Raw genomic sequence first — 53167 nt, forward strand, 5'->3', positions numbered from 1 at the left:
CGGGCGACACTGCGCGGGCTTCTGGTCGTGCTGCTGCTGATCTGCGGGATCATGGTGAAGCTGGCAGTTCTGCTGGTCGAGCGGCTGGTCCGGGGCGGGCAGCGGGTCTGGTCGCCGGTCGTCACGCAGGGGGTCTGCCGTCTGGTCTTCGTCATTCTCGGCCTGCGCCTCGAGGCGCGGGGCGCGCGCATGACCGGCCCGGGAGCCTATGTCGCCAACCACTCGTCCTGGCTCGACATCTTCGCACTGAACGCCAGGCGCAACGTGCTCTTCGTGTCAAAAGCCGAGGTGGCAAACTGGCCGGGAATCGGGATGCTGGCGAAGCTCACCGGCACGGTCTTCATCAATCGCGACCGGCGCGCGGCCAAGGCACAGCCCAAGCTGATCGAGGCGCGGCTTCTGGCAGGCGACAGGTTGCTCTTCTTCCCGGAGGGGACCTCGACCGATGGCCGGCGAATTCTCCCTTTCAAAACAACGCTTTTCGAGGCGTTTTTGTCAGAAGAGGTGAAGTCCGATCTGCAGGTCCAGCCGGTCACGGTGGTCTATCATGCCCCGCCGGGCGCTGATCCCGCCTTCTACGGTTGGTGGGGGGACATGGCGCTGGGGCCGCATCTGCTGCAGGTGCTGGGAGCGCGTTGCCAGGGGCACGTGGAGGTGGTCTACCACGAGCCGCTCAGGGTCGCCGATTTCGCCCATCGCAAGGCTCTGGCGCGGGCGGCGGAAGCGCGGCTCCGATCCGCGCATCCTTCCGAAGACATTGCGTGAGAAATATCCCGTAACGCGCTGTAAAGTCAGTGCATCGCGGCGATAAGGGTCTTCAGTGCGGCGGCTGGGTCCTCGGCGCTCCAGATCTCCTCGCCGATGCTGAGGAAATCGGTCACCGGTGCCAGCTTGGCCACCAGCTCGGGGGTCAGCCCGCCCTCGGCCACCACCGGCACCTCGATCATCTGCGACCACCACTCGAAGATCTCGAAGTCTGCCAGAGTCCCGTCGCCGAGCGCCTCGCCGCTGAGCGGCCCGAAAGAGACGTAATCCGCTCCGGCCTCTCCAGCGACCATGCCGTCATGCCGGAAGCTGGCACAGAAGGCGCCGACGATGGCGTCCGGGCCAAGGTCCTTGCGCGCGGCTCGGACCGAGCGCGACCCGTCGGTGAGGTGAACGCCGTCGAGCCCGAGGCGCTGAGCCAGCACCACGTGGGTGTCGATCACCAGCGCGATGTCGTAGCGATGTGCCACCTCGCGCACCGCGTCGGCGGCACGCAGAAGCCGGTCCTCGTCGCGCGTGGCGAGCGACAGACGCATGCAGGCGATCTCGGCGGCATCGAGCACCGAGGAAAGCTTGTCCGGAAAGACCGAAAGGTCGAACTCCGGCGGGGTGACGAGATAGAGCTGAGGCTGGTCTGCTTCGGCCATGGCGCGGCTCCTGACTTGCGAATTGCGCTCCTATATCGCGGCTTTAGGATACAAGGAAGGGGGCAGCGTCATTTCGGCGGCAGGCTGCGGACAAACTCGATCGCCAGCGCGGTCAGGCGGGTGCGGGTGGCATCGTCCGCCATGGCCTCGGGCGCGGCCTCGACATAGCCGCCCATGCGGCGCCCGCCCATGATGGCGGGGCCGACGTCGTCGAGCGCGGTGGCCATCGCCTGCGCCTCTTTGCCGACGCGGTAAAGCCCGCCCTCGGCCCGCACGCCGCAGATCATGTTGCCGTCGAGCAGGAAGCACAGCGCGCCAAACATGCGCTTCTCGGTCAGACCGGGCAGAGGGCCGATGTCGTCGCGGACGGTTTCGGCGAGGCCTTCGTCAAAGCTCATGCGCTGCGCTCCTTGCGGGGAATGCGTGAAGCATATCCTTTGGAGACCCCCTCGCGGGGATATTTCTGCCCGGAAGAAAGCGCAGCGCTCAGTGCCGGGGGAAGGTGAAGCGGAAGACCTCGTTGGGGTAGGCCTCTTCTCCCAGGCGGAAATAGGTCCGGCCGATCCGCTCGAAACCCTGCGCCTTGTAGAAGGCGATGCCGGGGGTGTTCTCTGAATTGGTGGCCAGCCAGACGGAGGGAGCGTCCAGCGCGAGGGCCGCGCCGAGGCCGGCCTGCAGAAGGTCGCGCCCGATGCCGTGGCCCTTGTGACGGGGCTGGACGTAGAGCGTGGCGATCTCGGTGTCCGAGCAGCCCGGGAGCGGCCCGGGGGCGCCCTGGGAAAGACGCAGGAAGCCATCGATGCCCTCTTCGTTCTGGGAGACGATGAAACGCTGCGAAGGATCGGCCAGCGCGCGCTCGAACTGCGCCTTCGTGAAGGTCTCGAGCGCGTAGTCCGCGAATTCGGCGGTCACGCCGCGGCGGATGTAGGTGCCGAGCCAGACCTCGATCGACAGGGCGGCGAGGGCGGAGGCGTCGTCGGGTCTGGCGTCTCTGAGGGTCATGCGGGCTCCGCTGTCAGGCTGCGCCCCTTTTGGCAGCCGGAGACGGGAGCGGCAAGGATGGGAATGGGCTCGAGAAATCCGGGCCCCGAGGTGTCGCTTTCTTGCTCTTCCGCCCGCGCGGGACTATGCGGGAGCCGGATTTACGGAGTTTGTCATGCCGAGCGAGACGAGGCAGCCCGCATTCGTGCTGGTGCGGCCGCAGATGGGTGAGAATATCGGGGCCGCATCGCGGGCCATGTGGAATTTCGGGTTGGACCGGATGCGTCTGGTCAGCCCGCGCGACGGCTGGCCGAACCCCTCGGCCACCGCCATGGCCTCGGGCGCCGGGCGGCTGCTCGACGAGGCGCAGCTGGTCGAGACCACCGCGCAGGCGGTCGAGGATTGCGATCTGGTCTTTGCCACCACGGCGCGGATGCGCGGGCTCACCAAGCCCGTCTATTCGCCCGAGCAGGCGATGAAGGAAGCCAGCCAGCGCATCGCCCAGGGGGGCAAGGTCGCGGTGATGTTCGGCCCCGAGCGCGCCGGGCTGGAAAACTCCGACGTGGCGCTGGCCAATGCGCTGATCAACGTGCCGGTGAACCCCGAGTTCCCCTCGCTCAACCTCGCGCAATGCGTGCTGCTCTGCGCCTACGAATGGCAGCGGGCCTCGTCGGAGATCGAGGCGTTGCGGGTCGAGATGGCGGGCGCCGAATGGGCCAGCGGCATCGAGGTCGAGAAGCTGGCCGAGCATTACGAGGAGCGGCTGACCGAGGCGGGGTTCTTCTTCCCCGAGCACAAGGCGGAGAGCATGAAGCTCACCCTGCGCAACCTCTGGAGCCGCATGCCGCTGACCCGCGAGGACGTGAAGACCCTGCATGGGGTGATGCGCCAGATGGTGCGCTGGAAAGAGCGCGGCTGAGCCGCGCCTTGCTTGGCTGATGGCGGCTTGAAGGGGGCGGGGTGCGCCCCTATCGTCGCCGCGACGGATGTAGGAGAAGATCATGGCCGGAAACCGCAAGCTCTTTGAGGAGGTTGGGGCGGAGACCCCGAAGGCCGCCCCCACGGGCGGCATGATCGACAGGGGGCGCACCGGCGCGCGGGGGGCGATCCGGGTCTGGCTGATGCTTCTATTCGCGCTGGTGGTGGCGATGATCTGCGTCGGCGGGCTGACCCGGCTGACCGACAGCGGCCTGTCGATCACCGAATGGAAACCGCTGCATGGCGCCGTCCCGCCGCTTAGCGAGGCCGAGTGGCAGGAAGAATTCACCCTCTACCAGCAGATCCCGCAATACGAGCTGCTCAACAAGGGCATGACCCTGTCGGAGTTCAAGGGCATCTACTGGTGGGAATGGGGGCACCGGCAGTTGGGCCGGGTGATCGGCCTCGTCTGGGCGCTTGGATTCCTCGTCTTCCTCGTGGCGCGGCAGATCCCAACCGGTTGGACCGGGCGGCTCTTGCTTCTTGGCGGGCTTGGCGGGCTGCAGGGGGCCGTGGGCTGGTGGATGGTCTCCTCCGGCCTCGTTGGCGAGATGATCGCCGTGGCCTCCTACCGGCTGGCCATCCACCTTGGGCTTGCCTTCATCATCCTGGCGTTCATTGCCTGGGACATCTTCCTGCTTGGACGGCAGGAACGCGAGCTGATGCAGGCCCGGCGCCTGCGCGAGCCGAAGCTCTTTTCCATGACCACGGGGCTGCTGCATCTCGCCTTCGTGCAGATCCTGCTGGGCGCGCTGGTGGCGGGGATCGACGCGGGCCGCTCCTTCACCGACTGGCCGCTGATGGCGGGCGGCTTCTTCCCGCCGCAGCCGTTCGACTTGGTGCCGGTCTGGCGCAACTTCTTCGAGGACCCGGGCCTCGTGCAGTTCATGCACCGGATCGTCGGATACCTGCTCTTCGTCTTCGGCGTGGTGGTCTGGCTGCGCGGCCGCAAGTCCGCCAATGCGGACACCCGATTCCGCTACAACGCGGTGCTGGCCATGCTCTGCGTGCAGGTCGTGCTGGGCATCGCCACGGTGCTTTACGTCGCGCCCTGGCACATTGCCATCACCCACCAGCTCGGGGCCGTCGTGCTCTGGGTGCTGATCCTGCGGGCCCGCTTCGGGGCGCAGTTCCCCAAAACCCAATCGATCCGCGAGGCCCGCTGAGATGAGTGCATTTGACGAGTTGATGACGTTCCAGCGCGACACCGGCGCGCTGGCGCAGGTGGCGGGCCGCCTTGGCTGGGACCAGGAAACCACCATGCCGCATGGTGCTGCCGACCAGCGCGCCGAGGAGATGGCGGCGCTGGAAAGCGTGCTGCACGCCCGGCGCACCGATCCGCGCGTCGGCGAATGGCTGGCGGCCATTGATGCCGCGGCGCTGGACGAGGTCGGGCAGGCGCAGCTGCGGCACATCCAGCGCAGCTTCACCCGCGCCGGTCGCGTTTCGGGCAAGCTGGCGGCGGATCTCGCCCGGATCACCAGCCGGGCGCACCGCACCTGGGCCGAGGCGCGGGCCGACGACAACTTCGCGGCCTTTGCGCCGATCCTGAAGGATGTCGTCGCGCTGAAGCGCGAGGAGGGCGCGGCGCTGGCGGACGGTGGAGACGTCTACGACGCGTTGCTCGATGACTACGAGCCCGGCGCCACGGCGCAGCAGCTCTCCGAGATGTTCGGCGCGTTGCGGCCGCGTCTGGTGGCGCTGCGGCAGGCGATCCTCGAGAAACCCGCGCCCAAGGCGCTCTCGGGCACCTTCGATGACGCCGGGCAAATGGCTCTGGCGCGCAAGTTGGCCGAGGTCTTCGGTTACGACATGGCGCGGGGCCGGGTCGACAAGGCGGTGCACCCCTTCAGCTCGGGCAGCGGCGATGACGTGCGGATCACCACGCGGACCAACCCGCTCGACCCGTTCAACTGCATCTACTCGACCATCCACGAGACCGGCCACGCCGCCTACGAGCAGGCCATCGCGCCGGGGTATCGCTTCACCCCGCTGGGCGAGGGCGTGTCGATGGGCGTGCACGAGAGCCAGAGCCGCATCTACGAGAACCAGCTGGGCCGCTCGCGGGCCTTCACCAGCTGGCTCCACGGTCAGATGCAGGCGCAGTTCGGCGATCTGGGGCTGAGCGCCGAGGCGTTCTACGCCAGCGTCAACGCGGTGCAGAACAACTACATCCGCACCGAATCCGACGAGGTGCAGTACAACCTTCATGTGCTGCTGCGCTTCGATCTCGAGCAGGCGCTGATCTCGGGCGATCTCTCCGTGGACGATCTCGAGGCCGCCTGGAACGAGCGCTTCGCCGCGGACTTCGGCTTTGCCGTCGATAAGCCCTCGGACGGGGTTCTGCAGGACGTGCACTGGTCGGCTGGGCTCTTCGGCTACTTCCCGACCTACAGCCTTGGCAATGTCTATGCCGGCTGCCTGCACAAGGCGCTGCGGCAGGCGGTGCCCGACCTTGACGCGCAGATGGCCGAGGGCGATCTTTCCGCCGCCACCGGCTGGCTGCGTGAGAGCGTGCAGCGTCACGGCGGGCTTTATCACCCGCGCGACGTCATCGAGCGCGCCTGCGGCACGGCCCCCTCGGAGGCGCCGCTGCTCGAGTATCTCGAGGCCAAATTCGGGGCTCTATACGATCTCTGAGGCACCGGCCAAAACCAATGAAGCGGCCCCGAGGGGCCGCTTCTGGTATCCGGGTGCGTGAGTGGTGGACCGGACTTAAACTGTTTCTGGGATGTGCGGAGATATCACGCTGAAGCGGCCTCCGCCGAAGATGACCAGCGGCAGCGCCAGCAGCGCAACGACGACCAGCCGCTGGGTTGTCTCGAGATCCAGGACCGCGAAGTCGGGCAGCAAAAGCTCGTGCCAGAGGTAGATGGCAAAGCCGATGAGGGCGACGGTGCGGGTCGCGACGCCGAGGATCAGCCAAATGCTGATCGACGCTAGGATTGCACAGGTCAGCGCGACCAACGGCTCGGGGATGCGTACATCGAGGGTGCCTGTGAACACCGGATCATTGGTAAAGATTTCCAGCGCGACCGTATAGCCCAGCAACAGGGCGAGAAGAATTCGCAGCGCGCATTGAAAAGTCGGAAAAAAGTTCACAATCGTCCTGCTCGTTAATCCGGAATCGAATGGCCCGGCCGGTTACATGTCGCCATTGTTACACTTGACCAGCACAAATCAAGCGGGAACTTTTCAAGTTTGCCTTTGCGTAAACATTGTTAGTTACGCGCCACAGCTGTCACGGCTAGGGCGTCAGACGCCTCGAAACATTGAATAATCCAGTCCACGGCCCGGCGCATGCCAGAGTCCGTCCTGCGGCTTTCATGATAGAAGAGCCAACATTCCAGCGTTTCTGGCGCCGCGTCAGGTGCAGCGGGCACGAGATCCGGTGTCTGGCATGCCAAAAGATCGGGCAAGGGGCCTGCCATCCGCGTGATCTGCATGAGCCGGTGCAGGGCGATGAAGTTGTCGACAGTGATCTTCGGCTCCTTGCCGAAGACATCATAGGCCTGGCGCAAGATGCGCGAGCGGCTCGTGCTGGTGTTCAGCCCGACCCAGCCGCCCTCTGCATCGCTGTCGCGGAACCGATAGGGGCGGAAGCTCATCTCGCCCGCCTTGCGGGCAACGATGCGGCCCTGGTCGGGTCGTCCGAACTGCACCACGAGGTCATTCTCGCCCAGGCCCTCGCGCTCGCGACGCTCGGTGACCGTCAGTTGCACATTGGCCAATAGGTCGGCCTGCGGGCCGAGCCCGGGAAACAGAACCAGCGAGGCGATGATCGGCGAGGCGCCGAGGCTCAGGGAGACGGAGTCGATGTCGAGCCCCGCGCCCTGGTTGTTGAGCGTCGACTTGAGCTGCCCGTCAAAGTTCTGCGCGACGTTGATCAACTCGCGCACCGCCTCGGAGGGGCGCCACCCATCGGCCGTCTTGACGAAGGCGGGCACACCGAGCGTTTCGGAAAGGCGTTCGATCCGGCGCGATACGGTCGCGGTATTGGTGCCCAGCAGCTTCGCCGCTGCGGTCATCGTGCCGGTCTTGGAAAGTGCTACGAGGAACCGAAGGTCGTCCCAATTGTTCATGGTCTTTTTCTGCTCGGGCTTTTGGGTCGCCTAGATCGGCGGTCGGCCGCGCGCTTTTCCCTCGTCGGTTGTGTAAGGTTCGGCGCGCGCTCTTAACGGATGAGTTACCGATTAATTTAGGACGTTGCTCTGGGCAAGCAAGCAGGGGGTGATCCCAAATTGGTGACAATTTGTATCAGATTGACGCTGGGGAAGGAAAAACGCCGCGTCCGGGACGGGACGCGGCGTTTTCATGGGCGGAGAACCGCCGTTCTTGGTGCTGCGGCGGAGCCCGGCGCGCGCGATACGCGCCGGTGCGAATCAGCCGAAGTAGCCGCCGAAGCTGCCACGGTAGGCGGCAGCCAGTTCCGAGAGCGGGGCTTCGCTGCTTCCGAAGCGGACCGTGTCGCCGGTGAACTTGCCAACGGTCGCCAGCGTGACGCCGGCTGCCGAGGCCGCGCTCATCAGCGCTTCGGCGGCGTCGAAGCTGCAGGCGATGAGGTAGCGGCCCTGGTCCTCACCGAAGAGGGTCGGGGTATCCGCCGCGTCGATCTGCACGCCGACGCCCGAGGCTTCGGCCATCTCGAAGGCAGCCATGGCGAGGCCACCGTCCGACAGGTCGCAGCAGCTGCGGATCCAGTCGCGGTTGGCGAGGATGAACTCGCCGTTGCGGCGCTCGGCCTCGAGATCGACTGCGGGCGCGTCGCCCTCCTCGCGATTGAACACCTCTGCAAGCAGGGCGGACTGGCCGAGGTGGCCGGCGGTATCGCCGACCAGCAGCGCCACATGGCCGTCGCGCGCATAGCCGAGGATCGGCTCTTCGCCGGCGGCGATCAGCCCCACCGCGCCAATGGTCGGCGTCGGCAGGATCGGCTCGCCGTCGGTCTCGTTGTAGAGCGAGACGTTGCCCGAGACGATGGGCGTGTCGAGCGCAAGACAGGCCGCGCCGATGCCGTCGATGGCGCCGACGAACTGGCCCATGATCTCGGGCTTCTCGGGGTTGCCGAAGTTCATGTTGTCGGTGGTCGCCAGCGGGCGGGCGCCCACGGAGACGAGGTTGCGATAGGCTTCCGCCACCGCCTGCTTGCCGCCCTCGACCGGGTTGGCGCGCACGTAGCGCGGCGTCACATCCGAGGTGAAGGCCAGCTTCTTGTCGGTGCCATGCACGCGGATCACGCCGGCGCCGAAGCCAGGGATGCGCACGGTGTCGGCCATGACCTGGCTGTCGTACTGCTCGTAGACCCATTCGCGCGAGCAGTAGTTCGGCGAGGAGATCAGCGCCTTCAGCCCGTCGATCGGATCGATGCCGGGCACGTCGGCGAGCGGCTCTGCGGCGGGGGTGGGGACCCAGGGGCGGTCGTACTCGGGCGCGGTGCCCGAGAGCGCCTTGAGCGGCAGGTCGGCCTTCACCTCGCCGTTCAGCACGATGAGGAAGCGGTCCTCGGCAATGGTCTCGCCGACGATGGCGAAGTCGAGGTCCCACTTGTCGAAGACGGCCTTGGCCTCGGCCTCCTTGGCGGGGTCGAGCACCATGAGCATGCGCTCCTGGCTCTCCGAGAGCATCATCTCGTAGGCGGTCATGTTCTTTTCGCGCACCGGCACCTTCTCGAGGTCGAGGCGCACGCCGAGGTTGCCCTTGTCGCCCATTTCCACGGCCGAGCAGGTCAGGCCCGCCGCGCCCATGTCCTGGATCGAGATCACCGCGCCGGTCTGCATCAGCTCGAGCGTGGCTTCCATCAGGCGCTTTTCGGTGAAGGGATCGCCGACCTGCACGGTGGGGCGCTTTTCCTCGATGGTCTCGTCGAACTCGGCCGAGGCCATGGTCGCGCCACCGACACCGTCACGGCCGGTCTTGGCACCAAGGTACACGACCGGGCGGCCGACGCCCGAGGCGGCGGAGTAGAAGATGCTGTCGGTGTCCGCGAGGCCTGCCGCGAAGGCGTTGACCAGGCAGTTGCCATTGTAGGCCGGGTGGAAGCGCACTTCGCCGCCCACCGTCGGCACGCCGAAGCAGTTGCCGTAGCCGCCGACGCCCTCGACCACGCCATGCACCAGCTGGCGGGTCTTGGGGTGTTCCTTTTCGCCGAAGCTGAGTGCGTTCATCGCCGCGATCGGCCGCGCGCCCATGGTGAAGACGTCGCGCAGGATGCCGCCAACGCCCGTCGCCGCGCCCTGGTAGGGCTCGATGTAGGAGGGGTGGTTGTGGCTTTCCATCTTGAAGATGACCGCCTGGCCGTCGCCGATGTCGACGACGCCGGCGTTCTCGCCCGGGCCGCAGATGACCTGCGGGCCCTTGGTCGGCAGCTTGCGCAGGTGGATCTTCGAGCTCTTGTAGGAGCAGTGCTCGTTCCACATGGCCGAGAAGATCCCCAGCTCGGTGAACGTCGGCTCGCGGCCGATGATCTGCAGGATCCGCTCGTATTCGTCGGGTTTGATCCCGTGGGCGGCGATGAGCTCTTCGGTGATGGACGGTTCCTGCATCCTTGCTCCCCTTAGCGTGGTTGGGGGCTCTTTAAGGCAAGGGCGGCAAAGGGGGAAGAGGGGTCAGGGCCCGAGCGCCCCGGCGCGTTGCAATCTTTCCCGCCGTTGCGCCGGCAGGGCAGAGGGTCGGGGCGCGCCTCGCGGCGGGGCTGCGGGGCCAGCCGCAAAAAAAAGGCCGAGCACAAAGCTCGGCCGAAGTCCAACAGGGAGGTTGAAGATGACGCGCACTAGGGCGCTTCAAGCTTCGTGTGCTGAATATGTGATCAGTCTTGAGTCGATCAAGGGAAGAAACGGTCTCAATCGGACATTGCTGCCATGCGCTGTTTGCATGGCGCCTGTTTATTGGGCGCCGTCAGTCGGCGCCCATCGCCTTGAGCTGTCGCCGATGCGCGAAGATTTCGTCCTGCACAAAGTCGCGGAAGGCGGTTACCCGCTTGGAATGACGCAATTCTTCCGGGTAGGCGAGGAACACGGGCACCTCGTTGCTCTCAACGTCGGGCAGCACCCGCACCACGTGCGGGAAATCCTCGATGATGTAGTCGGGCAGCACGCCGATGCCGAGGTTGGCGATCACCGCCTGCAGCACGCCGAAGTAGTTGTTCACCGTGAGACCCGTCCGGATGTCATAGGTGAGCAGCTTTTGCACCAGCGCCTTGCCGGAAAGCACCTGCGCCGAGTTGGGATTTTGGCAGATAAGCCGGTGCGACGAGAGATCCTCGAGCGACTCGGGAAGGCCGTTCGCCTCGAGGTATGCAGGCGAGGCATACATGCGCATGCGGATCGACATGAGCCGCTTGCGGATCAGGTCCGCCTGGCTGGGCTCCTTCATGCGGATCGCCACGTCAGCCTCGCGCATCGGCAGGTCGAGCACGCGCTCCTCGAGCATCAGGTCGATCTTCAGGTCGGGAAACTTCTCGTAGAGTTTGGTCAGGCGCGGGGCCAGCCAGAGCACGCCGAAGCCGTGGGTCGTGGTGACCTTGAGTTCGCCGAAGACCTCTTCCTCGCTGTCGCGGATGCGCGCGGTGGCGCTGTCGATGCGTTTCACCATGGCGGCGGTCGCGTCGAACAGCAACTCGCCCTGCTCGGTGAGAATCAGTCCCCGGGCATGACGGTGGAAAAGGGTGGTATCCAGTGCCTCTTCGAGCGCCCGGATTTGGCGCGACACGGCGGATTGCGACAGATGCAGCGCATCTCCCGCATGTGTCAAGCTGCCCGCATCAGCGACAGCGTGAAAGATCCTGAGCTTATCCCAATCCATGGCGGCATCTTATTCAACTTTGGCGCCCTGTATACGACAGGAACGGTTAACGGGAACACATCTTCGCCGAGTGTGGGAAATTCACGAAAATTTCCCTATCCGGGTCAGCATGTGTGACCTATCATGGTGCGGAGCTGCAAGCACTATGAGCGATGGGAGGCGCGCATGAGCAAGCAAGCAATTTCCCTGCAGGACAGGTTCGACTTAAGCAAGAGTCCGGTACTTTTGAATGGCACGCAGGCGTTGGTTCGCCTGATGCTGATGCAAAAAGAGCGCGATCGCGCCGCCGGTCTGCATACGGCGGGCTATGTGACGGGCTATCGCGGCTCGCCGCTGGGGGCCGTCGACATCCAGATGAAGCGCGCCGGAAAGCTGCTGTCCGAGAATGATGTGCTCTTCCAGGAAGGGCTGAACGAGGATCTCGCGGCCACGGCGCTCTGGGGCTCGCAACAGGCCGAGCTGCGTGGCGAGGGCAAGTACGACGGTGTCTTCGGTCTTTGGTATGGCAAGGGCCCCGGCGTCGATCGCTCGGGCGACGTCATGCGCCACGCCAATATGGCGGGCACGTCGAAACATGGCGGCGTCCTCATGGCCATGGGCGACGACCACACCGGCGAGAGTTCGACAGTGCTGCACCAGTCCGAATGGGCGCTGGTCGATGCCTACATGCCCGTGGTCTCGCCCGCCGGCGTTCAGGAAGTGCTGGACTTCGGCATCTACGGCTTCGCGCTGTCGCGGTTCTCGGGCCTATGGGTCGGCCTGAAGACGATGAAGGACACGGTCGAGGCCACCGCCGTGGTTGACGGTCGCCCGGACCGCATGTCGCTGGTGACACCCGAGTTCCAGCTGCCCGAAGGCGGGCTGAACATCCGCCTCGGCGACACGCCGCACGCGCAGGAAGCGCGGATGATCGACTACAAGCGCTTCGCGGCCGAAGCGTTCTCGCGCGCGAACGGCATGGACAAGCGCGTCTGGGGCAAGCCCGGCGCCAAGATTGGCCTCGTCGCCGCGGGCAAGAACTGGCTCGACCTGCAGCACGCCATGTCGCTGCTCAACATCGACGAGGCCGAGGCCGAGCGTCTTGGCCTCACCACCTACAAGGTGGGCCAGACCTTCCCGCTCGACATGAAGGGCTTCCACGACTGGGCCGAGGGGCTCGAGCTGATCGTCATCGTCGAGGAAAAGCGCAAGCTGATCGAGGTGCAGGTCAAGGAAGCGATCTTCGACGACCGTCGCGGCCGCCGGGTCTATGGCTGGTACAAGGGCGGGGCAGGCGGCATGCACCGCGAAGAGCTCTTCCCCACCCGCGGCGCGCTCGATCCGGTGTGGATCGCGCAGAAGCTCGGCGAGATCTTCGTCGAGGAGGGCCGCGGCACCGAGGGCATCAAGGCCGGGCTTTCGGCGCTCGACGAGGCGCGCAAGGCCGACAACGCCCCTGACCTCGCGGCACGGCTGCCGTATTTCTGCTCGGGCTGCCCGCACAACACCTCGACCAAGCTGCCCGAGGGCGCGCGCGCCTATGCCGGGATCGGCTGCCACTACATGGTGCAATGGATGGACCGCGAGACCACCGGCTTCACCCACATGGGCGGCGAAGGGGTGAACTGGGTCGGCGAGGCGCCCTTCTCCAAGTGCAGCCATGTCTTCCAGAACCTCGGCGACGGCACCTACAACCACTCCGGTTCGCTGGCGATCCGTGCCGCGCTCGCCGCGGGCACCAACATCACCTACAAGATCCTCTACAATGACGCCGTGGCGATGACTGGCGGCCAGCCCAACGAGGGCGGGCTGACGGCAGATCGCATCGCCCGCGAGCTTAAAGCCATGGGCGTCGAGCATCTCGCGGTGGTCTACGACGAGAAGGAGGAGGTGAACTTCGACCTCTTCCCCGGCGGCGTCGAGACATTCGAGCGCGCCGAGATGGACGCCGTGCAGAAGCGCTTCGAGAAGATCGGCGGCGTTTCGGTCATCCTCTATATCCAGACCTGCGCTGCCGAGAAGCGCCGCCGCCGCAAGAAGGGCACCTTCCCCGACCCTGACAAGCGGGTCTTCATCAACACCGACGTCTGCGAGGGCTGCGGCGATTGCGGCGTGCAGTCGAACTGCGTCTCGATCGTTCCCGCCGAAACGGAGCTGGGTCGCAAGCGGGCCATCGACCAGTCGAGCTGCAACAAGGACTATTCCTGCCTCAAGGGCTTTTGTCCCTCCTTCGTCACCCTCAAGGGCGCGAAGATGCGCAAGGGCGAGACCGCCGAGATCGACCTGCCGCATCTGCCGCAGCCGCAACTGCCGCAGATCGACAAGACCCACAACGTGGTGATCACCGGCGTCGGCGGCACCGGCGTGGTGACCGTGGGCGCAGTGCTGGCGCAGGCGGCGCAGATCGCCGGCATGGGCGCGGGGATGATGGAGATGGCGGGCCTTGCCCAGAAGGGCGGCGCGGTGCACATCCACCTGCGGCTTGCAAAGCGCCCCGAGGACATCTCGGCGGTGCGCGTGGCGACCGGCGAGGCCGACGCGCTGATCGGCGGCGACCTCGTGGTCAGCGCCGGGGCCAAGACGCTGGGGCTGACGAAACGCGGCCGCACCGGGGCGGTGGTCAACGGACACGAGATCATCACCGGCGAGTTCACCCGCGACACCGAGTTCCAGCTTCCATTCGACCAGCTCCGCGTGGCGCTCGAGGCGCGAATGCAGGACCGGCTGGCGATCTTCGACGCGACCGAGCTGGCACGGATCGCCATGGGCGACTCGATCTTCTCGAACATGATGATCCTCGGCGCCGCCTGGCAGCAGGGGCTCCTGCCGCTGCCGCATGATGCCATCGAGGAGGCGATCCGCCTCAACGGCGCGGCGGTGGAGCGCAACCTGCGCGCCTTCGAGATCGGCCGCTGGGCGGTGGTCCACCCTGCCGAGGCCGCGGCGTTGATCACGCCCAAGGTGGTGGAGAAGCCGAAGTCGCTGGACGAGAAGATCGCCTTCCGTGAAGCGCATCTTGCGGTCTACCAGAACAGGCGGCTGGCGAAGAAGTACCGCGCCCTGCTCGACGGTATTCCCGACAAGCGCCTGCGCGAGGCGGTGGCCAAGGGCTACCACAAGCTGCTCGCCTACAAGGACGAGTACGAGGTGGCCCGCATGCATCTCGAGACCCGCAAGAGGGCCGAACAGACCTTCGAGCCCGGCTTCGAGATGAGCTTCCACCTTGCCCCGCCGATGCTCTCCAAGGAAGGCTCCGACGGCCGTCCGCAGAAGAAGACCTATGGCGAGGGCATGCTGAAGGCCTTCGGCTTGCTGGCGAAGCTGAAGTGGGTGCGCGGCACTGCGCTCGACCCCTTTGGCCGCACGGCGGAGCGGAAAATGGAGCGCGCCCTCATCGCGCAATACGAGCGCGACATGGCCGAGGTGCTGCCCAAGGTGAGGCCCGAGACGCTCGACGCCACGGTCGCGCTCGCCGAACTGCCGCTGCAGATCCGCGGCTACGGCCCGGTGAAGGAAAAGGCCGAACGCGCTGCCGCCAAGCGTCGCGAAGAGCTGCTTGCCGCCATCCACGCCGGCGGCAGCCCCATGGCCAGGGCCGCCGAATAGGCGCAGAGGTCTCGCGCCTTTCTTTCAGGGCAAGATACCCCCGGGGTCCGGGGGCAGCGCCCCCGCGTCCCGCGCCCTCCCGGGGGCGCGGGCGTCGCCACAGGGCGCAATGGATCTCCATCCCAAAGCGCCGTAAGACCGGTCTTCGGGGCTTGCGCCACGTGAGTCGGCGCGGCGTCACGTGAGGCAGGCCGGGTGTGCGTCCCGGCAAGGAGGGCAGAGAATGGCGGTTGGTGTGTTTGATTCCGGGCTTGGCGGGCTCACGGTTCTCGACGCGGTCGCAAAGCGGCTGCCCGAGGTGCCGCTGGTCTACTACGGCGACAACCGGCACGCGCCCTACGGCGTGCGCGACGCGGATGACATCTATAAACTGACCGTCGATGCGGTGCACCGCCTCTGGGACGCGGGCTGCGATCTGGTGATCCTCGCCTGCAACACCGCCTCGGCGGCGGCGCTGCGCCGGATGCAGGAGGGCGGCCTGCCCAAGGGCAAGCGCGTCCTGGGGGTCTTCGTGCCGCTGATCGAGGCGCTGACCGAGCGGCAATGGGGCGACAACTCGCCGCCGCGCGAGGTCGCGGTGCAGCACGTCGCGCTCTTTGCCACGCCGGCCACGGTGCGCTCGCGTGCCTTCCAGCGCGAGCTGGCCTTCCGCGCCATCGGCGTCGACGTCGAGGCGCAGGCCTGCGGCGGGCTCGTCGATGCCATCGAAGAGGGTGACATGATCCTCGCCGAGGCGCTGGTGCGCAGCCACGTCGAGGCGCTGAAACGCAAGATGCCCGAGCCGCAGGCGGCGATCCTTGGCTGTACCCATTATCCGCTGATGCTCGAGGTCTTCCAGGAGGCTCTGGGAGAGGAAGTCGCGGTCTATTCGCAGGCGAACCTCGTGGCAGAGTCGCTTGCCGACTACCTCCAGCGCCATCCAGACATGTACGGCAGCGGGACCGAGAGCCGTTTCCTGACCACCGGCGATCCGCGCAAGGTCTCGGTGCATGCGACGCAGTTCCTCAAGCGGCCGTTGAGCTTCGAGGCTGCATAAGGGCCGCCCCCGGCGGGCACGACAGGGCGGGGTGTCATCCTGGCGGGCAGGACAAAGCGGGCGCGCGGGCCCCACACCTCGGGGATAGTTTTGTTTTGAAGAACGGGCGGGCCGCGGCGCGGTGACGCAATTTGATTTGGAGCGGTGCTCTCGGCGCCTTAAGGTGCCATATAGAGAGAACCGCATGCATGTGGGGGGAAGACAATGGGTCTCAAATCGCTGAAGAAGCAGCGGCGCATCCAGATCGTGGCGCTGGCCGCGGTGGCGCTGGTCGTCTCGACCGCGCTGATCGGCTATGCGATGCGCGACGGGATCAACTTCTTCCGCTCGCCGAGCCAGGTGGTCGAGGCACCGCCCTCGCCGAACGAGACCTTCCGCATTGGCGGGCTGGTCGAGGAAGGCTCGCTCGTGCGCGGTCAGGGGCATGAGATCAGCTTCTCGGTGACCGATGGCGGCGCCTCGGTGCCTGTGGTCTTCGAGGGCGTGCTGCCGGACCTCTTCGACGAGAACCAGGGCATGGTCGGCACCGGGCGCTATGTCGATGGCGTGTTCCGGGCGAGCGAGATCCTCGCCAAGCACGACGAAACCTACATGCCCAAAGAGGTGATCGACGCGCTGAAGGAACAGGGCGTCTACGAGGATCCCAACGCCGGGAGCTGACACTGCCTTTGCGCCTAGGCGTATCGCCTGCGGATTGCAGCTGGTGCAAGCGGGCTGCCCGCTCGTGACGGAAGACATTGCCGCCGCTTGCGGCTAGTCTGCGCCCTCGCAACGTGGGATTTGCAGATGACGATCAACGACATGGACGACCTTGCCGGGCTGAAGGACATCGGCCGGATCGTCGCGAACGCCCTGCAGGGCATGGCGAAGGCGATCGAGCCGGGCATGACGACGCTGGAGCTCGACGAGATCGGCCGCGCGATGCTCGAAGCCGAAGGTGCGCAATCGGCGCCCGAGACGAGCTACAACTTCCCCGGCGCCACCTGCATCAGCATCAACGAGGAAATCGCCCACGGCATCCCCGGTCCGCGGGTGATCCAGCGCGGCGATCTGGTGAACATCGACGTCTCGGCCTCGAAGGCCGGGATCTTTGCCGACACCGGCGCGACCTTTCGTGTGGCGCCGGTGAAAGCGCCACTCGATCGGCTGTGCCGCGATGGCAAGAAAGCCATGCAGATCGGCATCGCACAGGTTGGCGCGGATCGGCCTCTGGCGGGGATCGGCGCGGCCATCGGGCGGTTTGCCGGCAGCAAGGGCTACACGCTGATCCGCAATCTCGCCAGCCACGGTGTCGGCCATTCCCTGCATGAATACCCCGAAGAGATCCCCACCTGGCCCGTGCGCGGCGAGCGGCGGCGGATCACCAAGGGGCTTGTGCTCACCGTCGAGCCGTTTTTGTCGATGGGAGGGCAGTGGGCCAGCGAGGGCGAGGACGGTTGGACGCTCTACAGCGAGCCCTGCGCGCCGGTCGTGCAATACGAGCACACGGTGGTCGCGACCGAAACCGGCGCGCTGGTGGTCACCCAGCCGGGATGACCCGGGTTCAGGGCGTTCGTTCGAAAAAGCGCAGGTGCGGCAGCGCCACATCCGGGATGGGCTGGTAGGGGCCGCGCTCGACGAAGCCCAGCTTGGCGTAGAGGTGGCAGGCGGCAGCCAGCGTCTTCATCGTGTCGAGCCGCAGCAGTGGCGCACCGGCGGCGCGGGCGCGGATGGCCAACTCTTCCACCAGCTGCGCCGCGAGCCCTTGGCCGCGCGCCTCGGGGGCAACGTAGACCCGCTTGATCTCGGTGCTGCCGTCGGGCAGCCGCTGCGACATTGCGCAGCCGACCGGGGCGCCATGGCGCTCGGCCAGCAGAACGGCGTCATGCTTGCCGGGCAGGGCATCCAGCAGCTCGGTATAGGCGGGGTCGGGGTAGAAAAGCGCCACCAGCGCCGGGGCGGCGGGATGGTGGGCGCGCAGGTCCTCGCGGTAGGCGAGGCAGAGCGCGCGCACGGCGGCGAAATCCTCGGGACTCGCCGCCGTGCGGAGGGTGATCTGGGTCACGTTTGCAGATCCGGACGCGGATCAGGCGTTGGCTTCGCGGATCTTTTCGGCGGCGTCCTTGTCGTAGGTCACGCCGCTGGTCTCGAACAGCGTGTCGAGCTCGCCCGAGAGGGTCATCTCGGTGATGATGTCGCAGCCGCCGACAAATTCGCCCTTGATGTAGAGCTGCGGGATCGTCGGCCAGTCCGAGTAATCCTTGATGCCCTGGCGGATGGCGTCATCGGCCAGCACGTTCACGTCGAGATAGTCGACGCCCATGTAGTTGAGCACGCCTGCGACGCGGCTGGAGAAGCCACATTGCGGCATGGTCTTGGTGCCCTTCATGAAGAGCACCACGTCGTTCGCCTTCACCGTTTCTTCGATACGGGTGGTTGCGTCGGTCGTCATCTCTGTCTCCTGTCTGCGCGCGCCGCCCGGCAGGGGCGCGGCGTGGATGTCTGTCTTGCTGGTGTGTCTTAGTCGGGGGCCTTGGTGGTAAGCGCCAGCGCGTGCAGCTCGCCATGATTGCCGTCCATCTTGCCCTTCAGCGCGGCGTAGACGGCGCGCTGCTGCTGGACACGGTTCTGGCCGCGGAAGCTTTCGTCGATGACCTCCGCGGCATAGTGATTGCCGTCTCCGGCGAGGTCGGTGATGGTGATCTTGGCCTCGGGGAAGGCGGCGCGGATGAGCTGTTCGATCTCCGTCGCTTCTATTGCCATGTGGGCGGACTCCGCTGTCAGACTGTTCTACTCAGATGTAAGACGGGCGCCGCGCGGGTGCAAGCGCGGGCCATTTTCTCGGCTTGGTTCGGGGGCGGAACCAGGACGGACGAGGGGGCGAGGCTCAGAGATCCAGCTCGACCCAGACCGGCACGTGGTCCGATGGCTTGTCGCGGCCGCGGATGTCGCGGTCGATGCCGCAGTCGGTCATCAGGTCGGCGCAGGACGGCGTCATCAGCACGTGGTCGATGCGGATGCCGTTGTTCCGCTGCCAGGCGCCGGCCTGGTAATCCCAGAACGAATAATGCCCCGGTCCCTGCACGCGGGCGCGGAAGGCCTCGGTGTAGCCGAGGTTGAGGATGCGGCGGAAGGCGTCGCGGCTCTGCTGGAGGTAGAGCGCGTCCTTCTCCCAGGCCTGCGGCTTGGCGGCATCCTCGGCCTGGGGGATGATGTTGTAGTCGCCCGCCATGAGGGCAGGGGTCTCGTCGGCCAGAAGCTGCTGCGCGCGCGCGTGCAGCCGGTCCATCCAGTCCAGCTTGTAGCCATACTTGCCGTCCCGGATCGGCTGCCCCTCGGCGTCGAACTCCACCGGGTTGCCGTTCGGCAGGTAGAGCCCACAGAGGCGCACCGCCTCCTTCTCACCGACCAGGGTCGCCTCGATCCATCGCGCCTGCTCGTCGCTGTCGTCGCCGGGCAGGCCGCGGCTCACGTCCTCGAGCGGGTGCTTGGACAGGATCGCCACGCCGTTGAAGCTCTTCATGCCGTGGGTCTCGACGTTGTAGCCGCGCTCCTCGAAAAGCTCGCGCGGGAAGGCCTCGTCGACCGACTTGATCTCCTGCAGCAGCGCGACATCGGGCTGCGCCTCGTCGAGCCAGTCCGTCAGCGCACCGACGCGCGCCTTGATGCCGTTGATGTTGAAGGTGGCGATCTTCATCTGGAGCCCTCCGGAAGTTGCGCCAGCTATCGCGCAAAGCCGGCTGAGGGACAAGTGCAGCGGGGCGGATTCGCGGGTGATTCGGCGGCGGGCATCGACGATTCGTCGCCGATTCTGGGATTTGAGTGACGCAGCGGAAACTATCCCCAGAAAAGAATCTTCTGTGGGGAAGAGAGATTGTCGCGCGAAGCGACGAAATTGTAAGTCATTGTTTCTGTGAAGAACTCCTGTATTAATCTACCTTAACAAGAAACCATATTGCCTGAAGCAATCATCGCAAGAAACCCTGAAGCACGTTTCTCGTGTCAATCCAACCAGGGAGAACTTCCATGACTGCTCAACTCAAGCAATTCGTGACCGCAGACGCGCAGCACCGTGTCGAGGCCGATCTGTTCGGCGGCGAGGGCTGCGCCATGTTCACCTCGGGCGCGGCGCCTGCCGAGGCCGAAACGCTGCTCGGCGGCGGGATCGAGATGTTCACCTCCGGAGCCGCACCTGCCGGCGCCGATATCGCCTCGGGAGACGGCGCGGCGCTCTTTACTTCCGGCGCTGGTCCGGTGACCGCCGCGGGCGAGGCGGTCGGTCTCTTCACCTCCGGCGCTGCGCCGCTGCGCTCGGAGCTCGGCGCCGGCGACGCCACGGCGCTCTTCACATCGGGCGCCTGAGCCCGTCGCGCACGGGCGGGCACCGTCTTGGTGCCCGCCTGTCACCCTGCCTGTGTCCCGCACGCCCGCGCAGAAAGGCCCTCCGCATGTCCAACGTCATTGCTCTCCACCCGGTGCCGCGCATCGCCGACCCGGACACGCGCATCGCGGCGCTGATCGCCTGTTTCGCGCAGCACCGGCGCAGCGAGGAGGATGTGTTCTGGCTCAAGGAGAACGCCGAGCTGCTCAATATCCTCGACTGCACCGGCGCGGCGGCATGGGCCGGGATCGGCCCCCGGGCGCTGCTGCCGCATGTCGAGTTTTATGCCAGCGCCGAGGCGCGGCTGGCCTTCTTCCCGCAATACTACCGCTTCCTGCTGTCCATGGTGCTCGATCTCGAGGATCTCGGCATGCCGGGCGAGACCGGGGCGCGCATGGCGCAGAGCATAGCCGCGTCCGCTGCGCCCGGCGCAGAGTTGTCGGATCTGCAGCGCATGGAAGCGCGGCGGCTGCTGGCGCGGCGCGGGGTCTCCGGTCCGGCCGATCTGGGCCTCGAGGACCGGCTGCGCGGTTTCTGCGCCCGGCCCGGCATCTTTGCGCTGCCGAACAAGAAGGCCGCCTACGAGCTTACCCATATCGTGTTCTACCTCAGCGAATACGGGCGCCGCGATCCGCGGCTCGAGGCCGAGGCGCTGACCAGCCTGCACTTCGCGGGCAACCTTGCCTTTCTCGAGCAGAACTCCGACCTGCTGGCCGAGGTCTGCATTGCGCTGCGCTACGCCGGGGAGCTGCCGCCGCCGCTCTGGACCGGCTGGCTGAGCCGCGAGACGCAGCTTTTCCATGTCGAGACGGACCCGCAGGGCCCGCTGCAGGACGGCTACCACGATTTCCTCGTCTGCAACTGGCAGCTGGCCTTGGCGGGAGAGGAGCCCTTCCGCACGCCGCTGGAGTCGGGGCGGATGCGCTTCGACCGGTCGCCGCGGCGGATGGCGCCGCTGCGCGAGCTGTCGCGGGCGCTCTTTACGATGAAGGGGCGGCGCAGCGCCGACTGGGCGGTGATGCGGCGCCGCATGGAGGGGGCGCTGCCGCCCGGGGTGATCGACCTGCTCGACCTCATGGCCCGCGAGACGGCGCATTTCGACGCCTTCTTCGAGGGCTTCGCCCGGGCTGGCCGGGCATGAGGGCCGCGCTCGCCGGCGCCGCGCTGGTCGCGCTCTACACCGCGCTCATCGCCGCTGCTGACGGGATCACCAAGCTGATCGCCGGAAGCTACGCGGCGCCGCAATTCCTGGCCGTCTCCTCGGCGCTGGTGCTGCTCTTCGCGCTCGGTGCGGCGCGGCGGCAGGGGGCGCTGCGCACGGCGCTGGGGGTGCAGAGCCGGGGCACCATGGCGCTGCGATCGCTCCTGACCGTGCTTGCGGCAATCGGCTTTTTCCAGGCGTTTCGCCTTCTGCCCTTCGCCGACGTCTTCCTTTTCATCGGGCTGATGCCGCTCATCGCCGCCGCGCTCTCGGGTGTGGCTCTCGATGAGCCGGTGCGCCCCGCTGCCTGGCTGGCGCTGGCGCTCGGTGCGTCGGGCCTCCTTGCACTCATGCCCGAGGGCCGGGCAGGGGGGAATGCCGGGCATGTCTGGGCGCTGCTGGGGGCGGTTTCCGGAACCGCGTCGATGGTCGCCGCCCGCGCCATCGCGCGGCGCGAGCGCAAGCCGCTGGCACAGGTCTTCTGGCCCAACCTCGCGCTGGCGCTGGTCATGGGCATGGCGCTGCCTTTCGTCTGGCAGCCGATGCCGCTGGCCGACTGGCTCTGGGTCGCGGGCTACGCGCTCTTCCTTTTCGGTGCGCGGTTCGTCTCGGTCGAGGCGTTGCGGCTGCTCCCGGCCTATGTGGCGACGCCGCTGATGAACCTGCAGTTCGTCTGGATGGTGGGCATCGGGGTTTTCTGCTTTGGTGAACTGCCCGGCGTCGGCGCCAGTCTCGGCGCGGCGCTGGTGATCGGCTCGGGTCTCTGGCTGGTGGCCGACGAGGCCCTGCCGGCACGGCGGCGACTGCGGCTCTAGACCAGACGTCGCCGCGTCGGCGCCACATCTGATCGGGACAGAAAGCAGCCCCTCACGCCGACCGCGCTTTTCGCGGGCGCCTTATGGACAGGGGCGGGATGGGGAGATACACCCGTCCGGAACCCGCAGACGAGGCGCAAGAGAACACCCATGCCCACGCTGAACGACATTCGCTCGACGTTTCTGAATTACTTCGCCAAGCAGGGCCACGAGATCGTGCCCTCGAGCCCGCTTGTTCCCCGCAACGACCCCACGCTGATGTTCACCAACTCCGGCATGGTGCAGTTCAAGAACTGCTTCACCGGGGTGGAGAAGCGCGACTACAAGCGCGCCACCACCGCGCAGAAATGCGTGCGCGCCGGCGGCAAGCACAACGACCTCGACAACGTGGGCTACACCGCGCGGCACCACACCTTCTTCGAGATGCTCGGCAACTTCTCCTTCGGCGACTACTTCAAGGCCGAGGCGATCCCCTTTGCCTGGGAACTGGTGACCAAGCATTTCGACATCTCGCCCGAGCGCCTCTACACCACCGTCTATCACACCGATGACGAGGCCTTCGAGCTGTGGAAGAAGATCGGCGTGCCGGAAAGCCGGATCATCCGCATCGCCACCTCGGACAACTTCTGGCAGATGGGGCCGACCGGCCCCTGCGGTCCCTGCACCGAGATCTTCTTCGACCATGGCGAGAAGTTCTGGGGCGGCCCTCCGGGCTCGCCCGAGGAGGATGGCGACCGCTTCATCGAGATCTGGAACGTCGTCTTCATGCAGAACGAGCAGTTCGAGGACGGCTCGATGCGCGCGCTCGACATGCAGTCGATCGACACCGGCATGGGGATCGAGCGGGTCGCGGCGCTGCTGCAGGGCACCAACGACAACTACGCCACTGACCTGATGCGCGCGCTGATCGAGGCTTCGGCCAACGCCACCAGCAGCGATCCCGACGGTCCGGGCAAGACCCACCACCGGGTGATCGCCGACCACCTTCGGTCGACCTCCTTCCTCATCGCCGACGGCGTGATGCCCAGCAACGACGGTCGCGGCTACGTGCTGCGCCGCATCCTGCGCCGCGCCGCGCGCCATGCGCACCTGCTGGGCGTGCAGGATCCGCTGATGCACCGCCTCGTGCCCGAGCTCGTGCGCCAGATGGGCGAGGCCTACCCTGAGCTGCGCGCCGCGCAGCCGCTCATCGAAGAGACGCTGAAGCTCGAGGAAACCCGCTTCCGCCAGACCCTCGACCGAGGCCTCAAGCTGCTCGACGAAGAACTGATCGGCCTGCCCGCAGGGGCCGAGCTGCCCGGCGCCTCGGCATTCAAGCTCTATGACACCTACGGCTTCCCGCTCGATCTGACGCAAGATGCGCTGCGCGAGCAGGGCCGCACCGTCGACACCGAAGGCTTCGACGTCGCCATGGCCGAACAGAAGGCCAAGGCGCGCGCCGCCTGGTCCGGCTCGGGCGAGGCCGCCGACAGCCGCGTCTGGTTCGACATCGCCGACAAGCATGGCGCCACCGACTTCCTCGGCTACGACACCGAGACCGCCGAGGGCCAGATCCTCGCGCTGGTGCAGGACGGCGCGCTGGCCGAGACCGCCGCCAAAGGCGAGAAGGTGACGCTGGTGCTCAACCAGACGCCCTTCTACGGCGAAAGCGGCGGCCAAGTCGGCGATACCGGCGTGATCCGCACCGAGGGCGGCAAGGTCACCGTGACCGACACCCGCAAGGTCGAGGGCGTCTTCCTGCACATCGGCGAGGTCTCCGAGGGCAGCGTGAAGCGCGGCGAGGCCGCGGTGCTCGAGGTCGACCACACGCGCCGGAGCATGATCCGCGCCAACCACTCGGCAACCCACCTGCTGCACGAGGCCCTGCGCCGCGCGCTTGGCGATCACGTCGCGCAGCGCGGCTCGCTGAACGCGCCGGATCGCCTGCGCTTCGACTTCTCGCACACCAAGGCGCTCAGTGCCGAGGAAATCGCGCAGGTCGAGACCGAGGTGAACGCCTTCATCCGCCAGAACTCGGCGGTGAGCACCCGGATCATGACCCCGGACGATGCCCGCGCACTCGGCGCCCAGGCGCTTTTCGGCGAGAAATACGGCGACGAGGTGCGCGTGGTGTCCATGGGCGCGCTGCCGGGATCGGGCAAGGGCTCGGACGGGCAGACCTACTCGCTGGAACTCTGCGGCGGCACCCATGTTGCGCAGACCGGCGACATCGGCCTGTTCGCCCTGACCTCGGAGACCGCCTCCTCGGCCGGCGTGCGTCGCATCGAGGCGCTGACCGGCGAGGCTGCCATGGCCGCGCTGCGTCGCCGTGACAAGGCCCTCTCGGGCATCGAGGGGCTGCTCAAGGTCAGCGGCGAAGAGGCGGTCACCCGCGTCTCCGCGCTGCTCGACGAGCGCCGCAAGCTCGAGAACGAGGTCGCCCAGCTGCGCCGCGATCTCGCCATGGCCGGCGGTGCCGGTCAAGGCGGCGGCGCCGAGGCCCGCGAGGTGGGCGGCATGAAGTTCGTCGGCCAGGTGCTCTCGGGCGTCCAGGGCAAGGATCTGCCCCCGCTGATCGACGAGCACAAGTCGCGGCTTGGCTCCGGCGTGGTGCTGCTGATCGCCGACACCGGTGACAAGGTGGCCGTGGCTGCCGGCGTCACCGAGGACCTCAAGGCCACCGTCTCGGCGGTGGATGTGGTCAAGGCGGCGGTCGCGGCGCTTGGAGGCAAGGGCGGCGGCGGGCGTCCGGACCTTGCACAGGGCGGCGCCAAGGATGCCAGCCAGGCCGAGGCGGCCATTGCGGCGGCCGAGGCAGTTCTGGTAGGCTAATCAATCGCTTAGGGAGGAGCTTATGACTGCTTACATGATCGCCCGCATCGAGGTCACAGACCCCGAGGACTATGCCGTCTATGCTGGCCAAACCGTTGCGCTCGCCGAGAAATTCGGCGGGCGCTTCCTTGTGAAAGGGGGGCCGCAGGCCTTTGTCGAAGGCGAGGGGCCGGGCCGTCACGTGGTGGTGGAATTCCCCAGCCGCATCGCCGCCGAACGCTGGTACAACTCGCCCGAATACCAGCGCATCCTGCCCATCGCCCTGCGCGCCTCGACGCGCGATCTCGTCATCGTGGAAGGACTCTAATGCCCGCTCTCTGGATCGCCCATGTCACCGTCACCGACGAGGAGGCCTACGGCAAGTACGCCAAGCTCGCCGGTCCCGCGATCGCCAAGCACGGCGGGGAATTCGTCGCCCGCGGTGGCCGTTACGTGCAGCTCGAGGGCAAGGAGCGGCCACGCAATGTCGTGGCGAAATTCCCCTCGGTCGAGGCTGCAGAGGCCTGCTACCACTCGCCCGAGTACCAGGAGGCCCTGGGCCACGCGCGCGGCGCGTCGGAGCGCGAGTTGCTGATCGTCGAAACCAGCGAGTGAGCGCCCGCGATTGAGCCTCGCGCATCTGCTGCCGGTCCTGCTGCTGGTGGCCTCAAATCTCTTCATGACCATGGCCTGGTACGGGCACCTGCGCTTTCCCGGCGCGCCGCTCTGGGCCGTGGTCTTTATCAGCTGGGGCATTGCCCTGGTCGAATACTGGCTCGCGGTGCCCGCCAACCGGCTCGGCCACCGGGTCTATTCGGCCGCCGAGCTGAAGACCTTGCAGGAAGTCATCACGCTGATCGTCTTCGCCGGCTTCTCTGCCTTCTGGCTGAAGGAGCCGCTGACGCTCAACCACGCGGTCGGCTTTGGCTTCATCGCGCTCGGCGCCTTCTTCATCTTCCGCGGCCCCTTCGGCTGATCCCGCTGCACCGGGCCATGAAAAAAGCGCGGTCCAGTGGGACCGCGCTTTCATCTTCTTTTCTTGGCAACTACGCCCGGGGGTCCGGGGGCAGAGCCCCCGAAGCCCGCGCGCCGGGCTTACTGGCTGCGCGACTGGCGCTTGCGCTCATGCGGGTCGAGGTAGCGCTTGCGCAGGCGGATCGCGGTCGGAGTCACCTCGACGAGCTCGTCGTCGTTGATGTAGGCGATGGCCTCTTCCAGCGACAGGGTGATCGGCGTGGTCAGGCGCACGGCTTCGTCGGTGCCCGAGGCGCGGACGTTGGTCAGCTTCTTGCCCTTCAGCGGGTTCACTTCCAGGTCATTGTCACGGCTGTGCTCGCCGATGATCATGCCGGTGTAGACCGGGGCCTGGGCGCCGAGGAACATCTTGCCGCGGTCCTCGAGGTTCCACAGCGCGTAAGCCACGGCCTCGCCATTCTCCATCGAGATCAGCACGCCCGCACGGCGGCCTTCGATCGGGCCCTTGTGCGCCGTCCAGCCGTGGAACACGCGGTTCAGAACGCCGGTGCCGCGGGTGTCGGTGAGGAATTCGCCGTGGTAGCCGATCAGGCCGCGCGAGGGCACATGGGCCACGATGCGGGTCTTGCCGGCGCCGGCGGGCTTCATCTCGACGAGCTCGCCCTTGCGCGGGCCGGTGATCTTCTCGATCACCGCGCCGGTGTAATCGTCATCCACGTCGATGGTGACTTCCTCGACCGGCTCCATGCGCTGGCCGTCTTCTTCCTTCATGATCACCTGCGGGCGCGAGATGCTGAGCTCGAAGCCCTCGCGGCGCATGTTCTCGATGAGAACGCCCATCTGCAGTTCGCCCCGGCCGGAAACCTCGAAGGCCTCGCCGCCCGGGGTGTCGGCGATCTTGATCGCGACGTTGCCCTCGGCTTCCTTCATCAGGCGCTCGCGGATCACGCGCGACTGCACCTTCTTGCCGTCACGCCCCGCGAGCGGGCTGTCGTTGATGCCGAAGGTCACGGTGATGGTCGGCGGATCGATCGGCTGCGCGTCGAGCGGCTCGTCCACGGCCAGCGCGCAGATGGTGTCCGCGACGGTCGCCTTGGTCATGCCGGCGAGCGAGACGATGTCGCCTGCGAGTCCCTCTTCGATGTCGGCCTGTGCGAGGCCGCGGAAGGCCTGCACGCGGGTGACGCGGAACTGCTCGATCTTCTGGCCGATGCGGCTGATCGCCTGCACCGTCTGGCCAACCTTGACGCGGCCGGTCTCGATGCGGCCGGTGAGCAGGCGGCCCACGAAGGGATCGCTGCCCAGCGTCGTCGCCAGCATGCGGAAGTCGTCGTCCTGGTGCTTGATCTGCTTCGGCGCGGGAACGTGGTCGACGATCAGGCGGAACAGCGCGTCGAGGTTCTTGCGCGGCCCGTCGAGCTCGGCATCGGCCCAGCCGTTGCGGCCCGAGGCGTACATGTGCGGGAAGTCGAGCTGGTCTTCGTCGGCGCCGAGCGAGGCGAAGAGGTCGAAGCACTCGTCGAGCGCGCGGTCGGGCTCGGCGTCGGGCTTGTCGACCTTGTTCAGCACCACGATCGGCCGCAGGCCGAGGGCCAGCGCCTTGGAGGTCACGAACTTCGTCTGCGGCATCGGGCCTTCGGCCGCATCCACCAGCAGCACGACGCCGTCGACCATGCTCAGGATGCGCTCGACCTCGCCGCCGAAGTCGGCGTGGCCGGGGGTGTCGACGATGTTGATGCGGGTGTTCTTCCACTCGACCGAGGTCGGCTTGGCAAAGATGGTGATGCCGCGCTCGCGCTCGAGATCGTTGCTGTCCATGGCGCGCTCGGCCACGGCCTGGTTCTCGCGGAACGCGCCGGACTGTTTGAGCAGCTCGTCCACCAGGGTGGTCTTGCCATGGTCAACGTGTGCGATGATCGCGATATTGCGCAGGTCCATAGGAATGCCTTTGAAGGGAGGTTTGCGCGCGGGTTAGCCGGGGAAGGGGGAAATTGCCAGCCCTTAATGCGGCGAGGCCCCGGAAAACAGGTGAATCACGAGGATCCCGGCCACAATAAGCCCCATTCCGACAACCGCGGCAAGGTCCAGCTTCTGCCCGAAGGCGAAGAGCCCGATCACCGAGATGAAGACGATCCCCAGCCCCGACCACATGGCGTAGGCCAGCCCCACCGGCATGCTGCGCAGCACAACCGACAGAAGGTAGAAGGCGGCGGCATAGGCGACCACAACGATCGCCGAGGGCAGCGGCCGGGTGAACTGCTGGCTGGCCTGCAGCGCGGCGGTGCCGATGGTCTCGGCAAGGACGGCAAGGGCGAGGGTAATGTAGGGCATTGCGAACTCCGCTGAGGCTGGCCCCGTTCTGACCCGGCCCGCGCGGCGCTGCAAGCCGGGAGGCGCTGAGGGGACGGACAGGTGCGGCGGCGGAGGGCGTCAAAAATCTGCCTGTCTTAACTTGGTGTGAGGAAATCACGGCTAGACGGGGGCTGAAATTCCTGTTGCGGAGGTGTTCCATGTCTACCCGTCGCTCGCCAGCCTCGTCCCGCTGCCCGATCGTTTCCGAATGGACGGCGCTCGCCGTCTGCGCGCTGCTTTTCCTCGCGCCGGCCGCCCCTGCGGCCGAGATCGATGCGCCGCTTCAGGCGGTGATCGCGCAATACGTGCAGCCTCTCCTCGAGGATCCCCAGCTGATCGCGGCGGTGAAGGCGCAGAACGCGGTCACCTCCGGCTACGACGATGCAAAGATCGGCGAACTCGACTCGAAGTGGCAGGCGGAAATCGGCTCCACGATGATTCCCACCATCACCCCGGTCTGGGACAACCCGGTTTCCGACGCGCTGCGCGCGCAGGTCGACAGGTCCGGCGGGCTGATAAAGGAGATGTTCGTGATGGATGCCCGCGGTCTCAACGTCGCGGTCTCGCATCTGACCTCGGACTATTGGCAGGGGGACGAGGAGAAGTATCTCGAGACCTTCCCACGCGGTGCCGGAGCGATCCACGTCGGCGCCGTCGAGTTCGACGAATCGACCCAGGTCTACACGCAGCAACTCTCGCTGACCGTCAGCGACCCCCAGTCGGGAGCGGCGATCGGCGCGCTGACCCTGGGCCTCGATGCGGAGATGCTGCCGTGAAGCTGCGCGCACCCCGGATCGGCGGGGGGCCGGCGGTCGCCCGCGTCCTCGGCTCGGTTTTCACCAAGGTGGCGGCGCTGGTGGTCGTGTCCACCCTTGTGGTCGTCTCGCTTCTTGCGTGGCAAGCCTGGCGGCTCAGCGACAAGGTGACCCAGGCGGGCATTGCCGGCATGGCCCGGCAATCGGTGGGCGCGGCCGCCGCCTCGCTGCTCCCGGCGCTGCGGTTCCGCGACGAAGCCCGCGCCATGGCCCTGCTCGAGGAGCAGCTTGCGAGCGGTGAGGCCGATTTGCTCGGCGGCCTCGTGCTCGGCGCTGACGGCGAGATCCTGGCACAGGTCGGCGCTCTGGACGACGCGCGGGACGCGCTCGTCGCCGTCGCAAGGGAGGCGCTGTCTTCGGGCGGTCGTGCGGGCGCTGCGGGTGGCTTCCTCACCGCCGAGGCGGTGGTGCTGCAGGGGCAGGACGCACCGCTCGGCGCCGTGGCGATGGCCTGGACCGACAGCGCCCTGCAGGAGGTGATCGCGGGAGACAAGACGGTCATGCTCGCCAGCGCCCTGGCCGGTCTGGTGGCGATGCTGCTCCTGGTCCTGCTGTTGCTGCGGCGCATCGTGCTCGGGCCGCTGACCTCCCTGCAATCCGCCATGTCGCGGGTTGCCGCGGGCGACTACGACGTCGCGCTTTCGATGCACGCGCGGCGCGACGAATTCGGCGAGCTGGCGCGTCACCTTGCGGATCTCACCGCGACCCTCTCGCGCGGGCGCGAGGCGCAAGAGGCCCGCGGCCGCGCCCATGAGGCGCAGAACCGCGTCGTCCGTCACCTCAGCGATGCGCTCGATGCGCTCGCGGCGGGCTCGCTGCACCACGCGATCGCCGAGGAGTTCCCGGACGAATACGAGGAACTGCGCGCAAACTACAACCGCGCCGTCGACAGCCTGCGCGCCACGATGACCGAGGTGAATTCCGGCGCGCTCAACATCCACAGCAGCGCGGAAGAGATCGCCCGCGCCTCCGACGATCTCTCGCGGCGCACCGAAACCCAGGCCGCCACGCTCGAACAGACCGCCGCAGCCCTCGAAGAGATGCTGGCCCGGGTGCGCGAGGCGGCGCAGGCGGCGCGCGACGCCGAGGGCAGCGTGCAGACGGCCTCGAAGCTCGCGGACCAAAACGGCGAGGTCATGCGTTCGGCGATCGAGGCCATGGGCGGCATCGAGCGCAGTTCACAGCAGATCAACGAAATCATCGGGGTGATCGACGATATCGCCTTTCAGACCAATCTTCTTGCGCTCAACGCGGGGGTCGAGGCCGCACGCGCCGGGGCCTCGGGCAAGGGATTTGCAGTGGTGGCCTCGGAAGTGCGGGCGCTGGCGCAGCGCAGCTCGGACGCGGCGCAGCAGATCAAGACGCTGATCAGCGGCTCGGCGGACCGGGTCCGAGATGGTGTCGAATTGGTCGAGCGCTCCGGTGAAGCGCTTGGCGAGGTGGTCGCGCAGGTGAACCAGATCTCGACACTGGTCAGCAACATCGCGGGGGTGGCCGCCGAACAGGCGCAGGGACTCAACGAGATCAACGTGGGCGTCAGCAACCTCGACCGGGTCACCCAGCAGAACGCGGCCATGGTCGAGGAAAGCACCGCCGCGGCGCATATGCTGCGCGGCGACGCGGGCCGTCTGTCGGACCTGATGCGCGGCTTCAACGTCGGCGAAAATGGACCCGTGACCTCGGGACGGGCAAGCGCCGCGGCCTGAGCTCTGCTCACGCCTTGGCGCTGATGGCCGCAGCAATCACCGCGACGAAGTCCGCCTCGTCTCGCACCGTGGCCATATCGGATGCCTCGACGGTCACGCCCCAGTTGCGCGCCATCTCCTGGTAGCGCGGCTGCCGGTGTGCCAGCGCCTGTGCGTAGGTCCAGCGGATGAAGGCGTCAGGATCCACCGATGTTTCCGACACGCCCTTTTCGTCGAGGTAGCGCCTCCAGGCTGCCTCGAGGAACTCGGGTTGGTAGGCCATGGGTTTGGGTGCGCGATCGAACCTCCGGATCAGCTCCTCTGTGTGCGCCTCGCTGCCGCGGATCCAGACCATCAGCGCCTGGCGCGATAGGTCCGACAGGATCGGATCGCGCGGGTTCGCGGCGTCCACCCATTCGCAGATCGAACCGCCGGTGTCGCAGACAAAATGTGGGTAGCCGTAGAGCTGCTGGGCGCGCTCGATGAAATAGCCCGTGTCCAGCAGCGCCTGCTCCTCGGCGCGGCGGAACTGATCCTGCCGCATGCGGTAGCTGTCCATCGGCAGACCGCCCCGGGCCGGATCGCCCGGCTTGCCAAGGTAGGTCGAGACCGGGGTCAGGTTCTCGAAGGTGATGTTCGAGCCGATATAGATCGAGTCCGACAGCAGCAGCTCGCGCAGGAAGGGGTTCTTCATCGCCTCGGCCTTGGCGTTGTCGGCGATGTATTCGCCCATGTAGCGCGTGCCGATGCGGTAATCGATCGAGTAGTGGAACCAGTCCCCGGACTGCCGCAGCATCGAGGACACATGGGTCTTGCCAAGCCCCGACATGGCAAAGAGCACGACGTGCTTGCGCGCGGCATCCTGCCAGTCGGCGGCGGTTTCATACAGCATCAAAGGGCTCCTGCGTCGTCTGCGCCGACAGGTAATTGCGCCCGCGCGCCGCGTCAAACACCGCCCTCATCCTTAGGCCCGGCGCGCGGCGCGGGTCTCGCGCAGGATATTGGCGTAATTCGCGGCGAAGATGATCGCCGCGCCAAGCAGCACCCAGGGATCAAGCGGCTCTGCGTAGAGCAGCATGCCGACGATCGCGATGACCGGGAGGCGGGTGAAGTCGATCGGCATGACCACCGAGGCGGGCGCGAGGCTGAGCGCCGTGGTCAGGCAATAGTGGGCGCAAAGCCCGGCGAGGCCGATGACGATCACCCCCGGGACGGCCTCGGCCGAGGGCACGGCGATGTCGCCGTCGAAGCCGGCGCAGACCAGTCCCATGATCGCCTGGGTCAGCGTCAGCCAGAAAAGAATGCACAGGGTGCTGTCGGTGCGGGTGAGCTTGCGGGTGAAGATCGCCGAGCCGGCAAAGCCGATGGCCGCGCCCGCGGCGGCGAAGAGGCCGGGCGAGAGCGTCTCGGGCGAGGGGCGGGTGACGATCAGGATGCCGAGGAAGCCGACCAGCGCTGCCAGGCTGCGCGGCCAGGTCAGCCGCTCGCCCAGCACCAGCGTCGCCAGCAGCATGGCCCAGATCGGGCCGGTGAATTCCAGCGCGAAGACCTGCGCCAGAGGGATCACCGTGATCGCGTAGAACCAAAGGTTCTGCCCGGTGAAATGGCTGATATTGCGGATGATATGGGTGCCGATATGGCGTGTTGCGACGGTCCGGCGTTTGCCGGTCAGCATCACGATGCTGCTGATGATCGCCACCCCGAGCAGCGAGCGATAGAGCATGATCTCGAAGGTGTCGAGGCCGGAGCTGACATAGCGCCCGGCCACCGCCATGGCGCTGAAAGAGACGATCGAGCCGAGCATCCAGAGCGCGGCCTTCGGCACGGCGCCCAGGCTCGGAGCGGCAAGGGGGCGCGTGCTCACAGCTCTGCCACCTCGTAGTCGCGCGGCAGATCGCCGGTGATGCGGAACCACGCGCTGCCGCGGGTGCGATGCTGATGCGCCTCGAAGGCGTCGCGACTCTGGAACAGTTCCGAGACCTCGAAGACCCCGTCTTCGCTCTCGCGCAGATCGAAGTAGAGGCAGCCGGGCTCGGCCCGCGTCAGGCGGATGTGGTCGGCCATGGCAGCGCGCACGTTGGGGCAGCGCTCGGGCGGCGCGGTCATGCGGCCGGTCAGCTGCACGGCGCTCATGTCGCGCTCCGGGTTGGCTGGCTGTGCGGGAAGTCGGCGGGGCGCGGCTGCGCGGAAACTCTGGTCGTCATGGGGGTCCTCTCGCTGCGGACACTGGCGCGCGGCACGGCAAGGGGCAAGGGGCAATCGGGCCGCCCCTCCGCGGTTGGCGGCGGGGTGTGATCTTGATGCGTGGCCCGAACGCAAAAGGAGGCCGGGTTTCCCCGGCCTCCCTGATCACTGGCTGATCATTCCCATTCGATCGTGCCCGGAGGCTTCGAGGTGATGTCGTAGGTGCAGCGGTTGATGCCCTTCACCTCGTTGATGATCCGTGTCGCGGTCTCGCCGAGGAACTCGTGGCTGAACGGGTAGTAATCCGCCGTCATGCCGTCGACCGAGGTCACCGCGCGCAGGGCGCAGGCGTAGTCGTAGGTGCGGCCGTCGCCCATCACGCCCACGGTGCGCACCGGCAGGATCGCCACGAAGGCCTGCCAGATCTCGTCGTAGAGACCGTGCTTGCGGATCTGGTCGATATAGACCGCATCCGCCTTGCGCAGGATATCGAGTTTCTCGCGGGTGATCTCGCCGGGGCAGCGGATCGCCAGACCCGGGCCGGGGAAGGGGTGGCGGCCAATGAAGCTGGCCGGCAGGCCAAGCTCGTGACCCAGCGCGCGCACCTCGTCTTTGAAGAGCTCGCGCAGCGGCTCGACCAGCTTGAGGCCCATCTTCTCCGGCAGGCCGCCCACATTGTGGTGCGACTTGATGGTCACCGAGGGGCCGCCAGAGAAGCTGACGCTCTCGATCACGTCGGGGTAGAGCGTGCCCTGCGCGAGGAAGGTCGCATCCTCGATCTGGTCGGCGTATTTCTGGAACACGTCGATGAAGAGCTTGCCGATGATCTTGCGCTTGGTCTCGGGGTCGGACACGCCCTCGAGCTCGCCGAGGAACAGATCCTGTTCCTGCGCGTGGATCACCGAGAGGTTCATGTGGTCGCGGAACATCGCGACGACCTCGTCGGCCTCGTTGAGACGCAGCAGGCCATGGTCGACGAAAACGCAGGTCAGCTGCTCGCCGATCGCCTCGTGCAGCAGCGCCGCGGTGACCGAGCTGTCGACGCCGCCCGAAAGCGCGCAGATCACCTTGGACGCGCCGACCTGCTCGCGGATCTTGCGCACCGCTTCCTCGCGGTAGGCATCCATCGTCCAGTCGCCAGTGAATCCGGCTTCGCGGACGAAGTTCTCGTAGAGCGTCTTCCCGTTCGGGGTGTGATGCACCTCGGGGTGGAACTGCACGGCGTAGAACTTGCGGGTCACGTCGGCGGTGATCGCGAAGGGCGCACCGGGGGAGGTCGCGTAGACCTCGAAGCCCGGGGCGATTTCCGAGACGTGGTCGCCGTGGCTCATCCACACCTGCTCGCGGCCCGAGCCATCGAGGAACCAGCCCGACAGCAGGTCGAGGCGGTCTTCCTTGGGCGTCACGTAGGCACGGCCGAATTCGGCGGTGTGGCTCTGGCCGGCTTCGACCTTGCCGCCGAGGTCGTGCATCATGACCTGCTGGCCGTAGCAGATCCCGAGGATCGGCACGCCGAGCTCGTAGGCGGATTTGGGCGGGCGAGGCGAGCCCTCGCGCGTCACGCTGTCGGGGCCACCGGAGAAGACGATGGCCTTGGGGGCGAACTCCTTCAGGAACGCATCGGTGACGTTCTGATAGGGGTGGATTTCGCAGTAGACATTCAGCTCGCGCAGGCGACGGGCGATGAGCTGCGTCACCTGGCTTCCGAAGTCGATGATAAGGAGGCGATCATGCTGGGTCATGCGGCTGCTTTAGGCGGGCCGCGCCCGGCGCGCAAGAGGCTGGGTGCCGCGCAGAGGGAAATGGCGCAGCGCCGGGGGATCGGCGGGCGCGCGTTCATTCGATCTGGCTGAGCAATGCCGGTGCCGTGACCAGCCGGCGCACGCCGTGGCTGTGGGTCTCCTCGAAAACGTTGCCCATGCCCGCCCAGGCGTCGAGCGTCGCGATGTCGAGCCGGGCGCAGCGCGGGCGGACCGACCAGGTGACCTGCAGCGGCGAGCAGACCTGCTGGGAGTAGCTGGGCCCGGTGGTCGAGCCGCGGAACACCACCGGCGCGCCGGTGCCGCTGGGCAGAGCGCGGGCCTGGTGGCGACCGTTGCGCATGGTTCCGAGGTAGATGAAATCGCGAAAGTCGAGCGCATTGGGGTCGTTGACCACCAGAAAGACCTGCGACTCGACCCGCAACTCGGGGTTCGAGCAGGACGCCGAGAGGCAGGCGCCGAGACCCGGGCCCGGCGCCACGTCGCAGGAGGAATAGACCCAATGGACCTCGATCGTGTCGCCGGGCTCGACCCCTTCGAAGCGGGCGGGGCCGCTGCCGGGGCGGGAGAGTTCGGCGGCGCTGAGATTGGCCGAGCCCGCGCATTTGAAACCGCCGTGCTCGCCAGGGCCCGCGTAGATGGAAAAGCCTGGTCCGAGATGCTCGGCATTGGTGTGGGTGTGGATGTTGCACAGGGTCATCTCGTCCGGCGGCGGGGCAAGGCCGAAGGAAACGGGGTTCCGTCCATAGGGATTGCCGATATCCCGCGGGGTCTGCGGGCCGAAGCCGGTGCAGAGCGGGCCGTCGGCGGCGCCGTGTTCTCCCCCGGGATCGGCGCCATGCGCGCTGGCGGTCTGGGCGGCGTGTCCGGCACCATGATCCGCCGCAGGGGGGGCGCCGGGCGGGGCGCTGCCGTGGGAGGGCGCCGTGTCATGGCCCGTGGGCGGGTAGGTGATCTTGTTGTCGGCCCCTGCGGCCGAGGACAGGACCAGCACCGTGCAAACCGTCAGGGCAAGAAGCACGTGGGGGGGCGTCATGGGAACCTCCTGTGGACTCTCCGGCGACCGTGGCCGTGGCAGTGGCAGTGGGTTGGCATTCACTGGGGCAGGGTATGGCGGCCCGCGCCTCGGCCCTGAGGATTCGCCGCCCCATCCCGAGACCCGTCTCCACCTGACCCTGACGCAAAGAGCTGACGCATTGCTTAACGCAGCTCAGTAGGTGGCGTCGGGCGCGGAGAGGTCCTCCTCGATTCGAGCCCTTCTGTCGGCCAGCAGCGACCAGAGCGCGAGTGTGGTCAAGACCAAGGCGTAAATCAGCCCGCCCAAGGCCATGGCCTCGCCGGGGATCACCCCTACGGAGGCGCGCTGCATGGCCTGCTCAAAGTTCTCGACGGGGCTGGGATGCACGGTGATCTTGCCGAGAAAAGCGAGGAGCTGGATGAGCATGATCCAGAAATAGCTTCGCCGGATGCGCCGCCCCATCGCGTGCAGGTAGGTGATGCCGAACTCGGGCCGCACGTAGCTGTCGCGCAGGTCCCTTGCCCAGGAGGCGTCCGGTCCGGCGGTGCCGCTGAGGATTGGTCCGTAGAGATTCATCTCCATGCTGCGGAAGCGGCGGCGCCAGAGGTCGCAATAGCGGTAGCGCCGCGCTTCGAGCGTCAGGAAGAAAAGGTTGGAGATGCCCACCAGCACCAGCGGCAGCGGCGACGCATCGGGCGCTGCATAGGCGATCGACAGGGCCACGCCCAGCGTGACGACGGCCCAGTTGGTGGTGGTGTCGAGCCGCGTGCGCCAGACGCTGCAGCGGTAGACCTCGCCGCGGTAGAGATGCGCCAGCGCGCCAAGCTCGGCCCCGTCGAGCGGCCGCCCGCCGATTTCGAGTTGCACGTCTTTCATCTGCTCCCCCGTCTTGTCCGTCGAAGCCTGGCCGACCAAAGCCTGACCGGTCGAAGTCTTGGCCGACCGAAGGCTTGGTCGGTCGAAGCCTGGTGGGTCGAAGTCTTGGCCGGTCGAAGCGCAGTACCCCCGTGAAACATTCTGCGCAGAGACACCTTAAGATGCCCTTTCAGCCGGTGCGGGTCCGCGCGGATGTCGTATTTATCCGTCAGGGGGCGCAAACTCGTCGCTGGTCCTCGGGCGGCTCGGCTACTACTTGTCGGGGGTGTGACGGAACGGGAGAGGCGCCATGTCGGAGACAGAAACGCGGAAACGGACACGCAGCGGCGGCGGCGCGGCCCGTCGGGCGGCACGGGGGTCGGCCCGGGTCGAGACGGCGCGCTTCATCGAGCGCAACATCCCCAATTTCGAGATTCTCTCCGCAGAGGCGCTGGAGATGATCGAGGCCGGTGCCGAGACGGTGCTGGCGGAGATCGGCGTCAATTTCGTCAACAACCCCGGGGCGCTGGCGCTGTGGAAGGACGCTGGCGCCGAGATCGAGGGGGAACGCGTGCGCATCCCGCGCGGGCTGGCGCGGCAGCTCTGCGGCCATGCGCCCTCGCGGATCACCCAGCACGCCCGCAACCCCGCGCGGTCGGTCGAAATCGGCGGCCGCTCGCTGGTGCTGGCGCCGGTCTACGGTCCGCCCTTCGTGCATGACGCCGAGAAGGGACGGCGCTACGGCACGATCGAGGATTTCCGCAATTTCGTGAAACTGGGGCAGATGTCGCGCTGGCTGCACCATTCGGGCGGCACGCTCTGCGAGCCCACCGACGTGCCGGTGAACAAGCGCCACCTCGACATGCTGCACGCCCATATGACCCTCTCGGACAAGCCGTTCATGGGCTCGGTGACCGAGCCGAGCCGGGCGCAGGACAGCGTCGACATGTGCGGCATTCTGTTCGGCGAGGACTTCGTGCAGCAAAGCACCGTGATGACCTCGCTGATCAACATCAACTCGCCGCTGACCTTCGACGACACGATGATGGGCGCGCTCGAGGTCTACGCGCGCAACAATCAGGCCTGCATCGTTTCGCCCTTCATCGTCGGCGGGGCGATGGCGCCGGTCTCGGTGGCGGGCACGCTGACGCAGGTTCTGGCCGAGGGCATGGCGGGCATCGCCTACGCGCAGCTGGTACGCAAAGGCGCGCCGGTGATCTTCGGCGCCTTCGTCACCTCGATCGACATGAACTCCGGCGCGCCCACCTTTGGCACGCCCGAGGCGTCGCAGATCAGCTACGGCGTCGGCCAGCTGGCGCGGCGGCTGGGGCTGCCCTATCGCTCGGCGGGGGCGTTCTGCGGCTCCAAGCTGCCCGACGCCCAGGCGGCCTACGAGAGCGCCAATTCGCTGAACATGGGGCTGCAGTCGGGGGTCAACTTCATGCTGCACGCCTGCGGCTGGCTCGAAGGCGGGCTGGTCGCCTCCTATGAGAAATTCGTGATGGATGCCGATCAACTCGGCGCGCTGCACAAGTTCGCGCAGGGGGTGACCGTCGACGAGACGACACAGGCACTGGACGCGATCCGCGAGGTCGGGCCGGGCGGGCACTACCTTGGCTGCGCCCACACCCAGGAGAACTTCAAGACCGCCTTCTGGCGCTCCGAGCTCTTCGACTACAAGCCCTTCGAGACATGGTCCGAAGAGGGCGGGCGCGACACGATGCAGCTGGCCTCGGCGCGGGTGAAAGCCTTGCTGGAAAGCTACGAGCAGCCGGCGATGGATCCCGCCACGAGCGAGGCGCTGGGCGATTTCGTGGCGCGCCGCAAGGCCGCCATGCCCGACGCCTTTCTCTGACGGATCGCCGCTTCAAGCGGAGGTGTGGCGCTGGGCTTCGCGCAGGCGGTCCTCCGCGATAATCGCCGCCAGCACCTCCACGTGACGCGTCGCCGAGTAGCTCGAAGCGCGGGCGCGGCGGCTGCTGTCGATCCCGTCTTCCAGTTCCATCAGACGCAGAAGCGCCGCTCCGTGGCGCTCGGGATAGGGCGTGCCGAGCAGCCGTGGCAGATGCGCCTCGCGCTGGTAGTCGGCGGCACCATAGCGCGCGGCGCGCACGAGAAGTCGCGGGCGGCGCAAGGCGCAAAGAAGGCTCTGGAGGTCCTGCATCGGGTCGTCTCCCATTTGGTGAACAGGCCCGGAGAGTGACATGGGGGGCAGCGATGTTGCCCCGGCGCGTGGGGCTGCGCGCGCGGCGTTTACCGATGTTTATAATTTGTAGAGAAGTCTGTTAAACGTCTAAAATCATTAACTTTTAGATAACTTTGAGGCGAGCAGTTTTCAGGTTCACTTCCGCAAGCCCTGCGTCGGCGGGGTGCAACCTAGGGGACATCTGCAATGATGCGATACCGTGATTTTTCCAAGGACTTCACCAAGGCACCCGGTCTTCCTGCCTGGGTGCCCGAGATGGCCCGCCACTACCTGGCCCATACCGAGGATGGCGCGGGGATCCGCGCGCTGGCGCGATCGGCGGGATGCCATGCCTCGACCGTGCTGCGCCAGGTGCGGCGGATGGAGACGCTGCGGGACGACCCGCTGGTGGACGAGGCCCTGCGCCGGCTCGGGGCGGCGCGCGCCGCCTGCGCCGCGCCAGCAAAGGAGGTGGGCATGACGCAGCCCGAGGACGATCGCGACGAGGCCGGCAGCGGCGCTCCAACCCTGGATGCGGCAACGCTCTCGCGCGAGGCGCGGCGGGTGCTGCGGCGGCTTTGCGAGAGCGGCGCGGTGCTGGCAGTGGCCACCGAGATGGACAAGGCCGTGGTCGTTCGCGACACCGGAGGGGGCGGTTCGGCGCGCACCGCGGTGGTCGATGTGCCGGTGGCCGAGGCCATGGCGCTCAAGGGCTGGATCCGCTGCGACGCGCCGGGGCGGATCTCGCGTTACCGCATCACCGCGGCGGGACGCGGGGCGCTCGGGCAGCTGATGGCCGAACAGGAGAGCCGGTTGCGCGGATTTGCCGAGGCGCAGGCCGGCTTCGAAAGCGGCCGCGCGGCCGAGGCGGCCATGGCCGAGGAAGAGTCCGACCCGCGCGGCCGCCGGCGCTACGCAGCGACCGAAAGCCCGCTGGCCTCGCTCGGACGCCGGCGCGACCGGGACGGCAAGCCCTTTCTCGACGAGGCGCTGGTGCGCGCCGGCGAGCGGCTGCGCGAGGATTTCGAGCTGGCGCAGATGGCGCCACGGACGACCCAGAACTGGGATCACTTCCTAACGGCGGGTGTGAAGCCCGGGTCTGCCACGCGGCTCCCGCAGGGCTCCGAGGCGGCGCGTGTGCGCTTTACCGGGGCGCTGCGCGACCTCGGGCCGGGGCTCGGCGATGTCGCGCTTCGGTGCTGCTGCTATCTCGAGGGTCTCGAAGAGACCGAACGCACCCTGGGGTGGGCGGCGCGCTCGGGCAAGGTGGTGCTGCGCATCGCCCTGCAGCGACTGCGGCGGCACTACGAGGCGCTGGACGCTTCGGGCGGTGGGCTGATCGGCTGAGCGCCTGACCCGCGCGTCGGGCATGAAAAGGGGGCGAAGCTGCCAGCTTCGCCCCCAGTGTCTTGGGTCGCGGCGGCGGGCTTACTCTGCCGCGCGCACCGGCGTGTCGCCGGTGACCGGGATCCCCGGGTAGTCGTCGATATTGCCGCTCTCGAGGTCCGCCGCGGCCTTCTTCACTCCGGCAAGGTAGTCCGGGTGCACCCGCTCCAGCACAGCGTACCAGCGCTCGCGCACGCCGTCCGAGACCGGCGCCATGGCCCGGGCCATGTTGAGGTGCAGACGCGCGCGCTCGTCATCGCCCAACACCTCCTTGTAGAGGGCGCGGGGCTGGACGTAGTCGGCATCCTTGTCCTCCTGCGTGTAGCGGTCGGCGTCGCCCGAGATTTTCAGGGGCGGCTCCATGACCGACGGGTCCGCCTTGGCCGACTCCTCGTATTGGTTCGGCTCGTAATAGGCGTCGATATGTCCGGTCTGCGGCGGGAAGAACCGCATTGCTCCGTCCTTGTGGTAGGTGTGAACGGGGCTTTTGGGCGCGTTGGGCGGCAGCGCCTCGTAATGGGTGCCAAGCCGGTAGCGGTGCGCGTCGGCATAGGCAAAGAGCCGGCCCTGCAGCATCTTGTCGGGCGAATAGCCGATGCCGGGCACCTTGTTCGACGGCGAGAAGGCGGCGTTCTCGACCATCTGGAAATAGTTGTCTGGGTTCTTGTTGAACTCGAGCATGCCCACCGGGATCAGCGGAAAGTCCTTGTGCGACCAGACCTTGGTCAGATCGAACGGATTGAAGTCGAGCTCGGCCGCCTGCGCTTCGGGCATCACCTGGATGTTCATCTCCCACTTCGGGAAATTGCCGCCGTCGATGGCATTGTACAGGTCTTCCTGGAAGCTCTCGCGGGTCTCGCCGACGATCTTCTCGGCCTGCTCGTTGGTGTAATTTGCGATCGGCTGCTGGCAGCGGAAGTGGAATTTCACCCAGAAGCGCTCGCCCTGCGCGTTCCACAGCGAATAGGTGTGCGAGCCGTAGCCATGCATGTGCATCGGGTTCTTCGGAATGCCGCGGTCCGACATCAGGATCGTCACCTGATGCACCGACTCCGGCTGGCCGGCCCAGAAGTCGAACATGGCCTCGGGCGAGCGCATATTGGTCTTGGGGTGGCGCTTCTGCGTGCGGATGAAGTCGGGAAACTTGTAGGCATCGCGAATGAAGAAGATGGGGGTGTTGTTGCCCACCATGTCCCAGTTGCCTTCCTCGGTGTAGAACTTCAGCGAGAAGCCGCGCACGTCACGCTCGGCATCCGCCGCGCCCTGTTCGCCCGCGACCGTCGACCAGCGCGAGAGGATGTCGCAGGTATTGCCGACCTGCGAGAAAATCTTGGCGCAGGTGTACTGGGAAATGTCATGGGTCACGGTGAAGGTACCCTGCGCGCCCCAGCCCTTGGCGTGCACCACCCGCTCGGGAATGCGCTCACGGTTCTGGTGGGCGAGCTTCTCGATCAGCTGGTAGTCTTCCAGAAGCACCGGACCGCGCGGACCGGCGGTGGCCGAGGTTTCGTTTGTCGGCACCGGCGCGCCGGCGGATGTGGTCAGTCGCTTGCTCATGAGTCCTCCATGGAGATGAGGCGGGTGTGCCCTTGTGTGCGATCAACTAGAGGGGCGGGCCTAAGTTCCCAATTGCGGATTCTTGTCGGAGTGATAGGATTTTCTTATGCCTGTTACCCTTCGCCAGCTGAGCTATTTCCGGGCCCTCGCCGCGCAGCGCAATTTCCGCCGCGCCGCGGACTCCTGCAATGTCTCGCAGCCCGCGCTGTCGGTGCAGATCCGCGAGCTCGAGGCGGCGCTGAACGGCCCGCTGGTCGAGCGGCAGGCGCGCGACGTTCTGCTGACCCCCTTCGGTCGCGAGGTGCTGGCGAGCGCCGAGCGCATCCTCGCAGAGGTCGCGGGGCTGGAGCACGCGGCGCGGCGGCGCGGCGGGCTGACCGGCACGCTCTCGCTCGGCGTCATCCCGACCATCGCCCCCTATTTCCTGCCCGAGGCGCTGGCCGCGTTGCGGGCCGAAGACATCTCGCTCGACGTCGAGGTGACCGAGACCAAGACCGAGACGCTGCTTGCCCGGCTCGCCGAGGGCGCGCTCGACGCGGCGCTGGTGGCGCTGCCAATCGAGCAGGAGGGGATCGAGGTGCTGCCACTTTTCGAGGATCGATTCCTGCTGGCCGGCAGCGCCGCGCGGCTCGCGTCGATCGGCGGCGTGCCCAGCCCCGAGGGCCTGGCGGAGAGCCAGCTTCTGTTGCTCGAAGACGGGCACTGCCTGACCGATCAGGCGCTGGCGGTCTGTGGCCGGGGCAGGGGCAACGCGCGGATCAACATGGGGGCGACGTCACTCTCGACGCTGTCGCGGCTGGTGGCGGCGGGCTTTGGTCTGACGCTGATGCCGGAGGTTGCGGCGCTGACCGAACTGCGCGCGTCGCCGGGCATGCACCTGCGGCGCTTCGGGACGCCAGAGCCGGCACGGATCGTGGCGCTGGCGTGCCGCGCGTCGAGCCACCGCGAGGGCTGGTTCACCGAGCTCGCGGACGTGCTGCAGACCGTGGGGGACGCGCTGGTGGAGGGCGTGCGCAAGAGCCCGGAGATTGCTCCGGCGGACCGCTGAGGATGCGCCACGCCGTAGTTGAGGAAACGCGCTGTCGGGAACGCGTATGAAGCCGCGCAGACAGCTGCGCGGCTTCTTGGTCCGTGAGCGACTCCTCCACCCCGGCCATGATCGCTGGGGAGACGAGGATGCCAGAGGCAGGCAGAGCCGGTTCGGGACGTGAGGATTGGAGCCTTGGGACGCGGCTCCTTTCCTGGGGAAGCACGGCGTTGAGGGAAAATTTAACGCCGAGCCGCAAAGACGCTTGGTCGACCTAGCGGGACTCGTAACAACAAATGATTCTAAATGACGTCAGACTGGTAACAGGGTCAGAATACAGGCTTTGTCCGCCTCGGCTATCCCGGAATTTTTGTGTTTCATCGCGGTAACTGGGGACCTTGCTGCGTTGCCGCAAGGTAATGTACGGAAATCATGGGCTAAATCTTGCCGATATGGTGGCGAAGCCTCGCTTGGTGCAAACTCAGTGTTTCCGAAATGTGAAGTCGAGACGCGCTTCTGTCAGGCAAACTCTCCCAAAGGGTGTGAAATCCGCGCTATTTGACAGCTTTAGATGGTGCGACCGGGCGCTGTTGGTCACTGAAGAGGGGCGGGCATGAGTCGGTTCGCGGGCAGATCCTTGCGACGTTTCCTGAAGTTTCGCGTCGTGGCGCGCCGAGCAGAGGCGCTGGCGGACGCGGCCAGCCCGATTGACACGGCACACCATGGATTGCTCATCGCGGCGCGATCACGGGCCCCGCGCAGGGGGCACGCTGCGACGACGCGGGCCGGGCTGCCGCTGTACCCGAGATGAACGTACCTCGACGCCGGTGGCAATGGCGGGATCGGTGCCAAACCGCCGCCCGGCGGCGCCGGCGAGGCGATCTGCGTCGGGGCGATGGATCGAAGCGCCCCCGCGGCGTGGCCCTGCCTCAAAGTGGTTCTGCAGCCCCGCAAAATCGTTGCGGGGCGGCCATTTGCAATTTGGCAGCAACGCGGTTGATTGCGCGCCATGTGGCCCTTGAGCGGCGCCGAGCCGGCCTCGCGCCGCATTGCGGACGTAAATATGCACAGTCTCGGCAGCGCATTGCCGCCAAGAAGTGTAATATTCCGATAGATCACAATGGAATGGTTGCATTTACGTTAGGGCAACATGATACTGGCCGCATGAGGCAGGTCGCCGCTGATGAGGGGCTGGTTTCGACGGAAATTTGTACTCCCGAACCTCGGTTGCCCCGTTTTCTCGGGGGGGCGGCGTAAGTCTCATGAGACAACCGGTGACCCGCTCAGCCGGAGCTAGTGAGTTATATAAGTGGTTTCGCTTTTTAACTGATTTTTAGGGAGATTTACATGAAACGGACAATGTTGACGGCCGTCGTCGTCAGTTCCGCGATGGCTCTGGGCTCGGCGGCCTGGGCGCAAGACGATGCTGCGGCCAAGCCGAACATCCTCGTGATCTTCGGCGACGACATCGGCCAGACCAACCTTTCGACCTATAGTTTCGGCCTGATGGGCTATACCACGCCGAACATCGACCGGATCGCGTCCGAGGGTGCGAAATTCACCGACTACTATGCCGAGCAGAGCTGCACCGCCGGTCGTTCGACCTTCATCACCGGCCAGTCGACACTGCGCACCGGCCTGTCGAAGGTGGGGCTTCCGGGCGCCAACGCCGGCCTGCAGGACAAGGACGTGACGCTGGCCTCGGCGCTCAAGGACCTGGGCTATGCCACCGGCCAGTTCGGCAAGAACCACATGGGCGACCGGGACGAATTCCTGCCCACTGCGCACGGCTTCGACGAGTTCTTCGGCAACCTCTACCACCTCAACGCCGAGGAAGAGCCCGAGCAGTTCAACTATCCCCAGGACCCGGAATTCCGCGAGCGCTTCGGCCCGCGCGGGGTGCTGCATTCCTACGCCGACGGCGAGATCGAGGACACCGGCCCGCTCACCCGCAAGCGCATGGAAACCGTGGACGAGGAGACCGCCGCCGGGGCGATCGACTTCATGAAGCGCGCGGTGGAATCGAACACGCCGTTCTTCACCTGGTACAACACCACCCGGATGCACTACAAAACCCACGTGCGCGATGAGAACCGCAGCGAGCCGGGGCTGACCGCACGGACCGAATATGCCGACGGCATGATCGAGAATGACGGCGTCATCGGCGAGGTTCTGGACGCGCTCGACGAACTCGGCGTCGCCGACAACACCATCGTCATCTACACCACCGACAACGGGCCACACCAAAACACCTGGCCGGATGCCGGCACCACGCCGTTCCGCTCCGAAAAGAACACCAACTGGGAAGGCGCCTACCGCGTCCCCGCGCTCATCCGCTGGCCCGGCATGATCGAGCCCGGCACCGTCTACACCGAGATGTTCTCGGGCCTCGACTGGTTCCCGACGATCATGGCCGCCGTCGGCGACACCGACATCAAGCAGCGCTTGCTCTCCGGCACGACGATCGACGGCAAGGAGTACAAGAACTACCTCGATGGCTATAACCAGCTCGACTACCTCACCGGGGCATCGGACGAGGGGGCGCGCGACGAGTTCTTCTACATCAACGACGATGGCGAAGTGGTCGGCCTGCGCTACGAGAACTGGAAGGTCGTCTTCAAGGAGCAGCGCGTGAAGGGCACCATGGCGGTCTGGGCCGAACCCTTTACCCAGCTGCGCGTGCCCAAGCTGTTCGATCTGCGTGCCGACCCCTACGAGCGGGCCGACATCACCTCGAACACCTATTGGGACTGGGTGAGCGACCACGCCTATCTCGTCGCCCCGGCGTCGCAGGAAGTCGCCAAGTTCTTCGAGACCTTCAAGGAGTTCCCGCCCTCGCAGCGGCCGGACAGCTTCTCGATCGACCAGATCCAGGAAGACCTGAACGCCAGCCTCGCGAACATGGGCAGCAACTGATCCAGCTGCTCCCGTCTCGGGCCGGCGCAGGCCGCCGCCCCGACCATTATTCTATTTTCCGATTGTTACTGGCGTGCTGACGAACACAGACGCCCGCCCTCGAAGGGGATACACCCATGCCCGACCCGCACGCGCCCTGCGCCGCCGCTCTCGCCGCGCTCTGGCTTGCCGCCCCCGCCTTCGCCGATCCGCTGCCTTCGTGGAACGACACCGGCGCCAAGTCTGCGATCATCGAATTTGTCGAGGCGGTGACCGATCCAGCCTCGGACGACTACGTCACCCCCGAGGACCGCATCGCCGCCTTCGACAATGATGGCACGCTCTGGACCGAGCAGCCGGTCTATTTCCAGGCGCTCTACGCGCTCGACGTGCTGCAGGAAAAGGCCAAGGTCGATCCCGATATCCTCACCACCGACGCGCTGAAGGCCGGCGCCAAGGGCGACGTCGGCGGCGTTCTCGCCACCGGCATGGACGGGCTGCTCGAGGTGATCAACGTCTCGCATTCCGGGCTTACCGTCGACGAGTTTCAGGCCGATGCGCGCGACTGGCTCACGAGCTACACCCATCCGACGACAAAAAAACTTTACGTAGAAATGGTTTACCAGCCGATGCTCGAGCTTCTGAGCTACCTGCGCGACGAAGGGTTCAGCACCTATATCGTCTCGGGCGGCGGCATCGATTTCATCCGCGCCTTCTCCGAAGACACCTATGGCATCCCGCCGTGGCAGGTGGTCGGCACCGAGGGCAACACCTCCTTCGAGGTGGTCGACGGGCTTCCGATGCTGACCAAGAACGGCGGCGTCACCTTCATCGACGACAAGGAGGGCAAGCCGGTCGGCATCATCCGCCACATCGGCCGCAAGCCGATCTTTGCCGCGGGCAATTCCGACGGTGATTTCGCCATGCTGCAATACACCACCTCGGGCGAGGGGCCGAGCTTTGGCCTGCTGGTGCATCACACCGACGCGGCGCGCGAGTTTGCCTATGACCGCGACGGCCATATCGGCACGCTGAACCGCGGCCTCGACGAAGGCCCGGGCTTTGGCTGGACCATCGTCGACATGGCGCAGGACTGGGCCAAGGTGTTCCCCACCGACTGAGTTGCGTGGAAAGGTAAGGACGGTATGGAAGGCATGACCCAAAGCGGCACGCGGGCGCAGATCGACAGCCTGCGCGCCCGCATGGGCGAGGCGATCATTGGCCAGCGCGAGGTGATCGAGCGGCTGCTGATCGGGCTTCTCGCCAATGGCAACCTGCTGGTCGAGGGGCTGCCGGGCCTCGCCAAGACCCGCGCCATCAAGGCGCTTGCCCGCAACCTCGAATGCGATTTCAGCCGCATCCAGTTCACCCCCGACCTGCTGCCCTCGGATGTCACCGGCACCGAGGTCTACTACCAGGGCGAGGGCGGCGGCGAGTTCCGCTTCGAGGCCGGGCCGATCTTTGCCAACCTCGTGCTGGCCGACGAGATCAACCGCGCCCCGGCCAAGGTGCAGGCGGCGCTGCTCGAGGCGATGGAAGAGCGGCAGGTGACCGTGGCGGGCACCACCCACAAGATGGAGCCGCTCTTCATGGTCATGGCGACGCAGAACCCCATCGAGCAGGAAGGCACCTATCCGCTGCCCGAGGCGCAGATGGACCGGTTCCTCATGCATGTGAACATCACCTATCCGCCGGTCGAGGACGAGGTCGAGGTGATCCGCCTCGTGCGCGGCGAGGAGATCGCCGCGCAGGGGGGCGCCGGGAAAGGCGCTGCCGACGCGCCGCTTCCGATCCCGCAGGAGGCGGTCTTCGCAGCCCGCCGCGAGATCGCCGCCTTGCGCGTGGCGCCCGAGATGGAGCGCTACATCGCCGATCTGGTCAACGCCACCCGCGTGCCCGCCGAATTCGGTGACGACCTCAAGCGCTGGATCGAGGTCGGGGCCAGCCCGCGCGCCTCGCTGGCGCTCGACAAATGCGGGCGCACCCACGCCTGGCTCGCGGGGCGCGACTATGTCGACCCCGAGGACATCCGCGCCGTGGTGCCCGATGTGCTGCGCCACCGGCTGGGCCTGTCGTACGAAGCGCAGGGCGAGGGCGTCAGCCCCGATGCCGTGGTGGCCGAGATCGTCCGGCAGGTGGCGCTGCCCTGAGGAGGCAAGATGAAGGACCGCGCCGCCCGCATCCGCACCGGCACCCTGGGCAAGGCCCCGCAGGTCTTGGATGATCCGCGCATTCATACCGATCTGGCCTACCTGCGCAGCCTCGAAGGTCCGGCGCGCGGCCTCAGCTTCCTGCCGCGCCAGCCGGCGCAGTCGGTGCTGAACGGCCGTCACGCGTCGCGCTTGCGCGGCCGCGGGCTCAACTTCGAGGAGCTGCGCGACTACTTGCCCGGCGATGACATCCGCGCCATCGACTGGAAGGTCACCGCCCGCACCGGCAAGCCGCACGTCCGGGTGATGACCGAGGAGCGCGACCGCCCGGCGCTGATCGTCGTCGACCAGCGCATGTCGATGTTCTTCGGTACCCGGCGCGCGATGAAATCGGTCACCGCCGCCGAGGCCGCCGCGATGACCGCCTTCCGCATCCTCGACCAGGGCGACCGGGTGGGGGGCATCGTCTTTGGCGACGAGATGATCGCCGAGGTCCGCCCGCAGCGCAGCCGCGCCGCGCTCAACCGCTTCCTCACCGCGCTGGCCGAGGCCAACACACAGCTGCATGCCGAGGCGCCCAACGTCGCGCCGATCGGCCTGACGCAGGTGCTGCGCGCGGTCGCCCGAATTGTCAGCCGCAATCACCTCATCATCGTGCTGAGCGACTTCGACGGCATCGACGCCGAGACCGATCGCATCGTCTCGGGCCTTGCGCGCCACAACGATCTCATCCTCGTGCCGGTGACCGACCCCAGCGCGGGCGAGATCCCGGCGGGGCTGAAGCTCATCGTCACCGACGGAGCACTGCAGGCCGAGATCGACACGGCCGCGCCCGGCACCCGCAAGGGGCTGATCGAGATGTCGAAGGGGCGGCTGGCGGATGTGCTCGACTGGCAGCGGCGCTTCGGCGTGGCGATCCTGCCGCTCTCTGCCGGGGAGGAAACGCTGCCGCAGATGCGACGGCTGCTGGGGCTCGGGCCGCGATGAACGAGGAGGGAGCGGAAACCGAAAGCCTCGTGGGCCTGATCGATCAGCTGATCGAGCCGGTTCCGCCCGCGCCGGTGCCGCTGGTGCCGCAGACATGGGGCTGGGTGGCGCTGGCGGTGCTGTTCGCGGCGCTCGCCCTCTGGGGGCTCTGGCTCGGCCACCGCCGCCGCGTGGCGAATGCCTATCGCCGCGCCGCGCTGGCCGAATTGGACCGGGCCAGCACCACTGCCGAGCTCGCCGCTGTCCTTCGCCGCGCCGCGCTCGCCGCCTTTCCGCGCGCCGAGGTGGCCTCGCTCACCGGGGCCGACTGGACGAATTTCCTGTCGCGCACCGCGAGGAGCCGCTTTCCCGACACCGCTGGCGAAGAGCTGCGCCGCGCGCCCTACCGCGAGCCGGGGGCGGCCCCGTCGCCCGAGCTGCGCCGCGCCGCCGAGCACTGGCTGAAGACCCATCGCGCCGCACCCGCCCCGCGCGCGCGGGAGCAGGCGGCATGATCTCGCTCGCCGCGCCGTGGATGCTGCTTTTGCTGCCGCTGCCGCTGCTCGTGCGCTGGCTGGTCCCGCCGCACCGCGAGCGCGAAAGCGCGCTGCGCTTCCCGTTCTTCCGGCGCATGGCCGAGGCGGCGGGGGCCGAGCCGCGCGCCGGGGCGGTGATCCTGTCGCGCCCGGTGATCTCGGCGATCACCGCCGGGCTCTGCTGGGCGCTGCTGGTGCTGGCGCTGGCCCGGCCCGAGCGGGTCGGCGCGCCGATCACCATCGAAAAGGCGGCGCGCGACGTGGTGCTGGCGATCGACATTTCGGGGTCGATGGACGCCAAGGATTTCGCCACGCCGGACGGCACGCGGATCCAGCGCCTCGCCGGGGTGCGGCAGGTGGTGGGCGATTTTGTCGCCGGGCGCGACGGCGACCGCATGGCGCTGATCGTCTTCGGCACCGCGGCCTACCTGCAGGCGCCGCTCACCGATGATCTGACCACGATCACCGAGTTGCTCGGCACCACCGAGGTCGGCATGGCCGGGCCGCACACCGCGCTTGGTGATGCCATCGGCCTTTCGATCCGCACCTTCGAGGCCAGCGACATCGACCAGCGGCTGCTGATCCTGCTGTCGGACGGTTCGGACACTGCCAGCCGGATGAGCCCGGTCAACGCCGCCGAGATCGCCGCCGATCGGGGTGTCGAGATCTTCACCATCGGCGTCGGCGATCCCGAGGCCACCGGCGAGAACCGGGTTGACCTCGCCACGCTGCAGACCATCGCCACGCGCACCGGGGGGCAGTACTTCTTTGCCGAGGACGCCGCCGCGCTGGAGGCGGTCTACGCCCGCATCGACGCGCTTGCCCCGCGCGAGACCGAGACGCTGTCCTTCCGACCGCGCCGTTCGCTGTCCTGGGTGCCCATGGGGCTGGCGGCGCTGCTCGGGCTGGGCGCGGTGCTCTGGCTGCAGCTGCGCGGACGCCGCAGACAGGCACGGGCGGCGCGACAGGCGGAGGAGGCGGCATGACCGAGCTGCCGATCTTCCTCGAGGCCTTTCACTTCCTGCGCCCGCTCTGGCTGCTGCTGGTGCCGCTGATCGTGCTTGTCTGGTGGTGGGTGCGCCGCCCGGTCCAGCGCGGCGCGAGGCTGGCCGAGGGGATCGCCCCGCACCTGCGCGAGGCGCTGACGGTGGGGCGGGCGCAGCGCCGGCGCGTCCTGCCGATTGACAGCACCGCGGCGATCCTCCTCCTTGCCGCGCTCGGGGCCGCGGGGCCGAGCTGGTCGCGCCAGCCTGACCCCTTTGCCGCGCAATCGGCCCCCGCGGTGATCGTGCTCGCGGTGACGACGGGCATGGAGCAGACCGATCTCGCCCCGTCGCGCCTCGAGCGCGGCAAGCAGAAGATCCGCGACTTCCTCGACCTGCGCGCCGGGGCGCGCACCGCGCTGGTCGCCTATGCGGGCACTGCCCATGTGGTGCTGCCGATGACCGAGGACGCGCAGGTCATGGTGCCCTATCTCGAGGGGCTGAGCCCCGAGGTCATGCCGCGCGAAGGCGCGGTGGCGGGCGAGGCGCTGGCGTTGGCCGCGGCGATGCTGGCCGAGGAGACCGCGCCGGGGGGCATCCTCTTTGTCACTGACAGTCTGGACCCCGCCGACGTGGCGCCGCTCAATGCCAGCGCGGCACCGCTCGCGGTGCTCTCGATGCGGCCGGAGGGCAGCCGCGACCGGGGGCTTGATGCGCTCTCGGCGCCGGTGGTCGAGGCCACGCCCGATCCGTCGGATATCCGCAGGCTCGACGGGCTGCTCAACGCGGCCTACCGGCGTGCGCAACTCGATGACGTGGACCAGCCCTGGGAGGACCGGGCGCATTGGCTGGCCTGGCCCGCCGCGCTGATCCTGCTGCTGAGCTTCCGGCGGGGCTGGACAATGCGGTGGGCGGCGATCGCCGGGCTGACGCTGCTGCTCACGCCGCAGGGCGCGCGGGCCGAAGGGATCGCCGACTGGTTTCTGACGCCGGACCAGCAGGGGCGCATCGCTTTTGAGAACAAGCACTACGAACGCGCGGCCGAGCTTTTTGTCGATCCGCTTTGGCGTGGCTATGCGCTTTACCGGGACGGGCAATATGACGATGCCGTGCTGGTGCTGGACCGGGTCGAGACGGCTGAGGCGGCCTTCCTTCAGGGCGTGGCGCAGATCAAGGGGCGGCACTACCGCGACGGCGTGCGGGCCCTCGAGACGGCGCTGGCGCGCGATCCGGACTATCCCGGCGCGGCGGAGAACCTCGAGACCGCGCAGCGCATCGTCGCCTATGTCGAGGCAGCGCAGCTCGCCTCGGACACCGGCGAGGACCAGGGGATCGGGGCGGATGAGGAGGTTTACGACAACGAGAGCGGGCAGGGCGAGGAGACGCTGCGCGAGGCTGCGGACGCGGGAGGTGGCGGGTTGCTGACCGCCGATCAATGGATGAACACCGTCAACACGCGGACCGAGGACTTCCTGCGGATGCGCTTCGCGCTCGAGGCGGCACAGCCGCCTCAAGATGGCGATGAGGCGGCACAGCCGTCTCAAGATGGCGATGCGGCGGCACAGCCGTCTCAAGATGGCGATGAGGCGGCACAGCCGTCTCAAGATGGCGATGCGGCGGCACAGCCGTCTCAAGATGGCGATGCGGCGGCACAGCCGTCTCAAGATGGCGATGCGGCGGCACAGCCTGCGGCTCCGGCGCCCACGGAGGGTGGACAATGATCCGGGTCCTCTGCGTGCTCGTCCTGCTTTTGCCGCTGCCGCTCAGGGCGCAGGAGTCCGAGGACATGCCGCAGCTCATCGTCGACTTCCCCGAGACCGAGGCGATCCCCGGTCAGCCGCTCAGCCTGCGGCTGACCGTGCTGGTCCCGAGCTTCATGCCAAGGCCCCCGGTCTGGCCGAGCCTCGAAGCGCCGAACCTGCTGGTGCGCCTGCCGTCCCGTTCGACCAACCCGGTGTCGGAGCGGATCGGCGGCGAGACCTGGGCGGGCATCTCGCGGCACTATCGCATCTCGCCGATGGTGCCCGGGCAGGTGGTGCTGCCGCCGCAGGAGGTGCTTGTGACCTGGCAGGACATGGGCGCGGGCGAGGCGCGGCAGGTGACGCTGACCACCGGGCCGATTGCCTTTTCCGGGGTGGTGCCGGACGGGGCCGAAGGGCTCGATCCTTTTATCGCCGCCTCCGAGCTGTCGCTCACGCAGCAGATCGAGGGCGAGCCCGGCACGATGGTGCCCGGCGACAGCCTCAAGCGGCAAGTGACGGTCGCGGTGACGGGTGTGTCGCCGATGTTCCTGCCAGGGCTGCTGGCGGCCGTGGATTTGCCGGGCGTTGCGACCTACCCGGACGAGCCACGGCTGTCCGAGAGTGACGACCGGGGCGCGCTCAGCGGCACGCGGGTCGAAAGCGTGACCTATCTCGCCGAGGCGGGCGGCGGGGGGGCGCTGCCGGAGGTGCGGCTCGAGTGGTATGATACCGACGACGGGGTGGTGAAGACCGCCTCGGCGCCCGGGCTCGAGCTGCGGATCGACGGCCCGCCGCCGGGGCGGAGCGCGCCGCTCGATCCAGCGCGCCTCGCGCTGCTGGCAGGGGGCGCCCTGCTGGCCCTGGGGCTGCTCTGGTGCGGGCTGCGCGTCCTGTTGCCGGCTTTGTCGCGGCGGCGGGCCGAGCGGCGCGCGCGCGTGCTGGCCTCCGAAGGCCATGCCTGGCGGGCGTTGATGCGGGTGATCGCGGCGCGCGACCATGTCGCACTGCGCCCTGCGCTCGATCTCTGGGCCGGGCGCGTGGAGGGGCCGGACCCGCGCCGCGCCGCGCCGGTCGAGGCGGCGCTGCTGGCGCTGGGGGCGCAGCGCTATCGCGGGCAGGAGACCGGGGCGGGGGACAC

49 protein-coding genes (1 of these 49 cut by a window edge) are annotated in these 53167 nt (G+C 67.3%); 28 read left to right on the forward strand and 21 right to left on the reverse strand.

The features are described 5' to 3' along the window. Positions 1 to 765 carry the 3' portion of a 1-acyl-sn-glycerol-3-phosphate acyltransferase gene (locus G0Q01_RS17600; protein ID WP_164195408.1) on the forward strand. 84 nt of this gene lie to the left of the window's left edge, so the window shows 765 of its 849 coding nt (coding positions 85-849); the start codon falls outside the window, past its left edge; the stop codon is at positions 763 to 765. A gap of 26 nt (positions 766 to 791) precedes the next feature. Here the strand turns inward: G0Q01_RS17600 and G0Q01_RS17605 are convergent, their stop codons facing one another. From G0Q01_RS17605 to G0Q01_RS17615, 3 genes are all read right to left on the reverse strand, one after another. Beyond that, positions 792 to 1412, reverse strand: coding sequence for a thiamine phosphate synthase (locus G0Q01_RS17605; protein WP_164195406.1), 621 nt, complete (start codon positions 1410 to 1412; stop codon positions 792 to 794). A 68-nt stretch (positions 1413 to 1480) separates the two neighbouring features. Beyond that, the gene (locus G0Q01_RS17610) at positions 1481 to 1810 is read right to left on the reverse strand and encodes a TfoX/Sxy family protein (RefSeq protein WP_164195405.1); all 330 of its coding nucleotides are present in this window, start codon (positions 1808 to 1810) and stop codon (positions 1481 to 1483) included. 88 nt (positions 1811 to 1898) lie between these two features. Further along, the gene (locus G0Q01_RS17615; RefSeq protein ID WP_164195404.1) at positions 1899 to 2414 is read right to left on the reverse strand and encodes a GNAT family N-acetyltransferase; all 516 of its coding nucleotides are present in this window, start codon (positions 2412 to 2414) and stop codon (positions 1899 to 1901) included. A gap of 154 nt (positions 2415 to 2568) precedes the next feature. On the opposite strand from G0Q01_RS17615, the gene G0Q01_RS17620 reads away from it, so the two are divergent. The 3 genes from G0Q01_RS17620 (at position 2569) to G0Q01_RS17630 (ending at position 6011) form a co-directional block, all read left to right on the forward strand. Continuing rightward, complete coding sequence (locus tag G0Q01_RS17620; RefSeq protein WP_164195403.1) at positions 2569 to 3312, forward strand: RNA methyltransferase; 744 nt, start codon at positions 2569 to 2571, stop codon at positions 3310 to 3312. Positions 3313 to 3394: 82 nt separating this feature from the next. Further along, positions 3395 to 4537 carry a heme A synthase gene (ctaA, locus tag G0Q01_RS17625; protein ID WP_164195402.1) on the forward strand — a complete coding sequence of 381 codons (1143 nt, stop codon included), beginning with the start codon at positions 3395 to 3397 and terminating at the stop codon, positions 4535 to 4537. A 1-nt stretch (position 4538) separates the two neighbouring features. After that, complete coding sequence (locus G0Q01_RS17630; RefSeq protein WP_164195401.1) at positions 4539 to 6011, forward strand: carboxypeptidase M32; 1473 nt, start codon at positions 4539 to 4541, stop codon at positions 6009 to 6011. Between the two features lie 75 nt (positions 6012 to 6086). On the opposite strand, the gene G0Q01_RS17635 is transcribed toward G0Q01_RS17630, so the two are convergent. The 4 genes from G0Q01_RS17635 to G0Q01_RS17650 all read right to left on the reverse strand — a co-directional run bounded on the left by G0Q01_RS17635 (position 6087) and on the right by G0Q01_RS17650 (position 11171). Further along, positions 6087 to 6473, reverse strand: coding sequence for a hypothetical protein (locus tag G0Q01_RS17635; RefSeq protein ID WP_164195399.1), 387 nt, complete (start codon positions 6471 to 6473; stop codon positions 6087 to 6089). A gap of 119 nt (positions 6474 to 6592) precedes the next feature. Beyond that, entirely contained in the window at positions 6593 to 7453 is an 861-nt protein-coding gene (locus tag G0Q01_RS17640; protein WP_164195397.1) for a LysR family transcriptional regulator, read from the reverse strand. 300 nt (positions 7454 to 7753) lie between these two features. Further along, complete coding sequence (purL, locus tag G0Q01_RS17645) at positions 7754 to 9913, reverse strand: phosphoribosylformylglycinamidine synthase subunit PurL (protein WP_164213679.1); 2160 nt, start codon at positions 9911 to 9913, stop codon at positions 7754 to 7756. Positions 9914 to 10265: 352 nt separating this feature from the next. Continuing rightward, positions 10266 to 11171 (reverse strand): LysR family transcriptional regulator, encoded by a 906-nt coding sequence (locus G0Q01_RS17650; RefSeq protein WP_095883359.1) that lies wholly within the window; start codon positions 11169 to 11171, stop codon positions 10266 to 10268. Positions 11172 to 11336: 165 nt separating this feature from the next. Here G0Q01_RS17650 and G0Q01_RS17655 point away from each other — a divergent pair, with 165 nt between their 5' ends. From G0Q01_RS17655 to map, 4 genes are all read left to right on the forward strand, one after another. Then, positions 11337 to 14756 carry an indolepyruvate ferredoxin oxidoreductase family protein gene (locus tag G0Q01_RS17655; protein WP_164195394.1) on the forward strand — a complete coding sequence of 1140 codons (3420 nt, stop codon included), beginning with the start codon at positions 11337 to 11339 and terminating at the stop codon, positions 14754 to 14756. 223 nt (positions 14757 to 14979) lie between these two features. Continuing rightward, the gene (murI, locus tag G0Q01_RS17660) at positions 14980 to 15792 is read left to right on the forward strand and encodes a glutamate racemase (RefSeq protein WP_164195392.1); all 813 of its coding nucleotides are present in this window, start codon (positions 14980 to 14982) and stop codon (positions 15790 to 15792) included. Positions 15793 to 15996: 204 nt separating this feature from the next. Beyond that, the gene (gene ccmE / locus G0Q01_RS17665; protein ID WP_164195389.1) at positions 15997 to 16452 is read left to right on the forward strand and encodes a cytochrome c maturation protein CcmE; all 456 of its coding nucleotides are present in this window, start codon (positions 15997 to 15999) and stop codon (positions 16450 to 16452) included. Positions 16453 to 16578: 126 nt separating this feature from the next. Next, on the forward strand, positions 16579 to 17328 hold the full coding sequence (map, locus tag G0Q01_RS17670) for a type I methionyl aminopeptidase (protein WP_108966031.1): 750 nt from the start codon (positions 16579 to 16581) through the stop codon (positions 17326 to 17328). 7 nt (positions 17329 to 17335) lie between these two features. Here the strand turns inward: map and G0Q01_RS26885 are convergent, their stop codons facing one another. The 4 genes from G0Q01_RS26885 to xth form a co-directional block, all read right to left on the reverse strand. Then, the gene (locus tag G0Q01_RS26885) at positions 17336 to 17836 is read right to left on the reverse strand and encodes a GNAT family N-acetyltransferase (protein ID WP_164195387.1); all 501 of its coding nucleotides are present in this window, start codon (positions 17834 to 17836) and stop codon (positions 17336 to 17338) included. Between the two features lie 21 nt (positions 17837 to 17857). Then, positions 17858 to 18223: a Grx4 family monothiol glutaredoxin gene (grxD, locus tag G0Q01_RS17680; RefSeq protein ID WP_108966028.1), complete on the reverse strand. Its 366-nt coding sequence runs from the start codon at positions 18221 to 18223 to the stop codon at positions 17858 to 17860. Positions 18224 to 18291: 68 nt separating this feature from the next. Continuing rightward, positions 18292 to 18534, reverse strand: coding sequence for a BolA/IbaG family iron-sulfur metabolism protein (locus G0Q01_RS17685; protein WP_164195384.1), 243 nt, complete (start codon positions 18532 to 18534; stop codon positions 18292 to 18294). A 124-nt stretch (positions 18535 to 18658) separates the two neighbouring features. Continuing rightward, positions 18659 to 19468 (reverse strand): exodeoxyribonuclease III, encoded by an 810-nt coding sequence (gene xth, locus G0Q01_RS17690; protein ID WP_164195382.1) that lies wholly within the window; start codon positions 19466 to 19468, stop codon positions 18659 to 18661. 329 nt (positions 19469 to 19797) lie between these two features. Between xth and G0Q01_RS17695 the strand changes: the two genes are divergently transcribed. The 7 genes from G0Q01_RS17695 to G0Q01_RS17725 all read left to right on the forward strand — a co-directional run bounded on the left by G0Q01_RS17695 (position 19798) and on the right by G0Q01_RS17725 (position 25934). Beyond that, positions 19798 to 20133, forward strand: coding sequence for a DUF6749 family protein (locus tag G0Q01_RS17695; RefSeq protein WP_164195380.1), 336 nt, complete (start codon positions 19798 to 19800; stop codon positions 20131 to 20133). 86 nt (positions 20134 to 20219) lie between these two features. Continuing rightward, positions 20220 to 21293, forward strand: coding sequence for a hypothetical protein (locus G0Q01_RS17700; RefSeq protein ID WP_164195377.1), 1074 nt, complete (start codon positions 20220 to 20222; stop codon positions 21291 to 21293). After that, positions 21290 to 22168 carry a DMT family transporter gene (locus tag G0Q01_RS17705; protein ID WP_164195375.1) on the forward strand — a complete coding sequence of 293 codons (879 nt, stop codon included), beginning with the start codon at positions 21290 to 21292 and terminating at the stop codon, positions 22166 to 22168. Before G0Q01_RS17700 ends, G0Q01_RS17705 begins: the two co-directional genes overlap by 4 nt. 150 nt (positions 22169 to 22318) lie before the next feature. Continuing rightward, a complete protein-coding gene (gene alaS / locus G0Q01_RS17710) occupies positions 22319 to 24979 on the forward strand; it encodes an alanine--tRNA ligase (protein ID WP_164195372.1) in 2661 nt (886 codons plus the stop codon). 22 nt (positions 24980 to 25001) lie between these two features. Then, the gene (locus tag G0Q01_RS17715; RefSeq protein ID WP_108966016.1) at positions 25002 to 25286 is read left to right on the forward strand and encodes a DUF1330 domain-containing protein; all 285 of its coding nucleotides are present in this window, start codon (positions 25002 to 25004) and stop codon (positions 25284 to 25286) included. Continuing rightward, positions 25286 to 25573: a DUF1330 domain-containing protein gene (locus tag G0Q01_RS17720; protein ID WP_108966014.1), complete on the forward strand. Its 288-nt coding sequence runs from the start codon at positions 25286 to 25288 to the stop codon at positions 25571 to 25573. Before G0Q01_RS17715 ends, G0Q01_RS17720 begins: the two co-directional genes overlap by 1 nt. Before the next feature lie 10 nt (positions 25574 to 25583). Next, a complete protein-coding gene (locus G0Q01_RS17725) occupies positions 25584 to 25934 on the forward strand; it encodes a DMT family protein (protein ID WP_164195370.1) in 351 nt (116 codons plus the stop codon). Between the two features lie 119 nt (positions 25935 to 26053). Here the strand turns inward: G0Q01_RS17725 and typA are convergent, their stop codons facing one another. Together typA and G0Q01_RS17735 are read right to left on the reverse strand one after the other, a co-directional pair. Continuing rightward, the gene (gene typA / locus G0Q01_RS17730; protein WP_164195368.1) at positions 26054 to 27871 is read right to left on the reverse strand and encodes a translational GTPase TypA; all 1818 of its coding nucleotides are present in this window, start codon (positions 27869 to 27871) and stop codon (positions 26054 to 26056) included. Positions 27872 to 27934: 63 nt separating this feature from the next. Further along, on the reverse strand, positions 27935 to 28264 hold the full coding sequence (locus G0Q01_RS17735) for an SMR family transporter (protein WP_108966008.1): 330 nt from the start codon (positions 28262 to 28264) through the stop codon (positions 27935 to 27937). A 179-nt stretch (positions 28265 to 28443) separates the two neighbouring features. Here G0Q01_RS17735 and G0Q01_RS17740 point away from each other — a divergent pair, with 179 nt between their 5' ends. Then, on the forward strand, positions 28444 to 29061 hold the full coding sequence (locus G0Q01_RS17740; protein WP_235940213.1) for a hypothetical protein: 618 nt from the start codon (positions 28444 to 28446) through the stop codon (positions 29059 to 29061). Continuing rightward, positions 29058 to 30806: a methyl-accepting chemotaxis protein gene (locus tag G0Q01_RS26890; protein ID WP_370526763.1), complete on the forward strand. Its 1749-nt coding sequence runs from the start codon at positions 29058 to 29060 to the stop codon at positions 30804 to 30806. The genes G0Q01_RS17740 and G0Q01_RS26890 overlap by 4 nt, the downstream gene beginning before the upstream one ends. Positions 30807 to 30813: 7 nt before the next feature. Here the strand turns inward: G0Q01_RS26890 and G0Q01_RS17750 are convergent, their stop codons facing one another. The 6 genes from G0Q01_RS17750 to G0Q01_RS17775 form a co-directional block, all read right to left on the reverse strand. Beyond that, the gene (locus G0Q01_RS17750) at positions 30814 to 31677 is read right to left on the reverse strand and encodes an ATPase (protein WP_164195366.1); all 864 of its coding nucleotides are present in this window, start codon (positions 31675 to 31677) and stop codon (positions 30814 to 30816) included. Between the two features lie 72 nt (positions 31678 to 31749). Further along, on the reverse strand, positions 31750 to 32589 hold the full coding sequence (locus G0Q01_RS17755; RefSeq protein ID WP_108967665.1) for a DMT family transporter: 840 nt from the start codon (positions 32587 to 32589) through the stop codon (positions 31750 to 31752). A gap of 56 nt (positions 32590 to 32645) precedes the next feature. Beyond that, entirely contained in the window at positions 32646 to 32918 is a 273-nt protein-coding gene (locus G0Q01_RS17760; RefSeq protein ID WP_108966004.1) for a putative quinol monooxygenase, read from the reverse strand. 227 nt (positions 32919 to 33145) lie between these two features. Further along, complete coding sequence (guaA, locus tag G0Q01_RS17765) at positions 33146 to 34711, reverse strand: glutamine-hydrolyzing GMP synthase (RefSeq protein ID WP_108966002.1); 1566 nt, start codon at positions 34709 to 34711, stop codon at positions 33146 to 33148. 94 nt (positions 34712 to 34805) lie between these two features. Continuing rightward, positions 34806 to 35765: a delta-class carbonic anhydrase gene (locus G0Q01_RS17770; protein ID WP_164195364.1), complete on the reverse strand. Its 960-nt coding sequence runs from the start codon at positions 35763 to 35765 to the stop codon at positions 34806 to 34808. A 174-nt stretch (positions 35766 to 35939) separates the two neighbouring features. Next, the gene (locus tag G0Q01_RS17775) at positions 35940 to 36623 is read right to left on the reverse strand and encodes a DUF2270 domain-containing protein (RefSeq protein ID WP_164195362.1); all 684 of its coding nucleotides are present in this window, start codon (positions 36621 to 36623) and stop codon (positions 35940 to 35942) included. A gap of 289 nt (positions 36624 to 36912) precedes the next feature. Between G0Q01_RS17775 and G0Q01_RS17780 the strand changes: the two genes are divergently transcribed. Continuing rightward, a complete protein-coding gene (locus G0Q01_RS17780; protein WP_164195360.1) occupies positions 36913 to 38457 on the forward strand; it encodes a trimethylamine methyltransferase family protein in 1545 nt (514 codons plus the stop codon). Between the two features lie 12 nt (positions 38458 to 38469). On the opposite strand, the gene G0Q01_RS17785 is transcribed toward G0Q01_RS17780, so the two are convergent. Continuing rightward, the gene (locus G0Q01_RS17785) at positions 38470 to 38766 is read right to left on the reverse strand and encodes a DUF6477 family protein (RefSeq protein ID WP_164195358.1); all 297 of its coding nucleotides are present in this window, start codon (positions 38764 to 38766) and stop codon (positions 38470 to 38472) included. A 228-nt stretch (positions 38767 to 38994) separates the two neighbouring features. Between G0Q01_RS17785 and G0Q01_RS17790 the strand changes: the two genes are divergently transcribed. Beyond that, positions 38995 to 40134 carry a DUF6456 domain-containing protein gene (locus G0Q01_RS17790; RefSeq protein WP_235940215.1) on the forward strand — a complete coding sequence of 380 codons (1140 nt, stop codon included), beginning with the start codon at positions 38995 to 38997 and terminating at the stop codon, positions 40132 to 40134. Between the two features lie 81 nt (positions 40135 to 40215). Here the strand turns inward: G0Q01_RS17790 and G0Q01_RS17795 are convergent, their stop codons facing one another. Continuing rightward, positions 40216 to 41730, reverse strand: a complete 1515-nt coding sequence (locus tag G0Q01_RS17795; RefSeq protein ID WP_164195356.1) for a catalase — start codon at positions 41728 to 41730, stop codon at positions 40216 to 40218. 106 nt (positions 41731 to 41836) lie between these two features. Between G0Q01_RS17795 and G0Q01_RS17800 the strand changes: the two genes are divergently transcribed. The 9 genes from G0Q01_RS17800 to G0Q01_RS17840 form a co-directional block, all read left to right on the forward strand. Beyond that, a complete protein-coding gene (locus G0Q01_RS17800) occupies positions 41837 to 42778 on the forward strand; it encodes a LysR substrate-binding domain-containing protein (protein WP_164195354.1) in 942 nt (313 codons plus the stop codon). A gap of 1326 nt (positions 42779 to 44104) precedes the next feature. Then, positions 44105 to 45673, forward strand: coding sequence for an arylsulfatase (locus G0Q01_RS17805; RefSeq protein WP_203595063.1), 1569 nt, complete (start codon positions 44105 to 44107; stop codon positions 45671 to 45673). Positions 45674 to 45789: 116 nt separating this feature from the next. After that, on the forward strand, positions 45790 to 46773 hold the full coding sequence (locus tag G0Q01_RS17810; protein WP_164195351.1) for an HAD family phosphatase: 984 nt from the start codon (positions 45790 to 45792) through the stop codon (positions 46771 to 46773). Positions 46774 to 46797: 24 nt separating this feature from the next. Further along, the gene (locus G0Q01_RS17815; protein WP_164195349.1) at positions 46798 to 47802 is read left to right on the forward strand and encodes a MoxR family ATPase; all 1005 of its coding nucleotides are present in this window, start codon (positions 46798 to 46800) and stop codon (positions 47800 to 47802) included. Positions 47803 to 47811: 9 nt separating this feature from the next. Continuing rightward, positions 47812 to 48789, forward strand: a complete 978-nt coding sequence (locus tag G0Q01_RS17820) for a DUF58 domain-containing protein (protein WP_164195346.1) — start codon at positions 47812 to 47814, stop codon at positions 48787 to 48789. Next, a complete protein-coding gene (locus G0Q01_RS17825; RefSeq protein WP_164195344.1) occupies positions 48786 to 49283 on the forward strand; it encodes a DUF4381 domain-containing protein in 498 nt (165 codons plus the stop codon). The genes G0Q01_RS17820 and G0Q01_RS17825 overlap by 4 nt, the downstream gene beginning before the upstream one ends. Beyond that, positions 49280 to 50290, forward strand: a complete 1011-nt coding sequence (locus G0Q01_RS17830) for a VWA domain-containing protein (RefSeq protein WP_164195342.1) — start codon at positions 49280 to 49282, stop codon at positions 50288 to 50290. The genes G0Q01_RS17825 and G0Q01_RS17830 overlap by 4 nt, the downstream gene beginning before the upstream one ends. Continuing rightward, positions 50287 to 52008 (forward strand): VWA domain-containing protein, encoded by a 1722-nt coding sequence (locus G0Q01_RS17835; protein WP_164213680.1) that lies wholly within the window; start codon positions 50287 to 50289, stop codon positions 52006 to 52008. The genes G0Q01_RS17830 and G0Q01_RS17835 overlap by 4 nt, the downstream gene beginning before the upstream one ends. Next, positions 52005 to 53167 (forward strand): BatD family protein (locus G0Q01_RS17840; RefSeq protein ID WP_164213681.1); only part of this gene is annotated, 1163 nt, incomplete at its 3' end. The genes G0Q01_RS17835 and G0Q01_RS17840, both read left to right, overlap by 4 nt.

This window comes from Salipiger sp. PrR007, from assembly GCF_010499845.1.
Lineage (GTDB): Bacteria > Pseudomonadota > Alphaproteobacteria > Rhodobacterales > Rhodobacteraceae > Salipiger > Salipiger pacificus_A.

Bases quoted from the DNA above. Each gene is read 5' to 3' on its own strand.
- G0Q01_RS17605 (WP_164195406.1), bottom strand. From the start codon at position 1,412: ATGGCCGAAGCAGACCAGCCTCAGCTCTATCTCGTCACCCCGCCGGAG.
- G0Q01_RS17610 (WP_164195405.1), bottom strand. From the start codon at position 1,810: ATGAGCTTTGACGAAGGCCTCGCCGAAACCGTCCGCGACGACATCGGC.
- G0Q01_RS17615 (WP_164195404.1), bottom strand. From the start codon at position 2,414: ATGACCCTCAGAGACGCCAGACCCGACGACGCCTCCGCCCTCGCCGCC.
- G0Q01_RS17620 (WP_164195403.1), top strand. From the start codon at position 2,569: ATGCCGAGCGAGACGAGGCAGCCCGCATTCGTGCTGGTGCGGCCGCAG.
- ctaA (WP_164195402.1), top strand. From the start codon at position 3,395: ATGGCCGGAAACCGCAAGCTCTTTGAGGAGGTTGGGGCGGAGACCCCG.
- G0Q01_RS17630 (WP_164195401.1), top strand. From the start codon at position 4,539: ATGAGTGCATTTGACGAGTTGATGACGTTCCAGCGCGACACCGGCGCG.
- G0Q01_RS17640 (WP_164195397.1), bottom strand. From the start codon at position 7,453: ATGAACAATTGGGACGACCTTCGGTTCCTCGTAGCACTTTCCAAGACC.
- purL (WP_164213679.1), bottom strand. From the start codon at position 9,913: ATGCAGGAACCGTCCATCACCGAAGAGCTCATCGCCGCCCACGGGATC.
- G0Q01_RS17650 (WP_095883359.1), bottom strand. From the start codon at position 11,171: ATGGATTGGGATAAGCTCAGGATCTTTCACGCTGTCGCTGATGCGGGC.
- G0Q01_RS17655 (WP_164195394.1), top strand. From the start codon at position 11,337: ATGAGCAAGCAAGCAATTTCCCTGCAGGACAGGTTCGACTTAAGCAAG.
- murI (WP_164195392.1), top strand. From the start codon at position 14,980: ATGGCGGTTGGTGTGTTTGATTCCGGGCTTGGCGGGCTCACGGTTCTC.
- ccmE (WP_164195389.1), top strand. From the start codon at position 15,997: ATGGGTCTCAAATCGCTGAAGAAGCAGCGGCGCATCCAGATCGTGGCG.
- map (WP_108966031.1), top strand. From the start codon at position 16,579: ATGACGATCAACGACATGGACGACCTTGCCGGGCTGAAGGACATCGGC.
- grxD (WP_108966028.1), bottom strand. From the start codon at position 18,223: ATGACGACCGACGCAACCACCCGTATCGAAGAAACGGTGAAGGCGAAC.
- G0Q01_RS17685 (WP_164195384.1), bottom strand. From the start codon at position 18,534: ATGGCAATAGAAGCGACGGAGATCGAACAGCTCATCCGCGCCGCCTTC.
- xth (WP_164195382.1), bottom strand. From the start codon at position 19,468: ATGAAGATCGCCACCTTCAACATCAACGGCATCAAGGCGCGCGTCGGT.
- G0Q01_RS17695 (WP_164195380.1), top strand. From the start codon at position 19,798: ATGACTGCTCAACTCAAGCAATTCGTGACCGCAGACGCGCAGCACCGT.
- G0Q01_RS17700 (WP_164195377.1), top strand. From the start codon at position 20,220: ATGTCCAACGTCATTGCTCTCCACCCGGTGCCGCGCATCGCCGACCCG.
- G0Q01_RS17705 (WP_164195375.1), top strand. From the start codon at position 21,290: ATGAGGGCCGCGCTCGCCGGCGCCGCGCTGGTCGCGCTCTACACCGCG.
- alaS (WP_164195372.1), top strand. From the start codon at position 22,319: ATGCCCACGCTGAACGACATTCGCTCGACGTTTCTGAATTACTTCGCC.
- G0Q01_RS17715 (WP_108966016.1), top strand. From the start codon at position 25,002: ATGACTGCTTACATGATCGCCCGCATCGAGGTCACAGACCCCGAGGAC.
- G0Q01_RS17720 (WP_108966014.1), top strand. From the start codon at position 25,286: ATGCCCGCTCTCTGGATCGCCCATGTCACCGTCACCGACGAGGAGGCC.
- typA (WP_164195368.1), bottom strand. From the start codon at position 27,871: ATGGACCTGCGCAATATCGCGATCATCGCACACGTTGACCATGGCAAG.
- G0Q01_RS17735 (WP_108966008.1), bottom strand. From the start codon at position 28,264: ATGCCCTACATTACCCTCGCCCTTGCCGTCCTTGCCGAGACCATCGGC.
- G0Q01_RS17740 (WP_235940213.1), top strand. From the start codon at position 28,444: ATGTCTACCCGTCGCTCGCCAGCCTCGTCCCGCTGCCCGATCGTTTCC.
- G0Q01_RS17750 (WP_164195366.1), bottom strand. From the start codon at position 31,677: ATGCTGTATGAAACCGCCGCCGACTGGCAGGATGCCGCGCGCAAGCAC.
- G0Q01_RS17755 (WP_108967665.1), bottom strand. From the start codon at position 32,589: ATGCTCGGCTCGATCGTCTCTTTCAGCGCCATGGCGGTGGCCGGGCGC.
- G0Q01_RS17760 (WP_108966004.1), bottom strand. From the start codon at position 32,918: ATGAGCGCCGTGCAGCTGACCGGCCGCATGACCGCGCCGCCCGAGCGC.
- guaA (WP_108966002.1), bottom strand. From the start codon at position 34,711: ATGACCCAGCATGATCGCCTCCTTATCATCGACTTCGGAAGCCAGGTG.
- G0Q01_RS17770 (WP_164195364.1), bottom strand. From the start codon at position 35,765: ATGACGCCCCCCCACGTGCTTCTTGCCCTGACGGTTTGCACGGTGCTG.
- G0Q01_RS17775 (WP_164195362.1), bottom strand. From the start codon at position 36,623: ATGAAAGACGTGCAACTCGAAATCGGCGGGCGGCCGCTCGACGGGGCC.
- G0Q01_RS17780 (WP_164195360.1), top strand. From the start codon at position 36,913: ATGTCGGAGACAGAAACGCGGAAACGGACACGCAGCGGCGGCGGCGCG.
- G0Q01_RS17785 (WP_164195358.1), bottom strand. From the start codon at position 38,766: ATGCAGGACCTCCAGAGCCTTCTTTGCGCCTTGCGCCGCCCGCGACTT.
- G0Q01_RS17790 (WP_235940215.1), top strand. From the start codon at position 38,995: ATGATGCGATACCGTGATTTTTCCAAGGACTTCACCAAGGCACCCGGT.
- G0Q01_RS17795 (WP_164195356.1), bottom strand. From the start codon at position 41,730: ATGAGCAAGCGACTGACCACATCCGCCGGCGCGCCGGTGCCGACAAAC.
- G0Q01_RS17800 (WP_164195354.1), top strand. From the start codon at position 41,837: ATGCCTGTTACCCTTCGCCAGCTGAGCTATTTCCGGGCCCTCGCCGCG.
- G0Q01_RS17805 (WP_203595063.1), top strand. From the start codon at position 44,105: ATGAAACGGACAATGTTGACGGCCGTCGTCGTCAGTTCCGCGATGGCT.
- G0Q01_RS17810 (WP_164195351.1), top strand. From the start codon at position 45,790: ATGCCCGACCCGCACGCGCCCTGCGCCGCCGCTCTCGCCGCGCTCTGG.
- G0Q01_RS17815 (WP_164195349.1), top strand. From the start codon at position 46,798: ATGGAAGGCATGACCCAAAGCGGCACGCGGGCGCAGATCGACAGCCTG.
- G0Q01_RS17820 (WP_164195346.1), top strand. From the start codon at position 47,812: ATGAAGGACCGCGCCGCCCGCATCCGCACCGGCACCCTGGGCAAGGCC.
- G0Q01_RS17825 (WP_164195344.1), top strand. From the start codon at position 48,786: ATGAACGAGGAGGGAGCGGAAACCGAAAGCCTCGTGGGCCTGATCGAT.
- G0Q01_RS17830 (WP_164195342.1), top strand. From the start codon at position 49,280: ATGATCTCGCTCGCCGCGCCGTGGATGCTGCTTTTGCTGCCGCTGCCG.
- G0Q01_RS17835 (WP_164213680.1), top strand. From the start codon at position 50,287: ATGACCGAGCTGCCGATCTTCCTCGAGGCCTTTCACTTCCTGCGCCCG.